The organism is Syntrophorhabdaceae bacterium, assembly GCA_028698615.1.
GTDB lineage: Bacteria > Desulfobacterota > Syntrophorhabdia > Syntrophorhabdales > Syntrophorhabdaceae > Delta-02.
In genome coordinates, this window is sequence record JAQVWF010000002.1 from 1 (window position 1) to 56,918 (window position 56,918).

The 56,918-nt window shown below is 55.6% G+C and carries 57 protein-coding genes (1 of these 57 running past the window's edge); 36 read left to right on the forward strand and 21 right to left on the reverse strand.

Annotated features, from left to right (window positions below; all coding sequences use genetic code 11):
- The coding region (locus PHC90_01160; GenBank protein MDD3844947.1) for a hypothetical protein at positions 1-655 on the forward strand (655 nt) is incomplete at its 5' end.
- Positions 656-672: 17 nt separating this feature from the next.
- Here the strand turns inward: PHC90_01160 and PHC90_01165 are convergent.
- The 10 genes from PHC90_01165 to PHC90_01210 form a co-directional block, all read right to left on the reverse strand.
- Entirely contained in the window at positions 673-1,086 is a 414-nt protein-coding gene (locus tag PHC90_01165; GenBank protein MDD3844948.1) for a protease inhibitor I42 family protein, read from the reverse strand.
- 2 nt (positions 1,087-1,088) lie between these two features.
- The gene (locus tag PHC90_01170) at positions 1,089-1,865 is read right to left on the reverse strand and encodes a cytochrome c3 family protein (protein MDD3844949.1); all 777 of its coding nucleotides are present in this window, start codon (positions 1,863-1,865) and stop codon (positions 1,089-1,091) included.
- 294 nt (positions 1,866-2,159) lie between these two features.
- The gene (locus tag PHC90_01175) at positions 2,160-3,740 is read right to left on the reverse strand and encodes a benzoate-CoA ligase family protein (protein ID MDD3844950.1); all 1,581 of its coding nucleotides are present in this window, start codon (positions 3,738-3,740) and stop codon (positions 2,160-2,162) included.
- 55 nt (positions 3,741-3,795) lie between these two features.
- Positions 3,796-4,965 carry a SpoIIE family protein phosphatase gene (locus PHC90_01180; GenBank protein ID MDD3844951.1) on the reverse strand — a complete coding sequence of 390 codons (1,170 nt, stop codon included), beginning with the start codon at positions 4,963-4,965 and terminating at the stop codon, positions 3,796-3,798.
- The gene (locus PHC90_01185; protein ID MDD3844952.1) at positions 4,946-6,682 is read right to left on the reverse strand and encodes a [Fe-Fe] hydrogenase large subunit C-terminal domain-containing protein; all 1,737 of its coding nucleotides are present in this window, start codon (positions 6,680-6,682) and stop codon (positions 4,946-4,948) included. The genes PHC90_01180 and PHC90_01185 overlap by 20 nt, the downstream gene beginning before the upstream one ends.
- Positions 6,675-8,699, reverse strand: coding sequence for an NADH-dependent [FeFe] hydrogenase, group A6 (locus PHC90_01190; protein ID MDD3844953.1), 2,025 nt, complete (start codon positions 8,697-8,699; stop codon positions 6,675-6,677). The genes PHC90_01185 and PHC90_01190 overlap by 8 nt, the downstream gene beginning before the upstream one ends.
- A gap of 3 nt (positions 8,700-8,702) precedes the next feature.
- Positions 8,703-10,595, reverse strand: a complete 1,893-nt coding sequence (locus PHC90_01195) for an NADH-ubiquinone oxidoreductase-F iron-sulfur binding region domain-containing protein (protein ID MDD3844954.1) — start codon at positions 10,593-10,595, stop codon at positions 8,703-8,705.
- A complete protein-coding gene (gene nuoE, locus PHC90_01200; protein ID MDD3844955.1) occupies positions 10,570-11,076 on the reverse strand; it encodes an NADH-quinone oxidoreductase subunit NuoE in 507 nt (168 codons plus the stop codon). The genes PHC90_01195 and nuoE overlap by 26 nt, the downstream gene beginning before the upstream one ends.
- A gap of 15 nt (positions 11,077-11,091) precedes the next feature.
- Positions 11,092-11,763, reverse strand: coding sequence for a redox-sensing transcriptional repressor Rex (locus PHC90_01205; protein ID MDD3844956.1), 672 nt, complete (start codon positions 11,761-11,763; stop codon positions 11,092-11,094).
- A gap of 530 nt (positions 11,764-12,293) precedes the next feature.
- A complete protein-coding gene (locus tag PHC90_01210) occupies positions 12,294-12,608 on the reverse strand; it encodes a hypothetical protein (protein ID MDD3844957.1) in 315 nt (104 codons plus the stop codon).
- A 177-nt stretch (positions 12,609-12,785) separates the two neighbouring features.
- On the opposite strand from PHC90_01210, the gene PHC90_01215 reads away from it, so the two are divergent.
- The 15 genes from PHC90_01215 to PHC90_01285 all read left to right on the forward strand — a co-directional run bounded on the left by PHC90_01215 (position 12,786) and on the right by PHC90_01285 (position 29,163).
- Complete coding sequence (locus tag PHC90_01215; GenBank protein MDD3844958.1) at positions 12,786-14,345, forward strand: sigma 54-interacting transcriptional regulator; 1,560 nt, start codon at positions 12,786-12,788, stop codon at positions 14,343-14,345.
- Between the two features lie 220 nt (positions 14,346-14,565).
- Positions 14,566-14,925: a DRTGG domain-containing protein gene (locus tag PHC90_01220; GenBank protein ID MDD3844959.1), complete on the forward strand. Its 360-nt coding sequence runs from the start codon at positions 14,566-14,568 to the stop codon at positions 14,923-14,925.
- A gap of 12 nt (positions 14,926-14,937) precedes the next feature.
- The gene (locus PHC90_01225) at positions 14,938-15,405 is read left to right on the forward strand and encodes an ATP-binding protein (protein MDD3844960.1); all 468 of its coding nucleotides are present in this window, start codon (positions 14,938-14,940) and stop codon (positions 15,403-15,405) included.
- The gene (locus tag PHC90_01230; GenBank protein ID MDD3844961.1) at positions 15,402-16,760 is read left to right on the forward strand and encodes a [Fe-Fe] hydrogenase large subunit C-terminal domain-containing protein; all 1,359 of its coding nucleotides are present in this window, start codon (positions 15,402-15,404) and stop codon (positions 16,758-16,760) included. Before PHC90_01225 ends, PHC90_01230 begins: the two co-directional genes overlap by 4 nt.
- Before the next feature lie 80 nt (positions 16,761-16,840).
- Complete coding sequence (locus tag PHC90_01235; GenBank protein MDD3844962.1) at positions 16,841-17,182, forward strand: hypothetical protein; 342 nt, start codon at positions 16,841-16,843, stop codon at positions 17,180-17,182.
- A gap of 7 nt (positions 17,183-17,189) precedes the next feature.
- Positions 17,190-17,927: a PHP domain-containing protein gene (locus PHC90_01240; protein MDD3844963.1), complete on the forward strand. Its 738-nt coding sequence runs from the start codon at positions 17,190-17,192 to the stop codon at positions 17,925-17,927.
- A 15-nt stretch (positions 17,928-17,942) separates the two neighbouring features.
- Positions 17,943-18,473 (forward strand): ATP-binding protein, encoded by a 531-nt coding sequence (locus tag PHC90_01245; GenBank protein MDD3844964.1) that lies wholly within the window; start codon positions 17,943-17,945, stop codon positions 18,471-18,473.
- 38 nt (positions 18,474-18,511) lie between these two features.
- Complete coding sequence (locus tag PHC90_01250) at positions 18,512-18,862, forward strand: (2Fe-2S) ferredoxin domain-containing protein (GenBank protein MDD3844965.1); 351 nt, start codon at positions 18,512-18,514, stop codon at positions 18,860-18,862.
- A 20-nt stretch (positions 18,863-18,882) separates the two neighbouring features.
- Positions 18,883-19,341 carry an NAD(P)H-dependent oxidoreductase subunit E gene (locus PHC90_01255; protein MDD3844966.1) on the forward strand — a complete coding sequence of 153 codons (459 nt, stop codon included), beginning with the start codon at positions 18,883-18,885 and terminating at the stop codon, positions 19,339-19,341.
- Positions 19,338-20,918 (forward strand): NADH-quinone oxidoreductase subunit NuoF, encoded by a 1,581-nt coding sequence (gene nuoF / locus PHC90_01260; protein MDD3844967.1) that lies wholly within the window; start codon positions 19,338-19,340, stop codon positions 20,916-20,918. The genes PHC90_01255 and nuoF overlap by 4 nt, the downstream gene beginning before the upstream one ends.
- 46 nt (positions 20,919-20,964) lie before the next feature.
- Positions 20,965-22,725: an NADH-dependent [FeFe] hydrogenase, group A6 gene (locus tag PHC90_01265; protein MDD3844968.1), complete on the forward strand. Its 1,761-nt coding sequence runs from the start codon at positions 20,965-20,967 to the stop codon at positions 22,723-22,725.
- Between the two features lie 36 nt (positions 22,726-22,761).
- On the forward strand, positions 22,762-23,259 hold the full coding sequence (locus PHC90_01270) for an NAD(P)H-dependent oxidoreductase subunit E (GenBank protein MDD3844969.1): 498 nt from the start codon (positions 22,762-22,764) through the stop codon (positions 23,257-23,259).
- Between the two features lie 15 nt (positions 23,260-23,274).
- The gene (locus PHC90_01275) at positions 23,275-26,328 is read left to right on the forward strand and encodes an NAD(P)-binding protein (protein MDD3844970.1); all 3,054 of its coding nucleotides are present in this window, start codon (positions 23,275-23,277) and stop codon (positions 26,326-26,328) included.
- Between the two features lie 32 nt (positions 26,329-26,360).
- Positions 26,361-28,085 (forward strand): NADH-dependent [FeFe] hydrogenase, group A6, encoded by a 1,725-nt coding sequence (locus PHC90_01280; GenBank protein MDD3844971.1) that lies wholly within the window; start codon positions 26,361-26,363, stop codon positions 28,083-28,085.
- A 181-nt stretch (positions 28,086-28,266) separates the two neighbouring features.
- Complete coding sequence (locus tag PHC90_01285; GenBank protein MDD3844972.1) at positions 28,267-29,163, forward strand: AEC family transporter; 897 nt, start codon at positions 28,267-28,269, stop codon at positions 29,161-29,163.
- Positions 29,164-29,253: 90 nt separating this feature from the next.
- Here PHC90_01285 and PHC90_01290 read toward each other — a convergent pair whose 3' ends face one another.
- Entirely contained in the window at positions 29,254-29,589 is a 336-nt protein-coding gene (locus PHC90_01290) for a cupin domain-containing protein (protein MDD3844973.1), read from the reverse strand.
- Between the two features lie 122 nt (positions 29,590-29,711).
- Between PHC90_01290 and PHC90_01295 the strand changes: the two genes are divergently transcribed.
- The 4 genes from PHC90_01295 (at position 29,712) to PHC90_01310 (ending at position 34,417) form a co-directional block, all read left to right on the forward strand.
- Positions 29,712-31,139 (forward strand): aspartate ammonia-lyase, encoded by a 1,428-nt coding sequence (locus PHC90_01295; protein MDD3844974.1) that lies wholly within the window; start codon positions 29,712-29,714, stop codon positions 31,137-31,139.
- 2 nt (positions 31,140-31,141) lie between these two features.
- A complete protein-coding gene (gene hydF, locus PHC90_01300) occupies positions 31,142-32,380 on the forward strand; it encodes a [FeFe] hydrogenase H-cluster maturation GTPase HydF (protein ID MDD3844975.1) in 1,239 nt (412 codons plus the stop codon).
- A gap of 64 nt (positions 32,381-32,444) precedes the next feature.
- Positions 32,445-33,860, forward strand: a complete 1,416-nt coding sequence (gene hydG / locus PHC90_01305) for a [FeFe] hydrogenase H-cluster radical SAM maturase HydG (GenBank protein ID MDD3844976.1) — start codon at positions 32,445-32,447, stop codon at positions 33,858-33,860.
- A 110-nt stretch (positions 33,861-33,970) separates the two neighbouring features.
- Positions 33,971-34,417, forward strand: a complete 447-nt coding sequence (locus tag PHC90_01310) for a CBS domain-containing protein (protein ID MDD3844977.1) — start codon at positions 33,971-33,973, stop codon at positions 34,415-34,417.
- On the opposite strand, the gene hydE is transcribed toward PHC90_01310, so the two are convergent.
- Both hydE and PHC90_01320 read right to left on the reverse strand, forming a co-directional pair.
- Positions 34,414-35,457 (reverse strand): [FeFe] hydrogenase H-cluster radical SAM maturase HydE, encoded by a 1,044-nt coding sequence (gene hydE / locus PHC90_01315; protein MDD3844978.1) that lies wholly within the window; start codon positions 35,455-35,457, stop codon positions 34,414-34,416. The genes PHC90_01310 and hydE overlap by 4 nt on opposite strands.
- Positions 35,458-35,585: 128 nt before the next feature.
- Positions 35,586-35,909, reverse strand: a complete 324-nt coding sequence (locus PHC90_01320; GenBank protein MDD3844979.1) for a cupin domain-containing protein — start codon at positions 35,907-35,909, stop codon at positions 35,586-35,588.
- 218 nt (positions 35,910-36,127) lie between these two features.
- Between PHC90_01320 and eno the strand changes: the two genes are divergently transcribed.
- Positions 36,128-37,411: a phosphopyruvate hydratase gene (gene eno / locus PHC90_01325; GenBank protein MDD3844980.1), complete on the forward strand. Its 1,284-nt coding sequence runs from the start codon at positions 36,128-36,130 to the stop codon at positions 37,409-37,411.
- A 73-nt stretch (positions 37,412-37,484) separates the two neighbouring features.
- On the opposite strand, the gene PHC90_01330 is transcribed toward eno, so the two are convergent.
- The gene (locus tag PHC90_01330; protein MDD3844981.1) at positions 37,485-37,718 is read right to left on the reverse strand and encodes a hypothetical protein; all 234 of its coding nucleotides are present in this window, start codon (positions 37,716-37,718) and stop codon (positions 37,485-37,487) included.
- Positions 37,719-37,902: 184 nt separating this feature from the next.
- Between PHC90_01330 and PHC90_01335 the strand changes: the two genes are divergently transcribed.
- Both PHC90_01335 and PHC90_01340 read left to right on the forward strand, forming a co-directional pair.
- Complete coding sequence (locus PHC90_01335) at positions 37,903-38,814, forward strand: magnesium transporter CorA family protein (GenBank protein MDD3844982.1); 912 nt, start codon at positions 37,903-37,905, stop codon at positions 38,812-38,814.
- A gap of 136 nt (positions 38,815-38,950) precedes the next feature.
- Positions 38,951-39,427: an NUDIX domain-containing protein gene (locus PHC90_01340; protein ID MDD3844983.1), complete on the forward strand. Its 477-nt coding sequence runs from the start codon at positions 38,951-38,953 to the stop codon at positions 39,425-39,427.
- 9 nt (positions 39,428-39,436) lie between these two features.
- Here PHC90_01340 and PHC90_01345 read toward each other — a convergent pair whose 3' ends face one another.
- Positions 39,437-39,670: a hypothetical protein gene (locus PHC90_01345; GenBank protein MDD3844984.1), complete on the reverse strand. Its 234-nt coding sequence runs from the start codon at positions 39,668-39,670 to the stop codon at positions 39,437-39,439.
- Between the two features lie 140 nt (positions 39,671-39,810).
- Here PHC90_01345 and PHC90_01350 point away from each other — a divergent pair, with 140 nt between their 5' ends.
- The 11 genes from PHC90_01350 (at position 39,811) to PHC90_01400 (ending at position 50,440) form a co-directional block, all read left to right on the forward strand.
- The gene (locus PHC90_01350) at positions 39,811-41,466 is read left to right on the forward strand and encodes a cytochrome c3 family protein (protein MDD3844985.1); all 1,656 of its coding nucleotides are present in this window, start codon (positions 39,811-39,813) and stop codon (positions 41,464-41,466) included.
- Positions 41,463-42,077: a cytochrome b/b6 domain-containing protein gene (locus PHC90_01355; GenBank protein MDD3844986.1), complete on the forward strand. Its 615-nt coding sequence runs from the start codon at positions 41,463-41,465 to the stop codon at positions 42,075-42,077. The genes PHC90_01350 and PHC90_01355 overlap by 4 nt, the downstream gene beginning before the upstream one ends.
- A 59-nt stretch (positions 42,078-42,136) precedes the next feature.
- Positions 42,137-43,081: an ArsA family ATPase gene (locus PHC90_01360; GenBank protein MDD3844987.1), complete on the forward strand. Its 945-nt coding sequence runs from the start codon at positions 42,137-42,139 to the stop codon at positions 43,079-43,081.
- A 5-nt stretch (positions 43,082-43,086) separates the two neighbouring features.
- The gene (rsmD, locus tag PHC90_01365) at positions 43,087-43,662 is read left to right on the forward strand and encodes a 16S rRNA (guanine(966)-N(2))-methyltransferase RsmD (protein ID MDD3844988.1); all 576 of its coding nucleotides are present in this window, start codon (positions 43,087-43,089) and stop codon (positions 43,660-43,662) included.
- 9 nt (positions 43,663-43,671) lie between these two features.
- Complete coding sequence (coaD, locus tag PHC90_01370) at positions 43,672-44,160, forward strand: pantetheine-phosphate adenylyltransferase (protein ID MDD3844989.1); 489 nt, start codon at positions 43,672-43,674, stop codon at positions 44,158-44,160.
- Positions 44,157-45,446, forward strand: coding sequence for a nodulation protein NfeD (locus PHC90_01375; GenBank protein ID MDD3844990.1), 1,290 nt, complete (start codon positions 44,157-44,159; stop codon positions 45,444-45,446). The genes coaD and PHC90_01375 overlap by 4 nt, the downstream gene beginning before the upstream one ends.
- Positions 45,447-45,450: 4 nt before the next feature.
- Positions 45,451-46,206, forward strand: coding sequence for an SPFH domain-containing protein (locus tag PHC90_01380; GenBank protein ID MDD3844991.1), 756 nt, complete (start codon positions 45,451-45,453; stop codon positions 46,204-46,206).
- Between the two features lie 18 nt (positions 46,207-46,224).
- On the forward strand, positions 46,225-47,409 hold the full coding sequence (locus PHC90_01385) for a D-alanyl-D-alanine carboxypeptidase (GenBank protein MDD3844992.1): 1,185 nt from the start codon (positions 46,225-46,227) through the stop codon (positions 47,407-47,409).
- A 4-nt stretch (positions 47,410-47,413) separates the two neighbouring features.
- Positions 47,414-48,661 (forward strand): bifunctional phosphopantothenoylcysteine decarboxylase/phosphopantothenate--cysteine ligase CoaBC, encoded by a 1,248-nt coding sequence (coaBC, locus tag PHC90_01390; GenBank protein ID MDD3844993.1) that lies wholly within the window; start codon positions 47,414-47,416, stop codon positions 48,659-48,661.
- A gap of 75 nt (positions 48,662-48,736) precedes the next feature.
- On the forward strand, positions 48,737-50,110 hold the full coding sequence (locus tag PHC90_01395; GenBank protein MDD3844994.1) for a trypsin-like peptidase domain-containing protein: 1,374 nt from the start codon (positions 48,737-48,739) through the stop codon (positions 50,108-50,110).
- A gap of 9 nt (positions 50,111-50,119) precedes the next feature.
- Positions 50,120-50,440, forward strand: a complete 321-nt coding sequence (locus tag PHC90_01400; GenBank protein MDD3844995.1) for a DUF1844 domain-containing protein — start codon at positions 50,120-50,122, stop codon at positions 50,438-50,440.
- Between the two features lie 198 nt (positions 50,441-50,638).
- Here the strand turns inward: PHC90_01400 and purB are convergent, their stop codons facing one another.
- The 4 genes from purB to PHC90_01420 form a co-directional block, all read right to left on the reverse strand.
- Positions 50,639-51,931, reverse strand: coding sequence for an adenylosuccinate lyase (gene purB / locus PHC90_01405; protein ID MDD3844996.1), 1,293 nt, complete (start codon positions 51,929-51,931; stop codon positions 50,639-50,641).
- 91 nt (positions 51,932-52,022) lie between these two features.
- Positions 52,023-52,490, reverse strand: coding sequence for a hypothetical protein (locus PHC90_01410; GenBank protein ID MDD3844997.1), 468 nt, complete (start codon positions 52,488-52,490; stop codon positions 52,023-52,025).
- Positions 52,491-52,495: 5 nt separating this feature from the next.
- Complete coding sequence (locus PHC90_01415) at positions 52,496-52,993, reverse strand: pyridoxamine 5'-phosphate oxidase family protein (GenBank protein MDD3844998.1); 498 nt, start codon at positions 52,991-52,993, stop codon at positions 52,496-52,498.
- A 28-nt stretch (positions 52,994-53,021) separates the two neighbouring features.
- Positions 53,022-54,380 (reverse strand): deoxyribodipyrimidine photo-lyase, encoded by a 1,359-nt coding sequence (locus tag PHC90_01420; GenBank protein ID MDD3844999.1) that lies wholly within the window; start codon positions 54,378-54,380, stop codon positions 53,022-53,024.
- 84 nt (positions 54,381-54,464) lie between these two features.
- Here PHC90_01420 and PHC90_01425 point away from each other — a divergent pair, with 84 nt between their 5' ends.
- Both PHC90_01425 and PHC90_01430 read left to right on the forward strand, forming a co-directional pair.
- Positions 54,465-54,854: a pyridoxamine 5'-phosphate oxidase family protein gene (locus PHC90_01425; GenBank protein ID MDD3845000.1), complete on the forward strand. Its 390-nt coding sequence runs from the start codon at positions 54,465-54,467 to the stop codon at positions 54,852-54,854.
- Between the two features lie 38 nt (positions 54,855-54,892).
- The gene (locus PHC90_01430; GenBank protein MDD3845001.1) at positions 54,893-55,027 is read left to right on the forward strand and encodes a hypothetical protein; all 135 of its coding nucleotides are present in this window, start codon (positions 54,893-54,895) and stop codon (positions 55,025-55,027) included.
- A gap of 325 nt (positions 55,028-55,352) precedes the next feature.
- Here the strand turns inward: PHC90_01430 and PHC90_01435 are convergent, their stop codons facing one another.
- Together PHC90_01435 and PHC90_01440 are read right to left on the reverse strand one after the other, a co-directional pair.
- The gene (locus PHC90_01435; GenBank protein ID MDD3845002.1) at positions 55,353-56,480 is read right to left on the reverse strand and encodes an ABC transporter substrate-binding protein; all 1,128 of its coding nucleotides are present in this window, start codon (positions 56,478-56,480) and stop codon (positions 55,353-55,355) included.
- Positions 56,481-56,502: 22 nt separating this feature from the next.
- Positions 56,503-56,918, reverse strand: partial view of an ABC transporter ATP-binding protein gene (locus PHC90_01440; GenBank protein MDD3845003.1) — the 3' end only. 454 nt of this gene lie beyond the right edge of the window; only the last 416 of its 870 coding nucleotides appear in the window; the start codon falls outside the window, past its right edge; it ends in the stop codon at positions 56,503-56,505.

Consider the following 56,918-nt stretch of genomic DNA (forward strand, 5'->3'; position numbering starts at 1 on the left):
CCCCTATCTTATACCACTGCGGACGGTCATGGCAACAACAAAAAAACAGGCCCGCCGCGACGATGGCGATACGATCCCGAGGGTGTATTGCAATGTTCTTGTCCGAATGCTATATTCGGTACTTGACGTTCTGCGCAGGGATTTTTCTCCAGGAGGCGCCATGAAGATCTTCGACGTAGTCCGCATCCTTACTGTTGCCTGCCTTCTCCTCACCCAGTCTGGTTGCGGCGGCTCGGGAGAGGAAGGACCGGCATCCGCCGGCTCAAAGGCGGAGCCTCAGTCCCGTCAGGCAAAAGCCGGAGCCTTTACGGTTCCCGAGGAAGGCACACCGGGTCAAAGGGTCAAGGAGCTCTGGGAGTCGACGGGCCCCGTGATGAAGATGGACGCACGGGCAAACCTTGACGACAAGGAGTATCAGGACAGGAGGACATCCCTTTTTTCCGTCTGGGTAACGCTGCAGGGAAAGCTTTTCCTGGCTGCGGATAAGGACGAAAGGGCGCAGCGCACCATCCCCGAGGTCTTGAAGTTTATCGACAATCTCTATGGTTTCCCTGGGTTCAAAGAGGAACGCCGGGTGAAGGACCGCGAGACGGCAAAGAGCAATTTCGATGAACGATACAGCAAACTGGACGAACAGATGCGGGCCTTGAAATGAGCGTCACAGAAAGGTCCTTACTCCACCGCCACCGTAAATCTCACCGTCCGCGCTGGTTCGGCGCCCTTTTCCCATGGGCGAAGGTAATGGAAGGTCAGCTTTTCCGTTCCCGGTGATTCGGCCTTAAAGGTCAGGCGCTGCTTGCCGCCGGCCCCGGGAAGATTCGTCCGGGGCGCTATATAATCGGTGCCCGTGAGTGTTACGACGCGGCCCGCGGCCTGTTTCTCCTTCCGCCAGGTGTATCCTGTTGTCGCATTCGATTCGAGGATTATGGAAAAAGTCTCCCCCGGGGTCACCCGTATCGTTTGTGAAGGGTCGCTGAATTCCATGTTCCTCTCCGAAACGATACCTGCCGGTTTCTCATTCTGGGCGCATGCGATGCCGCAAAGGGCGATGGAGACAGCAAGGACCAAAGAGAGCGCTCTCGTCATGGTCACTTCTTTTCAGTTGTTTTGCGGGAAACGTCACCAGACGTCTGTCCCCCCGCTTTCGCGCCCGTCGAAGTTTCCCCGAAGGGTATCTTCATCTGGAAATTCTTGTGGCACTCGAGGCAGTAGGTCTTCGACGCCGCATGCGCTTTATGGCATACGGTGCAATTGATGGTGCCGAGATGGGACTTGTGGGGATTCCTGTCGGGAAAATCCCCGGGCTCCGTTTTCCCGGCAAGCTTTTCCATGTCTCCGTGGCAGCCAAGGCAGCGGTCGTTCTCGACGGAGTCACCCGGCTCGGGCAATTTTTCATGGCAGCCGGAACAGGTCACATTTTTTTTGCCGTGATGGGCGTCGAGATATTTGGAGGCGGTCCAGGAGGCAAAGACCTTTTTCATCTCATCCATGTTTTCCCGTGAAAGAACGCCGACAGGTTTTTTGGCTCCTCTTACACCGAAGGATTTGCCCGGCCGCCAGGTGTGACACACAAGACAGTCAAGTTCATTGCCCGGCTGCATGTGAGAGAGGTGAAGTTTTGCGGAATAAGGTTTCGGTTTTGCCTTGTTCCCGGTGTCGGAAGCATGGCAGGACGTGCATGCCTTGAGGTCCTTTCCTGCAACGCGGGGATGCTTCGCCGGCAGGAGCGACGAGAAGTCACCGTGGCAGCTCGAACAGGATTGCTGCCTGGAGCCGGCGGTTTTGGTGGGTCCCGCATCTGCGACAGCGTGCAGTGATATGATCAATGCGGAGATGATCAACGCCTTCAAGAACGATCCTGCCATGTTTCAGTCCTCCCGCGTGCGTTATGATGGGGAAGGGGGCCAGGGATCCTGAAACCCCCGCATTGGCCTTCCCGGGATGGCACAGCCTTCCTTCGCCGCGTTGCCCCGTTGCTCTGTTATATCAATGATGGCAACCGGTTGTATATCTATACCGCGGGCATCGTTCTTATTCAAGTTTAAACTTTCCTTGGCGTGAAGTGCAGAGTGTAAGGTATAAGGTGTAATAAAAACCCTTCCTGCCAGATAAAGCAGGAAGGGTTTTTCACTTTTTACCTGAAATCTGAAACCGTTCTCCTACCTCAGCCGGAATCGCTGGATCTTGCCGGTTGCGCTCTTCGGGAGTTCGTCGACGAATTCGATCCAACGGGGATATTTGAATTTTGCCTGCCTGTCGAGGACCCATTTCTTCAGTTCTTCCTTCAGTTCCTCGGTCTTCTCGTACCCTTCCCTCACCATGACGAAGGCCTTGGGTTTGACGAGGCCCTTCGCATCGGGTGCGCCGACGACGGCGCATTCGAAAACAGCCGGGTGCTGGCTCAGGCAGTTCTCCACTTCGATGGGAGAGACCCAGATACCGCCGACCTTGAGCATGTCGTCAGCGCGGCCGGCACACCAGTAGTAGCCTTCTTCGTCGACGTAGTATTTGTCACCCGTGTTGACCCATTCACCCTGCATCGTGACCCGCGTCTTCTCGCGCTTGCGCCAGTACTGCTGGGCGGCACTGTCGCCCTTGACGTGCAGCGTCCCTATCTCTCCCCTGGGGACTTCCTGACCGCTCTCGTCGACGAGTCTCAGTTCGTAGCCGGGCACGGGTTTTCCCGTGGACCCCGGCTTGATGTCGCCGGGGCGGTTGGAGAGGAATATGTGAAGCATCTCCGTGGACCCGATGCCGTCGATGATCTCGATGCCGAAGCGTTTTTTCCAGCGCTCGAAGATGTCCGTGGGCAGAGCCTCGCCGGCGGAAACGCATACCCGCACCGATGACAGCTCATGCTGGCTGTTGGGGTTAATCTTCTTGGTCCCCTTTTCCTTGTCCTCCCTGGCCTTGTACTCAAGCATCTGCCCGTAGAGGGTCGGCACGCCGAAGAAAATGGTGGGACGGAACTTCTCGAGATGTTTGAATACGTTCTCCGGTGAAGGCGCGTGAGCATTGAGGACAGCCGAGGCACCTACGGACATGGGGAAATACATGCCGTTGCCGAGACCGTAGGAGAAAAAGAGCCGCGCCGCCGAAAAGACGATGTCGTCCTCTGTTATGTTGAGGACACCCTTGGCGAAGGACTCGGAGGTGACCACCATGTCGTACTGGGAGTGTATGGCCCCCTTGGGCGAACCCGTTGAGCCGGAACTATAGAGCCAGAAGCCGACGTCGTCCTTCGTGGTGAACTCCGTTTTTACCGTATTGGGAGCATGGCGGTATTTCTGCTTGAAGGGGATGTGTGCACCTCGGGTTTCGGATATCACGATGAGGTCGCGAAGGTAGAGAAGGTCGCCCTTGATCTTTGCAAGGATGGGCAGGAGCTGTTCGGAAACGACGAGCACCTTTGCCCGGCTGTCGTTGAGGTAGTACTCGTAATCCTCGGGTGTCAGCATGGTGTTGACGGGGATGGGGACGGCGCCGATCTTCATGGCGCCCCAGAAAACGGCATAGAACTGGGGTACGTCCAGCATGATCATCAAGATCCGGTCGTCTACTGTTACGCCGACCTCGCGGAAAGCGTTGGCGGTCTTATTGGCCATTTTCTGCATGTCGTTGTAAGTGTAGTTCCGGTATTCCGTGTACACGGCCGTTTTATGGCCCCGTCCCTGGCGGACGTTGCGATCCACGAAATAATCGGCTGCGTTGAAAAAGTCAAGTGGTGTTCCAGCTGTCATGTTTTCTCCTTCTGTTATATGGGGGAGGGCGGTGTGCCGCCCGTTTCGCGCCCCGCTACAAATATATGATATTCACCAGTTTCCCCATGGACTTCAGCTTCTCCGCGAGGAGCCTGACGATAAAATCTCTCGGGTATACACCCATCTGTCTGAAGACTATATGTTCGTGTCCCGGATTTGCTGCCGTTCCAACGAGGAAGTTGATCGTGTCAGAGGCGTGGAAGAACCTGTAGAGATCTGAAACTGATGAATCAGGCTCGAGTTTCTCGGGTGCCTCTCCCAGGATGTTGTACACCTGGTTTAGGGTGATCGCACCCTCCGTGGCATAGTCTATACCCTTTATATCATAAGATGGCGGTTTATGATAGGCGTTTGACATGTTTTTGATCTCAATGGGCACGCCGAGATTGCGGGCGACTATCTCGGCTGTGGACGATCCGCAGACGATTTTCGTTCCCTTCATTTGCATGAATTCCCCGACAACCCTGCCATCGTCAGATTTCCGGGCGGGCGGTCCCGTCAGGACGTTGAGGACCTGCGCCTCGCGGCAGAGCAGGAGGCTGCACGTGGTGTCATCCCCGTAGGTCGCCCCCGAAATGTCCCGCACATTGGCAACGATCCTCCCTGGTATGTCTCTTATCTGCGTACCCTGGACGAGGAGGCTGTTTATGAAGTCGCAGGCTCCCTGAATACCCCAGCCCATCCGGTATTGCTGGCCGAGACCGGCCTGGCTGACACCGTCGCTGACCATCACTATGCTATCGCCGTACTCGAGCATGCAGTTGACCTCTCCCACCATCTCGAGACCCATGGGAAAGACGCGCTGCTTCGGCAGGTATGCGGCCAGCCGGTTGTTGATGAGTATGGGAGAGGGGATCTCGTAGGACATGACCGTGGCGTGGCCGCTTACGAGCACGCGACATACGGAGAAAGCGGCGAAGGGAATGTCCGTCGTGCGCGCCGCGTGCATGGTATCGACGATCTTGCGGCATGTCTCGCGCAGGGTGAAACCGAGGCGGATGAGTTCCATGAGCCGTGACGCGCACATGACGGCTGCGACCCGGGCCTTGACGCCTGTACCGATGCCGTCGGCCACGACAACCGTGGTTGCCTCGGCCGTGCGTTCAGTGACTATGTAGTCGCCGCATATCCCGCCGGGCTTCTTCGCTACCTGGGCGTTTGATGCCTCGATGTATTTTCTCGGTTCATCGGGGATTGTTTTCATCGCCCTCGCTCAGACTCATCAGCTTTCTCACCAGTTCCTCGCCGCGGGCGGTGCTTTCGCCCAGGAACTGGGCAATGTTCTGGGCCATTTTTATCTGGTGTTCCAGAAGTTCGTTCGCCTGTTCCACGGTTTGAGAACGGATCTCCTTGAGCTTCTTCTCATGTTCCTGCTGGCTCGTTATGTTGATGAAGATACCGACGATCTGCCTCTCCTCCTTGAGCATGTAGAAGAGCTCGCGGCACAGAAGATTATAGGGACGGTGCAGGACGGTGATGTCCAGGGTCTCCGTGACGCCCGATATGAGCTTTTCAAAGGGGGCCGGGTCCATAAGATAGGATATGTGCCTTCCCAGGATGACGTCGCTGCAGGAAAAGAACTTCTTGAATGCGGGGTTCATGCCGAGGATGTTCAGTTCGTCGTCGAGCATGAGCACGCCGTTGGGCGTGGTGCTGAAGATCTGGTCCGTGCGCCTTTCCGCAAGCCGCCTCATGTAGGGGATGCACATCTCCGGTTCCGCCATGCCGAGCGCGACGGCGATGGCCTTTTCCCGACAGCTGTCATAGCCGCAGGCGCCGCAGTTGAGCTGTTGCTCTGGATCCTGTTTCCCGGTCTGGGCGAGGATCTTCTGTATCTGCTCCTCGGTGACGCTGTCGGGGGAACTGCCGCTGTCGGCCTTACTGAATGTCGCCTTGAAGAGCTCCGCGTCCGCGGCCTCGGGCGTGACCGAGATGGCTTGCGTCTCCGTGTTGTATTCGATGATGTCGCGCCTGCGGTCGAAGAGGTTCTTGCCGGGGTCTATGCCGGGGCCGTTGATACAGCCCTGGCTGCAGAAAAGAGGTTCGATGATGGCATGTTCCGAGTTTTCCTCAATCCCGTTCAGAAGCTCCCGTACCCCCTGGATGCTGTCGACGCGCAGGAGCTTGAGATTGAGCCCGTCATCGCTGAGGCCCGCTGTCTTGATGAGGCCGCCCGGAAGGGGGTAGAGCTGTGCCTCGTGGACGGGTTTTTCGTCAAAATTACTCTCCTCGCACATGGACAGGTCGATGCCCTTCTGAAGGAGCCAGGCGTTGAGTTCCTTGAATGTGAGCACGCAGTCCACCACGCCGGCGACCTCGGGCCGGTTCAGCTCCGATTTCTTGGCAACGCAGGGGCCGATGAAGATCACCTTTGTCTCCTTGCCGAGCTTTTCCTTGAGAAGGCGTGCATGGGCGGCCATGGGGGATAAGAGGGGCATGAGGTAGTCCACCAGTTGCGGCTGGTATTTCTCGATGTAGTTTATCAAGGCAGGGCAGGCGGTTGCTATGTGGGGCCGTGCCGGGTTTTCTTCCGCGATACGCCGGGATTGGAGCGATATCTGGTATGCCCCGTGGGATGTCTGCCCCACGTAGCGGATGCCGAGGGCCCTCAGGGCCGAGGGAAGCCGCGAATACTGCCACTTGTTGAAGACTGCGGCAAAGGACGGGGCGATGCTGGCCGCGACAAAATGCCCTTCATCGATAAGGCGCCGGGCCACATCGATATCGTTGCGGAATGTCTTCGCCTGCTGGGGGCATTCCCGTATGCAGGTGCCGCAGGCAATGCAGCGCTGTTCATCTACGTACGCCTGGCCGTTCTGCATGCGGATCGCTTTGACGGGACAGGCGCGCAGGCACCTGTAGCAGTCCCTGCATCGGGCGGTCAAAGTGAAGACGATCTGCGGTTTTGCTATCTCATGCATTCTGTCTTACCTCTTCGGCGAGGTCCACCCCCTCGCGCTTGATAGCCTCTATGGCTTTTTCTATTGTGCAGCCTTCAATGATCCTGCTCCCTACCCTTATTGTGGGCCCTTTGTCACATTTTTCAAAGCAGAAAGACGCTTTTACGTTCACTCTGGCGCCAAGGCCCCTCAAGCGTATGTGCTCAAGGATATCGTGGAGGAGCTTCTGGGAGCCCCTGAGGAAACAGCTCGTGCCGAAGCAGATGCTGACGTCCACGCTTTTCTCGCCGCCGAAGCTTAGATTCACGTCCTCGTCGAAGATGCGCTTGCGCGTGCGATAGCTGGTGTGGAGGAGTTCATGGGCTTTGTGGCCGCCCACGTCACCGAGGAAGGTGCCATAGAGTTCCGTGATATAGGGGTTGTCCTGGGACTTGTGGAGCTCCAGCATCCGGTCGTTCTCGTAGAGGCCTCTTGTCCTCTTTTTCCTGACCCCGGGATCGGTGAACACGGGCTGGCCCGCGCCGCCTATGCAGCCGCCGGGGCATGCCATGACCTCGACAAGGTCGTAGTGCGTCTCGCCGGAGCGTATCCTCTCGAGGACGCGCCTCGCGTTGCCGAGACCGCTCACGACGGCGAGGGAGAATTCCTTGCCCGCAACGGAGAGCTTTGCTTCGCGGATGCCCTCATCGCCACGGACGGACGTGAACTCGTAGGTGTCGTGTTTCTGTCCCGTCAACTTCTCGCTGACATAGCGCAGAACCGCCTCGCTGACACCGCCGGAATTGCCGAATATCACCCCGGCCCCTGTCTTGAAGCCGAAGGGCATGTGGAAAGATTCCGGTCCAAGCTCCTTGAAGTGGAGGCCGGCCTCCTCGATCATCCTTCCCAGTTCCTGGGTGGTGAGGACCTGGTCCACGTCCCGCACACCGTCGCTGACGAACTCCGGTCTTTTCGCCTCGAATTTCTTGGCTGTGCAGGGCATGATGGATACGACGACGATGTCCTCGCGTTTGACATCAAGCTCACTGGAAAGCATCTCCTTGGCGAGGGCGCCGAACATCTGCTGGGGCGAGCGGCAGCTCGAGAGGTGATTGAGGAACTCCGGGTAGTACTGTTCGACGAACTTGACCCATGCCGGGCAGCACGATGTGAACTGGGGTATCCTGTCGCCGGCGGTGACGCGCTTTATGAATTCGTTGCTTTCTTCCAAAACCGTGAGGTCCGCGGTGAAGGAGGTGTCGTATATCTTATCGAAGCCCACGGCCTTCAATGCCGCAGCGATCTGTCCCGTTGTGGTGGTGCCGGGGGGAAGCCCGAACATCTCTCCGATGGCCACCCTGACGGCGGGCGCAACCTGGGCGACGACAACCTTCGAGGGATCATGAATGGCCTGCCAGACCTCCTCGACCTCCGACCGGGGGGTGAGGGCGCCGGTGGGGCAGATGCGGGCGCATTGGCCGCAATTGACGCACTCCACCTGGTCGAGCGCCTTTCCGAAAGAGGGTATGACCACCGTCTGGGCGCCCCTGTATGCGAAATCGATGGCGCCAACCGTCTGGACCTCGGAGCAGATGCGGACGCAGTCGCCGCAGAGGACACACTTATTGGGGTCCCTGACGAGGGATGGCGATGATTCGTCGAGGGGCATCTCCTTGAGCTGGTTCTTGAAGCGTACCTTGGTGATGCCGAGGCGCCGCGCGAGTGCCTGAAGCTGGCAGGTGGTGCTCTTCTGGCAGGTGGGGCAGTTCTGGCTGTGGTTGGCCAGCAGAAGTTCCACTATGATCTTGCGCATCTTGCGTATCTCTTCCGTATTGGTGCTCACCTTCATTTCGGGGGTAGGCGGGGTGGAACAGGCGGGGACAAGGCCCATACCCTCGACCTGCACCATGCACAGCCTGCAGGCGCCGTATATGCTCAATTCCGAGTGGTAGCAGAAGGTGGGCAGGTCGATCCTGGCCTTCCTGACAAGCTCCAGGAGGTTCTGTTCGTTCTCGATGGGAATCTCTTTATTATCTATATAGACAACGGTGCCGTTCATTGCTCAGTCTCCTTTGATCGCCTTGAATTTGCAGGCTTCCACGCAGATGTTGCATTTTCTGCATATGTTCTGGTCGATGCGGTGGGGTTTCCCTTTTTCTCCCGATATGGCGCCGACGGGACATTTGGTCGCACAGAGCGTGCAGCCCTTGCAGAGGTCTTCATCGATGGTGATCCTCACCAGGGCCTTGCATTTTCCCGTGGGACAGCGTTTGTCCCGCACGTGTGCCATGTATTCGTCGCGAAAATGTTTCAATGTCGAGAGCACGGGGTTGGGGGCTGTCTTGCCAAGCCCGCACAGCGAGCCTTTCTGGACGGCAACCGCAAGATCTTCCAGCAGATCGAGGGTCTCCATTGTCGCCCGCCCCTCGATGATGTCGTCGAGGAGGGACAGCATCTGTTTCGTGCCTTCCCTGCAGAGAACGCATTTGCCGCATGATTCGTGCTGGGTGAATTGCATGAAGAAACGCGCGACGCTGACCATGCAGGTGTTCTTGTTCATGACGACAAGCCCGCCGGAGCCGACCATGGCGCCGACGCTTTTAAGCGAATCAAAGTCGATGGGGAGGTCAAGGTGGTCGCGGGTGAGGCATCCGCCCGAAGGGCCGCCAATCTGAACGGCCTTGAAACCGTCGCTCACCGCCTTGCCCGTATCGGAGGTCATGCCGCCTGCTACACCGTAGATTATCTCCCGCAATGTTGAGCCGAAGGGCATCTCTATGAGGCCCGAATTTGCCACATGGCCCGTAAGGGCGAAGGTTTTGGTGCCCGGCGATTCCTTGGTGCCCATCTTGCGATATTCGTCGGCGCCGACGGCCAGGATGAGGGGCACCTGCGACAGGGTCTCCACGTTATTGATGACCGTCGGTTTTCCCCAGAGGCCGCTGATAGAGGGAAAGGGCGGTTTGGGCGACGGCATGCCCCTTTTCCCTTCAATGGAAGCTATGAGGGCCGTTTCCTCTCCGCAGACGAAGGCACCCGCACCTTCCATTATGTTTAGATTGAATGCCTGTTCCGATCCGAAGAGGTTCTTTCCAAGAAGGCCGACACGGTACGCGTCGTCTATGGCCTTGCGGAGGCGTTTGACCGCCAGCGGGTATTCGGCTCGCACATAGATGAACCCTTCATCGGCATTGATGGCGCGGGCGGCAATGATCATGCCTTCGATGACGCTGTGGGGATTGCCTTCCATGATGCCCATATCCATGAAGGCTCCGGGATCTCCCTCGTCACCGTTGCAGATGACATATTTCTTCGCGTTCGTTTCGCGGCGAGCCACGTCCCACTTTCTTCCCGTGGGAAAACCGCCGCCTCCCCGACCGCGCAGGCCTGCCGCAAAGATAAGCTGGCAGATCTCCTCAGGGTTCATATCGATATAGGCCCGGATCGCCTGCTTGTATCCGCCGGATGCGATATACTCGCCAATGTCCTCAGGATCGGTCGCCCCGCAGTTGGAGAGCACAAAGCGGCGCTGTGTCCGGTAAAAAGGGATCTCATCTTTGGTGCGGCACATGTTCTGCGAATCGGGTTCGACGTAGAGGAGCCTCTCCACCACGTCCCCTTTCTTGATGGTTGCTTCTATTATTTCGGCAACGTCGCCGGGCTTTACCCCTGTATAGAAGATGCCCTCCGGCAGGATGGTGACGAGCGGTCCTATCTGACAGAAACCCTGGCAGCCGGTGCGCGACACGAAGACACCCTCTTCTTCTCCCGTGAGCTCAACAATGGCGTTGAGTCCGCTTTCCTTGAGCGCCTTGACGAATCCCTCGTACACCTTAAGGGATCCATTCACCAGGCATCCCGTTCCCGCACAGACGAGGATACGGTGCGAGGCAGCCGCCGAGCGGCCAAGAAAATCGTTGCTGATCTTATTAAGCCCCGTGAGCATCAGGTTCATTTTGCGCCTCCTTGAGAACGATCTCGTCGACAATGTCCGATACCCGCTGCGGAGTAAGCTGACCATAGACATCATCGTTGACGACCATGGCCGGCGAAAGGCCGCAGGCGCCGAGACAATTGACTGTTTCCACGGTGAAGAGCATGTCAGAGGTGGAGTCTTCTCCCTCGCCAAGACCAAGCTTCTTCACGATAGCCTCATAAAGGCCCATTGAGCCTTTGACGTGGCATGCCGTCCCGTTGCATACCCTTATCACGTATTTGCCCTTGGGTTTCAGGGTAAAGAGCGAATAAAAGGTTGCCACCCCGAAGACCCGTGCGGGGGAGATCCCCAGGGATGTTGCGACGAATGTCAGTATCTCTTCCGGCAGGTAACGATATTCCGCCTGCACTGCCTGAAGAATGGGTATGAGCCTGGCGGCGTTTCGCTGGTTGTGGTCGATGATGTCGCACACACGTTCAAATTTTCGTATTGTCTCCATTGTTTCATCCCGTCCTTACGATTGAGTTTTTCTTGCCAGTGTCAGTTTTTTAGCCAGAACCACGAGAGACGAGGCGAGGTTCTCGTGCTGGACGATTATGTCGGGAGGGACGTTCACCCTCACCGGAGAGAAGTTCCAGATGGCCCGTATGCCCGCATTGACCATTTCGTTGGTGAGGTCCTGGGCCGGAGTTGCAGGGACGGTAAGGATACCGATCTTAATGCCCATGCGTTTTACCATGTTGGGAAGCTTCCCGAGATGAAAGACCTTGACGCCATGGATGGTCTGGCCGATCTTTTCCTTGTCGATATCGAAGGCGGCTATGATATTGAGGCCGTATTCCTTGAATCTCTCGAACCCGAGGAGCGCCGTCCCAAGGTGACCCACGCCGACGAGATAGGCATCTTTCGTATTATTCCACCCGAGGAATTCCTCAATTATGGAGATAAGCTCTTCGATGTCATAGCCAAGCTTCGGTTTCCCGACGGCCTCGGCGACTCCCAGGTCCTTGCGCACCTGAATGGGAAGTATGCTCAGATCGTTGCCGATCTGCGTACAGGAGATGAAGTCCCCCTTCTGCTGGCCGCGTACTTTCTTCAGGTACTGGTAGTAAAGAGGGAGCCTTCTCAACGTCGGTTCGGGGATGGGCTTTGTTGGAAGATCGTTCTTGCCCTCCACGTTTGTCATTCGTACCTCCCTTTCATTGATTAGATAATGTCATATCTATAAAAAAGTATCGATAAAAATATATCGAATAACCCTCCTCAGGTCAAGAAGTATTTTAGAAACAGCCTCTTTAAAAGGGTTGCCCCCGGGAGGCGCCGGGGGCATTTAAAAACGCATAAGGGGGGGGTGATGGTATGTTAAAGATGGCTCCTTCAGAGCCGAAGCTGCAAAATTTGTGAGTCGGGGACATGGCCTCGGGTACACCAGGTGGAATCCTTGCCGGCAGCGGTGGTTTCGTCTGCCGGTAGGGGAGGAGTGAAGTAGCGATAGCGGGAGTTCGATCGTGTGCGTGGAGAGGGCTGGGAGGTGGTCCAGATAGTCGTGGAGGCGAGAATGAGGATCAGTATGAGCGTCAGCGTATTCAGGATCAGGTCAGACATTTCTTCACGTTCCCCGACTCACATTATGGAAAGGAAAGATGAGGGATTTTCGGTGCCTCACATTTCCTGCCCTTGATAAACCGCAGTATCTGATGAATAATTCGATGGATGTCATCCGAGCACCTGCTGGTGTGCGCTTCGGCCGTTCAACTCCTTCATGAGCCACACGGTATGATCGAGGATGCCATACTTCTTGAGCGTCTCGGCAGCCATCAATCCCACTTCGCTTTCCGTGAATATCTCCTGCACGGTGTTCCACATGATGTGGAGGCTCACGTCTCCGGGAACGGCCGAATGAGTGTAGATACGCGCATCGTTGAGACCGGGTGTGCCGGTGATGCCGTGCACCAGATCCTTCAACCACTTTATCACCGACGGCTCGACATCGGGCTGTGTTCTCAGGCGTATGATCTCTATCCATTCCATCGTTTTTTCCTCTTTCGTTTAAAGCATTCTCCGTGCCACAACTTTTTCATTTGTATATTCCAATACATACAGAACAAGGACCCTGTCACTGTTAAATATGACGGAAAGTTACTGGTATATTTAACAGTTCTGGTCTATACTATCGCATACGATAGTACTACAAAGGAGAGGCAGGCGATGAACGCTGACGAGAACGAATTCTTTCGGGAGATGACCCTGAGGATATGTGGAACCCTGGACCTGGAGAATGCGCTTCATCAATGTTTTCTCTATGTATGCAACGTTATGCCCGCCGATGAACTCGATCTGTTCATCTATGACCCGGCCATCGGCACCGTGGATGTGGCGGCTTCGGCGAATGAGGCCGGGGGTATGACGAGGATGGACAAAACCCACCTGCCGCCCGAATTGCGCCAGGAGATCGAAGAGGCCTATCGCCGGCCGCGGGTCCGCGTCGCCGAAAATGTCTTTGACGATCCCATCCTCGGGAGGGTGGCCGGGAACCTCGGATGGGAAGAATGCTCAATGATGCTGGGAAGGCTGATCATCGACGGCAAGTACATAGGCGCCCTTGGCATAAGGGCGCCAGGGATTGGGCGGTTTACCGACGACCATGTCCGCCTGTGGTCCCTGGTGAACGAACCGGCCGCCATAGCCGTAGCTAACAGCCGCAGGCTCAGGGAGGTCATCGATCTGAAGGACATGCTTGCCGACGACAACCGGTACCTGAGGGATGAATTGCGGAAGAACACGGTCGAGATAGTGGGGGCCGATTTTGGCCTGAAAGGCGCCATGGAGAGCGTTAGAAAAGTGGCGCCCCTTGTCAGCCCAGTTCTTATCGTCGGCGAGACAGGGACCGGAAAGGAAGTCATCGCCAATGCCATTCACAACCTGTCCCCCCGCTATAACGCGCCTTTCGTGAAGGTCAACTGCGGGGCGATCCCGGAATCGCTCATTGACAGCGAACTTTTCGGCCATGAAAAAGGGGCTTTCACGGGTGCCGTGGCGCGCAAGAGGGGACGTTTTGAGCGCGCCCACGGCGGAACGATCTTTCTCGACGAGATCAGCGAACTCCCACCCCACGCGCAGGTGAGGCTTCTTCGGGTCCTGCAGGAAAAAGAGATAGAAAGGGTCGGCGGCACGGAACCCGTCCATGTCGACATCAGGATCATTTCAGCGACCAACCGGAACCTGGAGAAAATGGTGGAAGACGGCGGTTTTCGTGAAGACCTCTATTTCCGCATCAAGGTGTTCCCCATCGAGGTGCCCCCCCTAAGGGCGAGAAAGAACGATATACCGGCGCTGGTCCAGCACTTTGTCCGAAAAAAGAGCAGGGAGATGGTGCGTCACACCATACCCGCGCTTGCCCCCGGGGCCATCGATGCCCTCATGATGTACGACTGGCCGGGAAATGTCCGGGAGGTCGAAAACGCTGTCGAAAGGGCGCTTATCCTGTCGGACGGCAAACCTCTGAAGTTCGACGGGATCCTCGGAGTTTCAAGTATGACCCAGGGCCGGACGGCCTTCGTGCCCGAGGGCAGCGAGGGTCCTCTTGCGCTCCATGACGTGGAGGCCGACCATATAAGCCGCATATTGAAGACGGCGGGGGGGAGGATAGAAGGCCCCGGGGGTGCCGCCGAACTCCTCGGTATGAATCCCGGAACGCTCCGTCATCGCATGAGAAAACTGGGCATACCTTTCGGCAGAAAGTCCCGGGCCCAGGATGCGGGAGAGTGACAGAGCAACCGCAATTTTTATTCACTGTCCTTTTGACTTCGGAAACAAAATGCACTATACTGAACAAGCGTGTTCAGCCTCGTAATTGAACAAACAATATTTTTTAGCTGTGAAGCTTGTTGCCGTTGATCGCGAGCAAAGTTTGCCGGCTCACGGGACCGGAACACGATAATAGCATCAATACACCACCGGTCAACGCCCGGGCGATGTGAGGTCTAGCATGACATTGAAAGAGGTTCAGGAACTGCTGGAAGCGCAGATACTTTGCGGGGATGATGAGTGTCTCAAACGCGGCGTGAGGCTTTGTTTCGCCTGCGACCTTATCAGTGAGATGCTCCTTTATCTGAAGCCTCACTCGCTTCTGATCACGTCATTGACCAACGCCCACGTAATCCACGCAGCACAGGTGATGGACGCGAAGGCGATCCTCTTTGTCGGGGGCCGCAAGCCCGACGAATCCGTCGTCAGGAGCGGGGAACTGAACAAGATCCCTTTGCTCACCACGCCGCTTCTCACATTCGACTGTTGCGGCCGGCTTTACGAGAAGGGTATCAGGGGAGATCAGCACGAGCCCGGTTAGAGGAACTGACCAATGGTTGACAGCTTAACATACACCCCGCAGATAACGGTCGAATTCAAGATAGGCGAGAAAGATTTCTTTGTTGCCGGAGAGTGCGCGTCGCGGGTGAAAAAGACCCTTCAGCAGCTTGGGCTCAAACAGGATGTCATCAAGCGAATCGCTATCATTATATATGAGGCGGCAATGAATGTCGCAATCCACGCCACATCGGGGACGCTTGTCGTCCATGTCGAGCCCGATGCGATCACCATACGCACGGAAGATGTCGGGGCCGGGATCGAAGATATCGATCTTGCCATGAAGGAGGGATATTCGACGGCGACTTACGAGATTCGGGAGATGGGGTTCGGGGCGGGCATGGGCCTTTCCAACATCAATCAATGCTCTGATGACCTCAAGATCGAGTCCAAAGTGGGCGTGGGGACAACGCTGAAAGCCAAGGTGTTCTTCCAGGACCAGGGACGGCACGGGGACGAATGAATCGATACTTCCATTCCGTAACGCTTGAGACGGAAAAATGCAAGGGATGCACCAATTGTATCAAGCGGTGCCCCGTTGAGGCGATCCGTGTGCGCGACGGCAAGGCAATGATCGTTGAGGAGCGGTGCATCGATTGCGGTGAATGCATCCGCGAATGCCCGAACCACGCAAAGATAGCGGTAACGGACACCCTGGAGAAACTTTCCGAATACAAGTACAGGATCGCCCTGCCTGCGCCGTCATTTTTCGGCCAGTTCAAGGAGCAGGTCAATATCGAGGATGTGCTCGGAGCCTTCTCGGGGATCGGTTTTGACGAGGTCTTCGAGGTCGCTCTGGCCGCGGAGATCGTCGGCCACATCGTTCACGAGTTCTTGAAGGAATACAAGGGCAAACGCCCCATCTTTTCTTCCGCCTGCCCGGCGGTGCTGCGCCTCATGCAGATCAAGTACCCCGACCTTCTCGACCAGGTGGCCCCCTTCCTCACCCCTATGGAGGTGGCGGCCCGCATAGCCAAGGAACAGGCATCGCGGAGAACGGGCATTCCCTACGAAGAGATCGGGGCATTCTTCATATCGCCCTGCCCGGCCAAGGTAACGGAGATGAGAAATCCCATGACAACGAAGCACTCGGCTGTGAACGGCGTCATCGGGATCAACCTTATATATAAGGATATCATCAGGCATCTCGGCGACAGGTCGATGAAAGGCGGGTCCGACAAACTCCAGCGAGCCACGAAATTCGGCATGGCCTGGGGATATGTGACGGGAGAGTCACGGAACGTCGCCGCCGCGACCACCCTTGCCGTCGGCGGCATCCACAATGTTATCAGTCTCCTGGAGGAGATCGAAAGGGGCGAGCTTAAAGACGTCGATTTCGTCGAGCTTCAGGCGTGCACGGGCGGCTGCGTGGGAGGCCCCCTCAACATACAGAATCTCTTTGTGGGACGGATACGGCTTCGTGACCTCATAAAACGGTTCGGAACCAAGGAGGCCTATCTCACGGAGGCAGAGCTTCAGGATATCTACCTGCAGAACCGGTTTGCCGCCACAGAACCTGTTGAGCCCAGGGCCATCATGACCCTCGACGAGGATGTTTCCCGGGCGATCATGAAGATGGAGCGCCTGGACCAGATAACGGACGAGTTGCCGGGTCTCGATTGCGGTGCCTGCGGGTCACCAAGCTGCCGGGCGCTCGCTGAAGACATCATCCGCGGCATAGCCTTCGAGACGGACTGTGTTATAAAGCTCCGCGAGAAGGTGAAGATACTGGCAAAGGAGATACTCGACCTCTCCCGGATTGTTCCGCCGTCGATGAGCGACAGCTCGAAGAAGAGCGACACGGGGCAGGGGCCCTGAGTATTTCACCGGGACCGCCGGGGGGTTACTATGGACATGACATTAATATGGAGACGCAATCACACTTTAACGGGGAGGGAATGATGACCGTTCGTGAACTTGCACAGACGCTTGGCCTGGAGGTGCTCACGGGGGAGACCAATCTCGATAGGGAGGTAAGGTCGGGATATACCTCCGATCTGCTTTCCGACGTGATCGCGAATATCGGTGACGATGCGGTATGGATCACGATCCAGCGGCATGTGAACATCCTCGGGGTCGCAAAGCTCAAGGAAGTGTCCGCCATCATTATTCCGCGAAAGCTGGAACTCGATGAGGCATTCGTGGAAAAGGCGAGACAGGAGGACATAGCCGTCCTGAGGGGAAGTCCCTCGGCATTCGAGCTTTCCGCTCTCATATACAACTATCTGAAGAGAGGCTAGAACGGGCTTGCCGGATTTTGCCTGCGATCTGCATATACACTCGACCCTGTCGCCCTGCGGCAGCCTTGACATGTCGCCCAGGGTCATCGTCGACAGAGCACGGGAAGCGGGGCTCGATATCATAGCCGTTACGGACCATAACATGGCGGAGAACACACCTTACGTCAAGGAAGCGGGGGAGCACAGCGGGCTAGTCGTCCTTGCCGGCATGGAACTGCAGACCAGGGAGGAGATTCACCTTATCGCGATCTTCGACGAGTACGACACCGCATATGAACTGCAGCTCATGATCTACGACCTCTTGCCGCCGGTAGCCAACGATGTGGAGTTCTGGGGGGACCAGGTCGTCGTGGACGGCGAAGACAATATAATCCGCAGCGAGGAAAGGCTTCTTATCAATTCGGCGGGGATATCCATAGAGGATGCGACCTCCTGGATAAAGTCCCACGGGGGGATAGCCATTGCCTCCCATATCGACAGCCCGACCTTCAGCATCATAAGCCAGCTCGGTTTCATACCAGCGGACATACCCTTCGATGCCCTGGAGATACGCGACCGGGGCAAGGCCGAGAGTTTCATGCCCTTTGTCATGAGAAAGGGGTTGCCCTTTGTGACATTCTCCGATGCCCACTACCCGGGGGACATCGGCAAGAGAAGAACGGTCTTGACGCTTGACGCACCTGATTGCGGGAATATCGAAGGCGCCCTGAGGTCGCTCGGGGAGCACGGGCGCAATTGTGAATAGACGGAAATAGCCATTATGATGGAGGACATTTCATCCCATATCATGGACATAGTGATGAACTCAGTGACGGCCGGGGCAAAACACATCTCCGTCGCCGTGGAAAAGGATCCTCAGACCGCGATGCTCAGCCTCACGATCGCCGATGACGGGCTCGGGATGGACCCGGAAACGGCGCGGAAGGTGCAGGACCCCTTTTTCTCCACGAAGACGGGAAGGAAGGTGGGACTCGGGATACCCCTGCTCAAGGGCACGGCCGAAACGACGGGCGGTGGTTTTGAGCTTCGCAGCAAGAAGGGAGGGGGAACGACTATCAGGGCGACCTTCGACTCCCGGCACCCCGACCTGCCTCCATTGGGGAACGTGAGAGACACCTTTTTCGTCCTCATAGTGAGTCATCCCGCCGTCGATTTCGACCTTCGCTACTCTGTCGACGGCAAGGATTTTCAACTTGATACAGCAGACCTGAAGAAGGAACTCGATGACGTTCCGCTGAACCATCCGGAAGTCATCAGTTTCCTGAGCAAATATCTTGACGAACATCTGTGATTTTATATAGATTGTTATCACCATAAGGAGGCTGAGAGATGAACCTTGAAGAGCTGAAGAAAATAAGGGAAAAAGCACAGAAAGACGTGGAATTGAGGCAAAAACAGGCACGGGTACGAATTGTCGTCGGCATGGGGACGAGCGGCATAGCGGCCGGGGCGCGCGATGTGCTCAAGACTTTCGTTGAAGAAGTGGGGAAACGGAACCTTGCCGATGTCGTCGTTACCCAGACGGGCGAGAAGGGTCTCGCCTCACAAGAACCAATGGTGGAGGTCTTCGAAGAAGACAAGCCCGCCGTCGTATATGGCAACATGAGTCCTGAGAAGGCAAAAAGGGTGGTGGTGGAGCACGTGGTCAACGGGCACCCCGTTTCGGAATTTGCCATTTAGGCAACCAAAAGGAGGCCGGCTTGAACAGGGAAGCTATTCTCAAGAAGTTTGAACCAAACCTCAGCAACATACTTTACATCATGCACGATCTTCAAGATACCAACCCGGAGAGATATCTCGCGAAGGAAGACATCGAGGCCTGCGCGGATTATCTGGATGTTCCGTACAGTTACGTGCACAGCGTGGCGAGCTTTTACACGATGTTCAGCCTCAAGCCTCGGGGCAAGAACATCATACGCCTCTGTGAATCTCCTCCATGCCATCTCATGGGGGCGCACTCGCTTCTCGATTATCTCAAGGGTTCACTCAAAGTGGATGTAGGGGGGACGACCAAGGATGGAATATTCACGTTGGAATTGACAAGCTGCCTCGGCATTTGTGGTGTGGCGCCAGCCATGATGCTTAACGAAGAGATGTTCGGCAATCTCACACCGGAGAAGGTCGACTCCATCCTTGACAAGAGGAGAAAAGAGATATGAACCTCGTAAGAAACCACATATTGATCAGTATCGATGCAGGGACGATTCTGGCGGGTGCCAGAGCGGTCGAGAAGGCCCTGGTGGAAGAGATCAATAAACAGGGTCTTTCAGGCGAGATAGCCGTACTGGAGACAGGCAGCGTCGGGGCGACGGGCCAGGGGGTTGTCATAGTCGTCTATCCCGAAGGCATTTACTATGCGAACGTTACGCCCGAGGACACCGTCGAGCTTGTTGAAGAGCACCTTCTGAAGGGCCGTCCCGTAAAAAGGCTCATAATGACGGAGATGCCGAAACAGCACGTCATCAAAAAGGAAAAAACGGGTCTTCTCAGGGAGCAGCCCCGTATAGTCCTGCGCAACAGCGGCATCATCAACCCGGAGAACATTGAAGAATACATCGCCGAAGGCGGCTATGAGGCGCTCGAAAGGGCCTTCACCGAACTCAAGGCTGTCGGGGTCATAAAGGAAGTCAAGGACTCCGGGCTCGTGGGTAGAGGCGGCGCGGCCTTCGCGACGGCCATGAAATGGGAATTTGCCGGCAGGGCGCAGGGCGATGTGAAATATATCATCTGCAACGCCGACGAAGGCGAACCGGGAACATTCAAGGACAGGCTTATCCTTGAAGGCGATCCCCATAAGCTCATCGAGGGCATGATCCTCGCGGGATACGCGGTGGGGGCCACAAAGGGTTTTGTCTATATCCGGGGCGAATATGCCCTTTCCATTGAACGACTCGACAAGGCCATCACGCAGGCGAGGCTCTACGGACTCCTTGGCGATAATATACTGGAGAGCGGTTTCAGCTTTGATATCGAAGTCATGAAGGGCGCGGGCGCCTATGTGTGCGGCGAAGAGACGGCCCTCATAGAGTCCCTGGAAGGCAAGAGGGGCCACCCCCGCAACAAACCGCCCTACCCTGTGACGGAAGGTCTCTGGGGTAAACCCACGGTCGTGAATAACGTGGAGACCCTGGCGAACGTGCCCGAGATCATCCGCAACGGATCCGCCTGGTATCGCGGCTACGGCACAGAGAAGTGCCCCGGGACGAAGGTCTACACCATAATCGGGAACGTGGCAACGCCCGGCCTTATCGAGGCGGAAATGGGCACTACCCTTCGGGACATCATCTATGAATATGCGGGCGGCATCAAGGATGGCAAGAAATTCAAAGGTGCTCTTGTTGGCGGCGCAGCGGGTGCTTTCATGGGGCCCGAGATGCTCGATGCGAAGATGGATTTCGTGAACCTCAAGGAATATGCCGCCGTGCTCGGTTCCGGCGCCATCCTTGTCATGGACGAGGATGCCGATATCGTGGGAATGCTCCAGAGTGTTCTCCATTTCTTCCGGCACGAGTCCTGCGGCCATTGCGTGCCCTGCCGTCTCGGCACCAACCAGCTTGCCGAGATAGTCGACCGTATAGCCGAAGGGAAAGGGAAGACCGAGGATGTCGAAAGACTCGTCTCCATATCTGAAGTGATGCGTGACACGTCGTTCTGTCCCCTGGGACAGTCGCCGATCCTGCCCATAACCAGTTCGCTTAAGTATTTCAAAGACGAGGTGTACAGCAGGGTACAATAAGCCGATATGATCTGAATGGTCATCTCAGGAGGTTAGGTAAACAGCTATGGTAAAAATGACCATAAACAATATAGTTGTGGAGGTGCCCGAGGGAACCAGCATCCTGTGGGCTGCAAAGAAGGCCGGTTTTACGATTCCCACGTTGTGCCATCATCCCGATCTTACACCGGGAGGACAGTGCGGCATATGCGTCGTGGAGATAGAGGGTATACCGGGCCTGAAAAGGGCCTGCATGACCCCTGGCGCCGAAGGCTTCAAGGTGAAGACCCACACACCGAGGGTCATGGCGACACGCAGGCAGCTTGTAGAGCTTATCCTGTCCAATCATGATACGGATTGCCTGACGTGCATAAAGAACAACAACTGCGAGCTTCAGAAGCTTGCCTCCACCCTTGGCATCAATGTTCCCGATTACGGAAACACATCGCGGCAGCGGCTTCCCATCGACCGCTCCAGTGTTTCCATCGTTCGCGACCCCAACAAGTGCATACTTTGCGGGCGATGTATCGAGGTTTGCAGCAAGGTCCAGACCGTGAATGCCCTTGCCGTCAACCACAGGGGGTTCGATACGGTCATTACAACGGCCTTCGACGCCGGCCTCGGCAACAGTGTCTGCATCAATTGCGGGCAGTGTGTTGTCCATTGCCCTGTCGGGGCCCTCTACGAAAAGAGCGCCACCGATGAGGTTTGGGAAGCTCTTCACGATCCCGATAAGTTTGTTGTGGTTCAGGAGGCGCCTGCGGTCAGGGTCATGCTCGGAGAAGAATTCGGCATGCCCACGGGATCGCTGGTGAGCGGGAAGATGCACGCTGCTTTGAGAAGGCTTGGTTTCGATGCCGTGCTGGAGACGAACTTCACTGCGGACCTTACCATCATGGAAGAAGGTACGGAACTCATAAGCAGGCTGACCTCGGGTCAGAACCTGCCCCTCATCACTTCCTGCAGCCCCGGCTGGATAAAGTTCATGGAGACCTATTTTCATGACATGATCCCCCATATGTCCACGGCGAAATCGCCGCAGCAAATGTTCGGCGTCCTTGCAAAGACATACTATGCCGAGGCAAAGGGAATCGACCCGAAGAAGATAGTTTCCGTCTCCATCATGCCCTGCACCGCGAAAAAATTTGAGTGCCTGAGGCCCGAGATGAACGCGAGCGGCTACCAGGATGTCGATTACGTTCTTACAACACGGGAGATCGGCAGGATGATGCGCGAGGCCGGCCTCGATATAAAGGAAATGGCCGACGAGGCACCCGATGACCTCCTCGGCGATTACACCGGAGCGGCCACCATCTTTGGTGCCACGGGTGGTGTCATGGAGGCCGCGGTGCGAAGCGCCTACCGTCTTGTCACCGGCAAGGAGCTCGAGGACGTGGAGATAAAAGCCGTCAGGGGTCTCAAGGGGATAAAAGAGGCAGAGATAGATATTGAAGGGACGAAGGTGAAGGTTGCCGTGGCGCATAGCTGCGGCCAGGCCAGGGCGCTTCTCAACAAGGTCAAGAAACAGATAGCCAGGGATGGAAGATCGGAGTACCAGTTCATAGAGGTCATGGCCTGTCCCGGCGGATGCGTCGGCGGCGGCGGCCAGTCCTGGGGCAGCAATATGGCCAAGCGGGCCCGAAGAGGCGAGTCCCTTTATGAGGAAGATCGCAGTCTGCCGCTGAGGCGTTCCCACGAGAACCCCTCGGTCCAGGTACTGTACGAGAGATTTCTCGAGAAACCAAATTCGGAGAAGGCCCACAAACTTCTCCATACTCATTACTATAAACGGAGTACCGTGGACGGCAAGATACTGCCGCCCCAGTGAATGTGATTGTCAGGTCACTCTAAGGGAGGAAGTAAGATGTCGCAAGAAAAGCAATGCCAGTGCGCCGAGGTCCAGGAGGAAGAGCTCTACCCCCGGCTCGAAGAGGTCATTATGCAACATCGGGGCAAGGGAGAGGACCTCATTATGGTCCTGCACAAGGCGCAGAACCTGTTCGGTTATCTTCCGAGAAAGGCCCAGGAAATGGTCGCCGAAGGGCTCGACGTTTCTATTAATGAAGTTTATGGCGTTATCACTTTTTACAATTTTTTCTCTACTGTGCCCCAGGGGAGGAACAGCGTCAAGGTATGTCTCGGCACGGCATGCTACGTGAGGGGTTCCCAGGAGGTTCTGGACAAGGCCCAGAGAGAACTCGGGATCAAGGTGGGCGGTACAACGGAGGACAGGCGGTATTCCCTCGATGTTGTGCGTTGCATCGGTGCCTGCGGCCTTGCCCCGGCGATGCTGGTCAATGAAGATGTCTACGGGCGGGTCAAGCCGCCGCATCTTCTCGATATACTCGAAAAGTATGAGTAAGGAGGAAGGATAAACATGGAGGTATCTCGCGCTCACATATTGGTATGTGCTGGAGCTGCATGCGTCTCATCCGGCTGCCGTCAGATCAGGGACGCTGTTGTCAATAAGGTCATCGAGCAGGGTCTGCAGAACGAGATCAAGGTCATAGAGACAGGTTGCATCGGCTCCTGCGACCTCGGTCCTCTGGCACTTGTCTACCCGGAAGGGGTTCTCTATCAGAAACTCACGCCCGCGGACGCCGAAGAGATCGTTACCGAGCATCTTCTCAAGGGCAGGATAGTCGAGCGGCTGCTTTATAAGGAGGCCGTGACGTCAAAGACGATCCCCTCGATGAAGGAGATCGATTTTTTCAAGAACCAGATCAAGATCGTTCTTCGGAACTGCGGTGTCATCAACCCGATGAACATCGAGGAATATATTGCCCGGGACGGTTACCTGGCTCTTGGCAAGGCGCTGACCTCGATGACCAGGGAAGAGGTCATCGACGAAGTGCTCAAATCAGGTCTTCGCGGCCGCGGCGGCGGCGGGTTCCCGACGGGACTGAAATGGAAGTTTGCCTTCCAGTCGCCCGGCGACGTGAAATACGTGGTCTGTAACGCCGATGAAGGCGACCCCGGCGCGTTCATGGATCGCAGCGTTCTCGAAGGCGACCCCCACAGCGTCATAGAGGCGATGGCAATAGCCGCCTATGCGATAGGCGCCCAGCAGGGCTTCGTCTACGTCAGGGCAGAGTATCCTCTGGCCATCGAGCGCCTCAATTGGGCGATCGGACAGGCAAGGGAATACAAGTTCCTCGGAAAGGACATCCTCGAAACGGGCTTCAATTTCGATCTCGAGATCCGTATTGGGGCGGGTGCATTCGTTTGCGGCGAAGAGACGGCCCTCATGATATCCATCGAAGGCAAGCGCGGCGAACCACGTCCGAGACCGCCCTTTCCCGTGGTCAAGGGCCTTTTCAATGCTCCGACGCTCCTCAATAACGTTGAAACATATGCCAACATCGCCGCCATCATCAATAACGGGGCGGCCTGGTACGCCCAGTATGGAACTGAAAAGAGCAAGGGCACGAAGGTGTTCGCCCTCGCCGGCGCCGTCAACAACACCGGCCTTGTCGAAGTGCCCATGGGCACCCCGCTGGGCGACATCGTCTTCAACATCGGCGGCGGTATCAAGGGCGGCAAGAAATACAAGGCGGCACAGCTCGGCGGTCCTTCAGGCGGGTGCATCCCCATCAATCACCTGAATGTTCCCGTTGACTATGAATCCGTTGCCGAGCTTGGCGCCATCGTCGGGTCAGGCGGCCTCATCGTTGCTGACGAAGACACGTGCATGGTCGATTTCGCCCGGTTTTTCCTCGATTTCATACAGCATGAGTCATGCGGAAAGTGCCCGCCCTGCCGGATAGGCACAAAACGTATGCTGGAGATATTGAAAAGGATCACCCACGGCGAGGGAAGGGTGTCCGACATAGACGATCTCATCGAACTTGCAACACGTATAAAGGACGCAGCTCTCTGCGGCCTCGGCCAGACAGCCCCAAACCCCGTTTTGTCGACGCTCCAGTATTTCAAACACGAATACATGGAACACATCGTGGACAAGCATTGCCGGGCAGGCGTGTGCAGCGCCCTCTTTGACGCCCCCTGCCAGAACGCCTGTCCCGCCGACCAGAACGCCTGGGGATACGTTACGCTCATCAGCGAAGGCAAGATGAAGGAGGCCATCGCAGTCATCAAGGAATCGAATCCCTTCCCGGCAACTCTGGGCAGGGTCTGCGTTCATCCCTGCGAGACGAAATGCCGCAGGACGCAGATAGATGCCCCGATCTCCATTTGCTCACTGAAGCGTTTTGCCGCGGACGTGGACATGAAGTCTGCCGTCCGGTATAAACCGGCGGTGGAAGGACCGAAGGGCAAGAAGGTCGCCGTCATCGGTGCCGGCCCGGCCGGACTTGCGGGGGCCTACTTTCTTGCCGTAAAGGGCTATAGTGTTACGGTTTTCGAGGCCCTCCCCGTGGCGGGCGGTATGCTCGCGGTGGGAATCCCCGATTATCGTCTGCCCAGGAACATACTTGACGATGAGATCAGATCCATCACCGACGTTGGTGTGGAGATCAAATACAACATGGCCCTCGGAAAAGAGATAACAACAGAAAAACTCTTCAGCGAGGGATACAGCGCTGTCCTCGTTGCCACAGGTGCCCACAAGGGGCAGAAACTGAACATCCCCGGCGAAGAGACGCCGGGCGTGCTTGACGGAGTGACATTCCTGCGCGACGTGAATCTTGGCAAGACAGTGAAGGTCGAAGGCAAGGTCGCCGTCATCGGCGGCGGCAATGTCGCCATTGATGCCGCACGAGCGGCACTGCGGCTGGGAGCCAGCGAGGTCGCCATTCTCTACAGGCGCGAAAGATCGGACATGCCCGCATACAGTGAGGAGATTGACGAGGCCGAAAACGAGGGTGTCTCCATCCATACCCTTGTGGCGCCCAAGACCATCGTCGCTAAGGACGGAAAGGCTGCGGGTGTCGAGTGTGCGCGGATGAGTCTCGGGAAGTTCGACAGGGGCGGCAGGCGTACCCCCCAGGCCATTGACGGTTCGGATTTTGTCGTCGATGCGCACATGGTAATAGCCGCCATCGGTCAGACGCCCGACCTTTCATGGATGAACGGCGATGGTGTCAAGGCTGACAAGGCTGGGACCGTCGAGGTGGATACGAAGACCCTTGCCACGGGCGCCGCCGGTGTTTTCGCCGCCGGCGACAATGTCAGGGGGCCCGCCACGGTTGTTGAGGCTGTAGGTGACGGCAAGACGGCGGCCATGGCCATCGATGAATATCTCGGCGGCGATGGAAAGGCGCCGAATGCCTATCGTGAAGAGCTCGTCAACATGGTTGTGGCCTATGACGAAGCGCATTATCAGAAGGAATTGGGCAGAACAGCGATGCCGCACCTGCCTGTATCCAAACGGAACCGCAATTTCAACGAGGTCGTTCTCGGCTATGATCAAAAGGCCGCAGTGGAAGAGGCCAAGAGATGCCTCCACTGCTACCTCAGGCAAACCGAGTAAGTTTTTGGGAGCGACCTAGGGAGTAAATTATCATGATGACAAAAATAACTATAGACGGCATGCCCGTCGAAGTTGAAGAGGGAACCTCTATACTCGACGCCGCCGCACAGGCGAATATCCACATACCCACTTTGTGCTACCTGCCTGAGGTCCAGGCGATAGGGGCATGCAGGGTATGCCTCGTCGAGGTCGAGGGCAACCGGACCCTCCAGGCGGCCTGCGTTTCACCCGTCGCAAAGGGGCAGGTCATTCACACCAATACGGACAGGGTCCGCAAGGCGAGGCGCTTTTCGGTGGAGATGCTTCTCTCGAACCACCCCTTTGAGTGCCTCAGCTGTGCGAAGAACCTTCATTGCGATCTTCAGACCCTTGCCTACGAACTGGGCATCGGGGAGGTCCGTTTCACCGGAGAGAAGAGCGGCGGCAGGATAGACGAGTCATCCCCGTCGATACGGCGGGACCAGAGCAAGTGCATCCTCTGCAGGCGCTGCGTAACGGTCTGCCAGGAGATACAGTCCGTGACGGCCCTGTACATGCAGGGAAGGGGCTTCGAGACACGGGTGGAGCCCGCCTTTGACCGCGACATCAACGATGTGGCCTGCACCAACTGCGGCCAGTGCTCCATCGTCTGCCCCGTTGGGGCCATAACGGAAAAGGAGTATATAGACGACGTCTGGGCCGCCCTCGGCGACCCGGCCAAATTCGTCGTCATCCAGGACGCGCCCGCGGTCAGGGCCGCCCTGGGCGAGGAGTTCGGTTATCCTCCCGGCACGCTGGTGACGGGCAAGATGCTGGCGGCGGCCCGCAGGCTGGGTTTCGACCGCGTCTTCGACACGAACTTTGCCGCCGACCTCACCATCCTGGAGGAAGGGACGGAACTGCTCACGCGCGTCAAGAAGGGCGGCGTCCTTCCGATGATCACAAGCTGCAGCCCGGGATGGATCAAGTTCATCGAACATTTCTACCCCGAACTCCTCGATCACCTCTCCACCTGCAAATCGCCGCACATGATGCTCGGCGCCCTGACGAAGACCTATTTCGCAGAAAAGGCCGGCATCGACCCGAAGGACATCGTTGTCGTCTCCGTGATGCCCTGCACGGCAAAGAAGTTCGAGTGCAACCGTCCCGAGATGTACGACAGCGGCCACAAGGATGTTGACTATGTCCTGACCACCCGCGAATTTGCCAAAATGATCAAACAGGCCGGCATTGACTTCCAGGGCCTTCCCGAAGAAAGCTACGATGATCCCATGGGTGAGTACACCGGGGCCGCCACGATCTTCGGGGCGACGGGCGGCGTCATGGAAGCGGCGCTTCGCACGGCCTATGAAGTGGCAACGGGCAAGGTCCTTGAAGATGTCGAGTTCACGGCTGTCAGGGGCCTCGAGGGGATAAAGGAAGCGACAGTTCCCGTTGAGGGAATAGGAGACGTGCGGGTTGCCGTGGCCCACGGTCTTGGAAACGCGCGCAGGCTCCTTGAGAGGATCAGGGCGGGAGAGGCGAACTATCATTTCATCGAGGTCATGGCCTGTCCCGGCGGATGCGTCGGCGGCGGCGGTCAACCCATCCCCGTCAACAACGATATCAGGATGAGAAGGGCACAGGCGCTCTACAACGAAGACTGCGCCCTCACCTATAGAAAGTCCCACGAGAACCCTTCCATCAAGAAGATCTACGAGGAATACCTCGGGCAGCCTCTCGGTGAGAGATCGCACCATCTTCTCCACACCCATTACACGCCGAGGAGCAGGTTCTAGACAAAAAAGCCCGCACACATCCCCGCCCGGGTTTCCGGGCGGGGATGCTTTTGTAAAACCCTTGAGCGGTGTTCATTCAGAACATCTCGATAGTCAAGGAACGCCGCACTTTGAGGTTGCAACTAAAAGTGAATTGAGAGAGAATTAGGCACCTGTCATAATGGCGGTGAGAAGTTGAGATATGAGCATTATCCTGAAGATAATCCCCGTTGTTCTCATATTCCTCCTCGGATATGCGCTTAAACGCCTGAATATCCTCAAGAAGGAGGACGGCGACCTTTTCCTTAAGGTGGTCTATTACATAGCGCTGCCTGCCCTGGTCATCATATCGATCGCGGGTATCAAGCTCCGCCTGGATTTCGTGTATCTGCCCATCGCCGCGGTCCTCGTGGCGTTGACGACCACGTTGATCTCGTTCTTGACCGGCAAGGTCCTTCGTCTTCCCCGGGCGACTCTGGGCACTTTCATTGTCGGATCGACGATAATGAACATAGGGTTCACCCTGCCGTTCTTCATCACGGCGTATGGGAAGGAAGGGCTGGCGAGGATAACCATGTTCGATTTTGGGCATATGGCCATCATTTTTACATTTGTATACTGGCTTGCATGCAAGCATGGCACAACCAGGATGTATAAGAAGGTAATGGTAAAGAAATTGCTCCTGGTGCCGCCCATGTGGGCGCTTGTGATAGCGGTTGCCCTTAACCTTATGAAGGTGCGGATCCCTTTCTTTATCGATGATTTTCTCCAGATGGTCGGCTGGATGATGACCCCGCTCGTCATGCTGGCGCTGGGACTCTATTTCAGTCCCAGGGTGACGAGGATGCGGCCCGTTCTTTCAGCGACCTTCATCAGGATGGTTCTTGGTTTTGCCTCGGGGCTCCTGCTCGCGAACCTCTTCGGACTCGAGGGGCTCAACAGGTCCATCGTGATGATAGGGGCCGCGGCTCCCGTCGGCTATACGACCCTCACATTTTCCTACCTTGAGGACCTGGATAAGGAATTTGCTGCAAGCCTCATATCCTTTTCCATAATCATGGGTATGATCTTCACCCCTTTGCTGATCCTGCTCCAGTAGGAACTGCAGGGGACCCCCCCTTATGGGGCCTCTCAATGAAAGAGCATCCCCATCTCCGCATATTCCCGCACGAGGATATCGCACCGGATACTACTTGATCATCACAAGAAGCATCTTGTACGGGGTGACGGCTTTGAGCGCATGGGGCTTGTTTGCCGGCATGATGATCATCTCCCCTTCCCTGACGGAATAGGGCTCGCCGTCGATGGTGATCTGCGCCTCGCCTTCAAGCAGGTATACCGCCGCGTCAAAGGGCGCCGTGTGTTCGCTCAGGCCCTCTCCCGCAGCGAATGCGAAGACGGTCATCGTTCCCGCCGGTTTGCGGACGATCTCCCGGCTGACCACGGAATGCTCCTGGTAAGCGGCAAGATCCTTCAGCGTGAATGCCCGGGCCTCATTTCCCATGGGGATAAAGTTTTCCGTCATGTTCCATCCTCCTTTTTGATATCTTATACGACAGAACATCGAAAACACAATTGACCTGGGTCAAAATGGCGACCAAGGACTTTGCTTGATTGTTTTTTCCGCCCGGTTTATAACAGAGAACGATGGATGATTTCAGGGTCGAACGTGATCTTCTCGGCGAGGTTGAGGTGCCCGCGGGAGCCTATTGGGGTATCCACACGCAAAGGGCGCTTCGGAACTTCCCCGTTTCCTCCTTTCCTGTACCTGCGGAATTGGTCGGCGCACTTGCCGAGGTGAAGCAGGCATGCGCCGTTGCCAATATGCAGGCGGGGCTCCTTGACGGCAGGATCGGCGGGGCGATCGTCGCCGCCGCGAAAGAGGTGGCGGGCGGCTCTCTTGCACGCGAGTTTGTCGTCGACGTCTTTCAGGGAGGGGCGGGGACATCGACGAACATGAACATGAACGAGGTGCTGGCCAACCGCGCCATAGAGATCCTGGGCGGACAAAAGGGTGATTACACCATCGTAAACCCCTTGAGTCACGTCAATCTTTCCCAATCTACCAATGACGTTTATCCGACGGCCTTGAAAGTTGCCGCCATCAGGCTGGTCATAGCCCTGAGCGAGGCCATGGCGCGTCTTCAGGGGGCACTTCAGAAGAAGGAACAGGAATTCGCCGGCATTCTCAAACTTGGCAGGACGGAGATGCAAGATGCCGTGCCTATCACGCTGGGTCAGGAATTCGGTGCCTTTGCCGAGGCCTTCGCCCGCGACAGATGGCGCCTTTTCAAGGTCGAGGAACGCCTGCGGCAGGTGAATCTCGGCGGCACCGCCGTCGGTACGGGTCTCAACGCGAAACGGGAATACATCTATGCGGCGATCGATGAGTTGCAGAACATCACGGGGCTTGGCATCGCCCGGGCGGAGAACATGGTGGACGTGACCCAGAATGCCGATACTTTCGCCGAGGTTTCAGGCCTTGTGAAGGCCGCCGCCGTCAACCTCGCCAAGGTGTCGTCCGATATGCGTCTTCTCTCTATGGGCCCCCGGGGCGGCCCTGCCGAGATAAGACTGCCCGCTCTCCAGGAGGGTTCCTCCATCATGCCCGACAAGGTGAACCCCGTCATCACCGAGATGGCTGCAAGCGTCGCTTTTCAAGTGATGAGCCTGGATCACGCCATCACCCTTGCGGCATCGTCGGGGCAGCTCGAACTCAATGCGTTCCTGCCTCTTATCGCCTTCAATCTCCTGACGGAACTGAGGCTCCTTGCAAATGCCGTCTCCCTCTTTCGCACTCACCTGGTGGAGGGGGTGGAAGCAGACGAGGGGCGCTGCAGACGATGGCTGGAGGAGAGCCTCTGTCTCGCTGCGGCGCTCGCCCCGTACATTGGCCATGAAAGGGCGGGCGAGATTTCGAAGACGGCCCGCGAGGAAGGAAAGACCATCGGCGAGGCCGCCGTCGAAAAAGGGTGGTTTTCAAAAGAAGAGATCGATGCCATTTTCCAGCCCCGCGAGTTGACAAGACCGGGCATAGCGGGATCCGGCAAGGTAAAGAGAAATAAGGAAGGATAAAGGTGACCGATACAACACTCAATCAGACGCCGCGGGGAAGCCGCCTTCACATTGCCATCTTCGGCAGGCGCAATGCCGGCAAATCAAGTCTCATAAACGCCCTGACGAACCAGGACATCGCCATTGTTTCCGATGTCCCCGGAACCACGACGGACCCCGTCTACAAATCGATGGAGATACTGCCCATCGGGCCTGTCGTCATCATCGATACGGCGGGTATCGACGATGTGGGTGAACTGGGCAGGCTCCGTATTGAAAAGGCCCTGGGCGTTCTCGACAAGACGGACCTCATGCTCCTTGTCATTGATCCTGCCGCAGGTGCCGGGCAGTTCGAGGAGGAGGTCATAGGGAGAGCCGGGGAAAACAATGTTCCCGTCATTATCGTCCTCAACAAGACGGACCTCTATCCGCAATTCAGACTCGGTGAGGGCACCCCCGGTGCAGGCCTGCCTGTCGTCGGCGTAAGCGCCCTCAGCCGCCAGGGTATCGATGAATTGAAGATGACCATGATCAAGGAAGCACCGAAGGACTTCATGGCCCCGACCATCCTGGGGGACCTTATCTCTCCCGGTGACACGGTTGTGCTCGTTGTCCCCATTGACCTTGCGGCGCCAAAGGGGAGGCTCATCCTTCCCCAGGTCCAGACGATCCGCGACATCCTCGACAACGACGCCATGGCCTACGTGGTGAAGGAGCGGGAACTGAAGGGGGCGCTGGCAAAGCTGAAAGACAAACCTCGCCTTGTCGTCACCGATTCCCAGGCATTTCTGAAGGTTGCCGCAGATACACCGAAGGATGTTCCCATGACCTCCTTTTCGATACTTTTCGCGCGCCACAAGGGAAACCTTGCGACGCTTGTCGAAGGGGCAAGGACGATAGAGAACCTTTCTCCCGGCGACAGGGTCCTCGTATCCGAGGCCTGCACGCACCATCGCGTGGAGGACGATATCGGCACGGTGAAGATACCCAGATGGCTCAACCAGCTGGTCGGAGGGCCCCTGGACTACACGTGGGTAAGCGGGCCCGAACTGCCGAAAGACCTCTCGGGGTACAAATTGATCATACACTGCGGTGCCTGCATGATAAACCGCAAGGAGATGCTCCACCGGCTTATGGTTGCGAAGCACGCCGGGGTCCCCATCGTTAATTACGGAGTCCTCATTGCCCATGTCATGGGCATCCTCGAGCGAACCCTGAGGCCCTTCCCCGAGGTGGCCGAGGCCATGGAAGACAATAGCTGAGAGGCCCGTCCCTTCTTTACTTTTCAGTGTCCAGACAATATACTTATACGACGGAGGCCACACCATGGACGGAGAACGTGAAGCACAACGGGCCGAGTTTATTGATGAAGAGCTTATAGCAAACATTCTTGAAAAAGCGAAAAAAGCTTCCATTGAAGAGGCACGGGACATTATAGAAAAGGGCCGCGAGGCAAAGGGGCTCACCCCCTACGAGACGGCCGTGCTCCTCCACACTGCCGGCGGCGATGCCGGAGCGGCGCTTTTTGCCGCCGCACGGGAGGTCAAGGAGAAGATCTACGGCAAGCGTCTCGTATTCTTCGCGCCCCTGTACATCAGCAACTACTGCATCAATAACTGTGTCTATTGCGGATACAGGCGGGATAATGCCATGGCGAGGCACAGGCTCGGCCTTGAGGAGATGGAGCAAGAGGTCGTTGCTCTCGAGGCGATGGGGCACAAGAGGATAGCCCTCGAGGTCGGAGAGGACCCCGTGAATTGTCCCCTCGACTATGTGATCCAGGCCATGGAGCAGATCTATTCCGTCAAGGACAAGATGGGCAGCATACGCCGAATCAATGTCAACATCGCCGCCACGACCGTCGAGGATTACCGCAGGCTCAAAGCGGCGGGAATAGGCACCTATATCCTCTTCCAGGAAACCTATCACCGCGCAACCTATGAAAGGATGCATCCCGCGGGGCCCAAAAGGGATTACGACTGGCACACCATGGCGATGGATCGGGCGATGCAGGCCGGTATCGACGACGTGGGATTGGGCGTCCTTTTTGGCCTCTATGATTTCAAGTTCGAGATCCTTGGCCTGCTCCTTCATTCACTTCACCTTGAAGAGCGTTTCGGGGTAGGCTGCCATACCATATCCGTGCCGCGGATGCGGCCGGCGGAGGGAGTGAGCTTCGAGACATTTCCCTACCTTGTCAATGACAACGATTTCAAACGGATGGTGGCCATAATCAGGCTTGCCGTCCCATACACGGGGATGATCCTTTCCACGAGAGAACCCCGGGGTTACCGTGACGAGGTCATCGCACTGGGTATTTCGCAGATCAGCGCAGGCTCCTGTACGGGTGTCGGCGGGTACCACAAGGACATTGAAAGACCAGGGGAGGAGACCAGGGGTCAGTTCCAGGTGGAGGACCACCGTACCACCGACGAGATGCTCCACAGCGTCTGTGAGGCGGGTTACCTGCCCAGCTTCTGTACCGCCTGCTACCGGCAGGGAAGGACGGGCGACAGGTTCATGGCCCTCGCAAAGACCGGAGAGATCCAGAATATCTGTCAGCCCAATGCGATCCTGACATTCAAGGAGTTCCTTGTGGACTATGCCTCGGAGGAGACGAAGGCGGTGGGAAAAGAGGTGATCCGGGAGCACCTCGAGTCAGTGCCCAACACAAAGCTGCGCGAGGAGGTCCGAAAACGACTCGAGCGGATCGAGGCCGGAGAACGGGACCTCTATTTCTGACGGCGGGGCGAGAATGGGCTTGCCCGCACCGGGCTTTGCTTATATAATTAGGCAATATGGGCTTGGATTCACACATGGGGTCTAAAAAAAGAGATAAGGGGGCTTAGGGAATGAAAACTGCAAAGGATATGCTCAAAACCAAAACGAAAGAGGTCTGGTCAATTGGGCCAAACAACACCGTTTTTGATGCCCTTAAGGTGATGGGTGAAAAAGAGATCGGTGCTTTGATGGTCATGGATGAGAACGCAAAGGTGCACGGAATAATCTCTGAGAGGGACTATGCGCGGAAGATCATCCTCAAGGGAAAGACATCGGCCCAAACCAAGGTGTCCGAGATCATGACTCCCGTGGGCAGGATGTTCACCGTGAAGCCGGAGACATCCGTCGAGGATTGTATGGTCCTCATCACGGCAAAACGCATCAGGCACGTCCCTGTCTTCGACGGTGACAAGTTTGTCGGCCTCATCTCCATCGGCGACGTGGTCAAGTCGATCATATCCGAAAAGGATATGCTCATCGAACATCTGAGCAACTATATCGCCGGCAAGTACGTCTAAAGATCATTCCGTCCCGGTTGCTCCCTTTTCTTCAAGGAGTGGCCGGGACCTCGTCCCACGATCCTTCCCAGGTTCTCAATTCGCTTTATCGCCGCAGTTGCGCATTCATCAGGTTCTTCGTCCACCGATGGTTTCCCCGGGTAGAGGAGATATTCCTTTTTGTACTGGACCGGAGTGATGTTAGGCATGAAGACGTTCGCACCCCGCTGAAGCGCGAGATCCCGCCCGTCACCCGGAAATACGGCATCAAAGGCCGTTGTGGCCGGTATGTGGGAGTCGGGGTTGAAGATGCGAAGCGCCGCCAGCGCCTTGAAGAACATGTCGGGGTCGTCATGGTAGGTGTTTTTGGTGCCGCACATCGGTGTTTCCGGATGGGGAATAAAAGGGCCGATCCCGATCATGTCGAGATCGAGGCGGCGGCAAAGGAGAATATTATCCGCCAGCACGCCCACGGTTTCGCCCGGGAGCCCTATCATAAAGCCGCTGCCCGTTTGCACCCCGAGGTCCTTAAGGTGATAGAGGCAACGCAGCCTGTCATCGAGGTTTGACCCCGGGTGCAGACGGGCAAAAAGTGCCGCGTCGGATGTCTCAAACCTGAGCAGGTAGCGGTCCATGCCGCATTCCTGCCAGTAGCGGTATATCTCGGGGGGTCTGTTGCCTACAGAAACGGTAACGGTCAGGCCGGTCTTTTCCTTGATCCGCCCGATGAGAGTTCCCAGTTTTCTATCGGCAATCCCCGGCGTTTCGCCTGATTGAAGAACAACAGTGGTCTGCGGGGAACCGGCCATCGCCCCGGCTATCGCAAGTATTTCGTCGGAGGACATGACATAGCGGACGACCTTCCTGTTGGATGCCCTTATTCCGCAGTAGAGACAATCATTGATGCATATATTGGAGAACTCGATTATTCCCCTGATGAATACCTCATCACCCATGTGGTTTCTGCGGACAACGTCGGCATGCCGATAAAGTTCCTCAACCGATCCGCCCGCCGAACCAAGCATCTCAAGGGCGCGCTCCCTCGTGTATTCACCTTCCATAGCTGACAATATACATGTAAGAGATTTTGATTGCAACCGTGGAGGTTCCGCTCCAACAACGCATCGGTTCGTGACAATATCGTTTTCTTGCCTCTTTGCCCCGCTCGCGCCTGACACGCCGGAAGGTGTCAGGCGTAATGCACCGCCACCCAGACAGTGGGCTCGTCGCCATCGGTCCGTGTTACCCTGTGGCGCCGATGGGCCGGGATGAGAAGATGATCGCCCGGCATGAGGGTGATGGGCTCCGGTTCCGTGTCGAAGAGGATCTCGGCACTTCCCCTGAGGAGGATGACCCATTCGTTAAGGTCCTGGTCATACCAGGTGTCTTGCGGTGTTGTATGGCCGCGGGAGACGATCCTTTCGATCTTCACGGTGCCGCTTGCGGTGATGGTCTCGAATACCTCATCCGGCATGTCCTTCGGAATCCCGGAAAAGACGCTGTATGTTTTCATTTTGCCCTCATTCACTGGATTCATCGTATATGGAAGTGTATATCCGAGCCCCGGTTGTTGTAAACCCTTTTGAGGCCACCATGGAAGGCTGAGTTCCCGGAGGGTCCGTGATCTGTAACAATATATAACAATTGAAGGATATCAATTCCTGTGGTATTCTGCACTCATACCGGCCGGTGGCTTTTGAGGCCGGTTCCCAGACAAAAAAGGAGGTTCCTATGTCAACGATATATGATGTGTACGCACGGGAGATACTGGACAGCAGGGGAAATCCCACCGTGGAGGTCGAGGTCGTGCTCGAGAGCGGCGCGATGGGCCGCGCAATGGTGCCTTCGGGCGCTTCCACGGGTGAAAGGGAGGCCCTGGAGCTGCGCGACGGCGACGCAAAGAGATACAAGGGCATGGGCGTGAAAAAAGCTGTCGATAACGTGAACAACATAATCGCTCCCGAAGTGGAAGGGCTTGATGGTCTTGACCAGGCATATATCGATAAGGTCCTCGTCGACGCCGATGGCACCGAGAATAAAGGCAATCTCGGCGCCAATGCCACCCTCGGCGTATCGATGGCCGTCACGCGGGCGGCGGCGGACTTTCTCGGGATCTCGCTGTATCAGTACATCGGAGGAATCAGGGGCCGCGAGATCCCTGTTCCCATGATGAACGTAATAAATGGCGGCGCCCATGCCCAGAATTCCCTCGATGTTCAGGAGTTTATGATCGTACCCGCCGGTGCAGAGTCTTTCAGCGAAGCCTTGAGGATGGGCGCGGAGGTCTTTCATACCCTTAAGGGGATTCTGAAAGGCCAGGGGTACTCAACGGGGGTTGGCGATGAAGGCGGTTTCGCCCCGCAGATAGAATCGACCACGGAGGCCCTTGACACGCTCATGAAGGCCATAGCCAAGGCGGGGTTCAAGGCGGGCAAGGATGTCTTCCTGGCCCTCGATGTCGCCGCAAGCGAGCTGTACAAGAAGGGAAAATATCATATAGACGGCAATGTGTGGGATGCGGGCAAACTCGTGGATTTCTATGAGACCATCGCCGGGAAGTATCCCATTGTCTCCATCGAGGACGGGTTTGCGCAGAACGACTGGAAGGGCTGGAAGAAATTTACCGAGCGATGTTCCTCAATGATCCAGATCGTCGGCGATGACATTTTCGTCACGAACCCCAGGATCTTTGCCGAAGGCATAGAAAAAGGGGTAGCCAACAGCATCCTCATCAAGCTCAATCAGATCGGCACCGTAACGGAAACCCTGACGACCATCGAGATGGCGAAGCGGGCGGGTTACACCTGTGTCATCTCCCACCGTTCCGGCGAGACGGAGGACACTTTCATAGCCGATCTTGCCGTGGCGACAAATGTGGGCCAGATCAAGACAGGTTCCGCCTCGAGAAGCGAGAGGATCGCGAAATACAATCAGCTTTTGCGCATCGAGGATGAACTCGGTGAATTGGCCATATTCGGCGGCCCCGGCGTTTTTTACAGCATTAAGAAGAAATAAGAGGTTTTGTCGACAGAAGGGATATCCAGGATCAGCGCCCCTTTGTGAATGGGGGGGCGCTGATCCTTTTCCATCACGAAGGAGGAACAGAGGACTTGTCCTTCTTTGGCTGTCTGTTCGCGTTATCGCAATCCCTGAGGCAATCGGAATAGCATTTGGCTTCTTTTTCCTTGGTGCACTTGGAATCGGTGCAGCAATAGGAAATGCAATCTTCATGACAGGATGCGGCGATCGCCGATGGGGATGATGAAATGACCGCCGCGGCAATGAAGGCCATTAACATCGATGAGAAAATAAGTATTTTCATCGTATCACCTCCTTGATATAGTGCATGACGATATATAGCACTATAGTTTTGGACAGTCAATGTCGGACGTCACATTTGGACGCAGGCCTGCGGATATGGTCATTTTTGTTGAGAATTTCGGTGCTTTTTCCAGCAAGATAGGATACATTGTACCTAATTAATCCAAAGATGAACGGTATTTCGTATGGTAAAGCTTTACAACATAGTGGACTCTCGGGTAACCGAATGCGTTGGCTCGAAAGAGAACATAGCGGTTTATATCAATCCAGACGAGAAGGAGAGGCGCCACCTCATCCATCAGTACGAGATAGACGAGCACACTCTTCAGTCGGCCCTTGACCCGGACGAGCTTTCCCGTATAGAAATTGAATCGAACCATGTCGCCATAATTCTCAAGGTGCCCGTCAATTATCAGGCCGAGCATGCCTTTGAATTCCTGGTATCATCGATGGGCATGTTCCTCTTTGAGAATAGTCTTATCATAGTGATGGCCGAAGACCTCCCCATCTTTGACAGCAAGACCTTCGCGCGCATCAGCCGTCTTGCCGAGACGATGCTCAAGATAGTCAACTACAGCATCTTCCGCTTTCTGGAACACTTGAGGGTCATCGACATGGTTTCCGACGAACTTGGCGAGAAGATCAGCACATCCATGGAGAATACCTACCTCCTCAACCTTTTCGCACTGGAAAAGAGCTTGGTGTACTATCAGAACGCCATCAATTCCAACTCGGTCCTTATCGAGAAAATGAAGATATACACGCAGCGGATCGGATTCACGATGGACGACACGGAATTGCTCGACGATATAGCTATCGAGAACACCCAGTGCTACAAGCAGGCGGAGATCTATTCCAACATTCTCGCGAGCATGATGGACGCAAGGGTGTCCATTGTTAACAACAACCTCAATATCTCCATGAAAAAGCTCACCATGATAACCATCGCCATCATGGTTCCGACCTTTGTTGTCAGTGCCTTTTCCATGAACGTCGCCTTTCCTATCCAGAAGCATCCCAGCGCATTCTGGATAATCCTCGCAATAGCCTTCATAGCTATGTCCGGCTTTTTCTTCATCTGGAGGATCAGGAAGTAAAGACGGTTTCACGTTTCACGTTCCAGGGAAGGGCATGGGAGAACAGTCTCAGCCTCAGGGTTGCCATGTCGAAGCGAAGAGCCATGTTAATCACATTTGTTTTGCCTTTGCCTGAAACGCGAAACGGGGGATTGTAATGCCTTCCAGGGGGAAGAGGAGCGCTGGTCTGCTGATGTACCGCCGCCGCGACGGCATGGTGGAAGTGCTCCTCCTCCATCCCGGGGGCCCTTTCTGGGCCGGTAAGGACGACGGCGCCTGGAGTCTCCCGAAAGGACTTGTCGAACCCGGCGAGGACGAACTCCTGGCGGCGATACGGGAATTCCAGGAGGAGACGGGTTTCCCGGCAGAGGGAGAGTTTATTGCCCTGCCTGAACTCAAACAACCAAGCGGGAAGGTGATCGTGATATGGGCCTTCGAGGGTGACTGCGATCCTGCCTTCATGAAAAGCAATCTCTTTTCCCTTGAATGGCCCCCGCGTTCGGGAATAACGGCTGAATTCCCTGAGGCCGACCGGGCCATTTGGTTCGACCCGGCATCGGCGAAGACAAAGATCATCAAAGGCCAGAGAGGTTTCATAGAAGAACTCGAACACCTCCTTGGCATCAAGACCTGAGACGTGTTTTCAACCAAGGAATTCCTTCAGAAGTTCGTCGATCTGGTCTTGCGAGAGGCTCTCCTTGTCGGACAGGGAATCAACCGAAGAGGTTTCCTGTTCTTCCGGCCTGGTGTTGACCCCCAATGACGCAAGGTCGCTCATGAGTTTGTCGAGTTCTGAGGGCTCCGCTTCCTGTTGTGCAGGGGTCGGTGCATCACCGGCAAAGAGTGCGTCGAGATCTGATTGTGAGAGTTCGGCCATATGTTCTTTGTTACCCCGGAGGGGTATGAAATACTTATCGGCAGGAACGGGAAAAATGTAGAGCCGATTTCAAAGGATGTATGCCGATGATTGCATTTAGGACCGTTTTGGGGGTATTATTACCAAAGAGTTACCAAGAGATGCGACGTCTTCTTCTAACAGCGATCCTTTTTCTGTTCCCACTGTGTGCCGTTGCGCAGGACTGCCTCGATTGTCATGAGAAATACCGGAAAGCGAGCCACGGAAAGCTCGAGTGCTCCACCTGTCACAGTGATATAAAAGACCTGCCGCACGCAGACAGGCTTATGAAACCCGACTGCGTTTCCTGCCACTCAGAGGCCGCCGAGCAACATCAGGCCAGCGTTCATTCCGACAAGGGATTAAAGTGCAAGGCTTGCCACAATGTCCATACACCGCGGAAGGAAACAAAAAAATGTATCTCCTGTCACTCGTCCGTCGCCCACAAGAGACTTCCGTCAGCGAAGAAACACCTTGCTGAAATGGACTGTGTCGGGTGTCATGCGAAGACCGTTAAGGGACATATAAACGTGAAGGTGGAGTCGAAGCAATCCATCGCGAGGGACACTCTCGACAGGGACGGCAACAGGTCCGTCGATGAAAAGGAGTGGAAGGAGTTCCTTGTCCATGCCCAGTCTGTGGTAGGGGACAGGTACGGGATCAAAAGGGTTTATTACGCGACTGGCAGCGCTCACTCCGTTGGTCCGAAGGCCATCTCCTGCAATGGTTGCCATGTGGAGAACAAGGTGTTCCAGAAGGCGACGCTGGAAGTGAACGCCGGCGGACAGAGGGCCCGCATGACCCTTGATCTCCACACCGTGATCCCCCGCCTTCCCATTGCCGACCTCTATGGTCTGACCGCGCACGGCAAGGGAGGAGTGGCCTGCAGGGATTGTCACGTGTCCCAGAAGCGCATAGACGATCATGTCTGCGCAAAATGCCATGACAGGGTTTACAATGTCTACAAGGGGACGACGCACGCAAAGGGAGGGGCGGCAAGATGCACCGATTGCCACGATCCCCACAAGGTGAAGACATACCGGGAACTTGGCACGACGGAGCGGATGACCGTGTGCGTGCGCTGCCACGGTGACCAAACGAAACAGCACCGGTGGCTTCCCCACACGGAGCTCCACTTCATGTACCTCGAGTGCTCCACCTGTCACAGCCCCCTTTCGAAGAAAGGCATGGTCTTCAACGTCAACGTCCATACAAAGGACGGCACGAGACGGTTGACGCGCGATGATATCACGGCGGCCTTCGGCGGAAAGAAATACACGAGAGATCTTATCGACGTGGACGGTAACGACAACATCGCCTCATCGGAGATCGTCCCCTTTTTCGAAGAGCTGGAAAAGACAACGAAAGGAACGGTGGGAATTGAAGGTTCCATCGTTGTCACCGATATCCACCACGACTATTCGCAAGTACAAAAAAGGGACAAGGTCTGCACGACCTGTCACTCCAATGATGCGCCTTTCTATCAATCCATGTATCTTATCCTCCCGGAGACAGAGGGCCTCTTCTACATGCCCGTGAAGGGGACGGTGCTTGCCGCCATGCCTTCTTCGCTTGCACTCAATTTCTTCCTTCTCGGCGAGACGAAGATGCGCTGGAGCGATATAAAAGCACTCATGGGGTCCCGAGGCGAGGCGCGGAGCCAGATTGCAAGGGAACTCGGGTTCAAATGGGTCGACATTGTGGGCATCTTCTTCTGTCTCGCTGCCCTGTTCCTTGTTCTTGTGCATATCATCCTGAGGATGGTGTTCAGACGATGAAAAATAGCGGCGCCCCTCTTCACCCCCTTCTTGTCCGCCTCTGGCACTGGGCAAATGCGCTTCTCATCTTTGTCCTTGTTGTTACGGGGGCCCAACTGCGCTTTACAGGTCTCGGCATCTTCTCGGATTACGGGTTTGTCGTGGCCCTGCACAAGTATGCCGGATATCTCCTGGCAATATTCTTTCTCTTCTGGATCGCGGCATACGCCATCGCGGGAGGGCTGGCGACCCATTACATCCTCTCCCTTAGGGATATCGGATCCATCCCCGGTCAGTTGAGCTATTACATCCACGGCTGTTTCCGGGGGGTTGTCAATCCTTTCAAGCCCACGCCGTCATCGAAGTTCAATGCCCTGCAGAAACTGGCCTATTCCTTCGTCATGTTCATCGCCATGCCGCTGATAATTGTCACGGGGATACTCTTCGGCAACATAATGGATTTCCACGGCATCATCCATGCCGCGGGCGGGATCCGCGTCCTCGATGCCATCCATGTGATCGTGGGATATATCTTCCTCATCTACCTCATCGTCCACCTCTACATGGCAACCCTGGGCAAAACCCCCTTCTCCCACACGAAGGCGATGATAACGGGGCACGAGGAAGAATAAAGACCGTCTTTCCTGTCCTCCCTGTCTTTCTGGCGGCAAAGATGATATGATGTTCGCCTATGGCACTTTCCGGCATTGATAATACAAGGGTCAAGCTCATCATGGTGGGAGGCAAGGGAGGGGTAGGCAAGACGACCTGCGCTTCGGCCATTGCCCTGAAAATGGCACAGGAAGGACGGAAGGTGCTTATCATTACGAGCGACCCCGCCCCCTCTCTCTCCGACATCTTCGAGAAGGAGATAGGCGACAGGGAAACACGGATAGACGACACCCTGGAGCTCTACGGACTGGAAGTTTCCTCGGATATCGTCCTCGCACGATGGAAAGGGCGCTTCGGACCGGAGATCTACGAAGTTGTCTCTTCCTTTGCCAACGTCGATTACGATTTTGTCGAGTACATAGGCACAGCTCCCGGGATCGAAGAGGAGTACATGCTCAATTTCATCATGGAGCTCGTCGAAGGCGGAAGCTACGACGTGGTCGTATGGGACACGGCCCCCGCGGGGCATACGCTGAGGCTCCTCAAGCTTCCCGAGCTTTTTCTTTCCCATATGGAGGCGGCAACGAAGTTCTACATGAACATGTACGGCTATATTGAAAAGGTAAAGGATACGATGCGCCTTAAGGAATCAAAGAAGACGCTCCTTGAGATTATCGCCGGATGGGAGGCACTTTCCGAACGCATCGTGGAGTTTATCAGGGACGGGGAATCCGTCAAGTACCTCATCGTGACCATCCCCGAGGCCCTTGGCGTGAAAATGACGAACCGGGTCATCGGTGAACTTGAGCATAACCGCCTCGCCGTTGAGAATATTGTCATCAACAACGTGGTTCAGGAGGCCGACTGCGAGTTTCACCGTCTCCGCAAGACCATGCAGGAACAATACATCGAAGAATTGAAGCAAACATATCAGGACAAGACCTTGACCATACTTTATCTGGCAGCCTTCGAAATAAAGGGCATGGAAAGAATAGCCGGCGTGACGAAGGCGCTCTTCGGATAGGGCCGATGGCAACGGTACGCATAACAGGAGGAAAATTGAGGGGCATGGCGATCGGCGTCCTGCCGGGGGATGTGGCCAGATACACCTCCTCCAAGGTCAGGCAGGCCCTTTTCAACATGATCGGCAGCGTGGAAGGCCTGTCGGTCCTCGATCTCTTTGCCGGTTCCGGCTCGTTCTCCATAGAGGCCCTCAGCCGGGGTGCAACCTCGGCGACGCTCGTGGAAGCTAACGGGAAAATGACGGACCTCATCGGAAAAAACCTTGTAAGAACGGACCTAAATAAACATTGCCAAGTGTTACATATGGATGTAAGATATGCAGTCCCTCTACTCTACGGCAGGAAGTGCGTGTTCGATGTGATCTTCATGGATCCTCCTTATGAAATGGGATATGTAGCGCAGACAATGACACTTCTCGAGAAACATCTGCTTCGAAATTCTGATACTATAACTATAGCGGAGTATTCCAGACGTGAAGACGACTCCCTGTCCCTTTTCGAGGGACTCGAAGGTGCAAAGACAAAAAAATATGGAGACACGATAATTTCGCTATTCAAAGACAGCAGAGATTCCAGCGCTTAAGGAGAGACCATGAAGAAGAAGCTCGCAGTGTACCCTGGTTCATTCGATCCCGTGACCTTTGGCCATCTCGACATCCTCGCGCGGGGGCTCGAACTTTTCGATACTGTCATCATAGCCATCGCCAACAATATAGAGAAAAAGGGGCTCTTCAGTTTTGAAGAACGAAAGGAGCTCATCCAGCAGTCCATAAATGGAAACAATAGTGTCATTATCGACAGCTTCGACGGATTGCTCATCGATTACGTGAAAAAGGTGAACGCGCGGTTTGTCATCAGGGGCCTTCGTGCCATGAGCGACTTTGAGTACGAGTTTCAGATGGCCTCCATCAACAGGACGTTGAACCCCAACATGGACACCCTCTTCATGATGACCAGCAAGGACTACTTCTTCATCAGTTCGAGAACGATCAAGGAAGTTGCCGAATTCCATGGTTCCGTCTCCGGTTTTGTCCCCGCTCCCGTCGAAAGGCGACTTAAGGAGATATTTGAAAGGCGATGAAGAGACTGATATTCATTCTTGCGCTCATCAGCGCTGTCGTTCTTTTCACATCACCCGCCCACACAAAAGATGTGTACACCGTCCGCATACAGGGCGCCATCAACCCCCCCGTAGCGGGTTTTCTCGGGGAATGCATTCAAAAGGCAGGCACGGAGAATGCCGAGGCCCTCGTGGTTCTTCTCGATACGCCGGGAGGACTCGATTCTTCCATGCGTGACATCGTAAAGGGAATAATGGATGCGCCCCTCCCCGTCGTCGTTTACGTCGCACCCGCCGGGGCAAGGGCCGCGTCTGCGGGCGCCATCATCCTTTTGGCTTCACACATAGCGGCCATGGCCCCGGGAACCAACGCGGGCGCCGCGCATCCTGTCAGCATCGGCAAGGACAAGGCCGATGAAGTGATGATGAAAAAAGTGGTGAGCGACGCGGAGGCATATTCGAAGAGCATAGCAGCCAAGCGGGGACGGAACGTCGACTTCGCGGCAAAGGCGGTCACGGAAAGCATCTCCATAACCGCAAAGGAAGCCCTGTCGCAGAAGGCGATCGACATCGTGGCCGATTCCATGGAAGACCTCCTTGCACAGATCGACGGCATGACGGTTGAGACCAAAAAAGGGAAGGTCGTGATGCAGACGAGGGGCGCAAAGAGGGTAGAGATCAAAATGCCCTTCAAATTCCGGTTCCTTGCCTATGTCAGTGATCCCAACGTCGCATATATTCTCATGATGATCGGAATATACGGTATCCTGTTCGAGTTTTACAGCCCGGGTACGGTATTCCCCGGCGTCATCGGAGGCATTTCTCTCATCCTGGCGCTCTACGCCTTTCAGGCAATACCCATCAGTTTCGCCGGGCTTGCATTGATCCTTCTGGGTATCGTATTCTTTATTCTGGAGGTCAAGATAGTCAGCCACGGACTCCTCGGTATTGCAGGCATTGTAGCCGTCGTTATCGGTTCGGTCATGCTTGTCGATCTTCCCGGAAGCCCTCTGGCCATATCCTTCACGACTATCCTCATCGTCGCCATTGTATCGGCGATCTTTGTTTTCGGCATACTCTCCTTTGCAGTAAGGGCGCAGTTGTTCAGGGTCAAGACCGGCTCCGAGGGGCTTATCGGGGAGACGGGGACGGCGCGGACCAACATTGCGGTCGAGGGCAAGGGAAAGGTGATGGTCCACGGTGAACTCTGGAATGCCCGGAGTGAAGAACCGATACAGGAAGGCGAAGAGATTGTCGTCACCGCCGTGGAAAAGCTTATCGTCAAGGTAAGAAAAAAAGGAGGGTAGAAGCATGTTTTCGATTCCGATCCTGTTTATCGTCGTAATTGTCGTATTTTTTCTTTTCAGCGCGATCAAGATACTCAACGAGTATGAAAGGGGCGTCATCTTCAGGCTCGGCAGGGTGCTCGGCGTGCCGAAAGGACCGGGTCTCATCATACTTATTCCCATCATCGACCGCATGGTCAAGGTGAGCCTGCGCACCGTTGTCCTCGACATACCCCCGCAGGATGTCATCACTCGCGATAATGTCTCCATCAAGGTGAACGCCGTCGTCTACTTCCGCGTTGTAGACCCGTTGAAAGCGATCATCGACGTGGAAAACTTCCTCTACGCGACAAGCCAGCTCTCCCAGACCACGTTAAGAAGCGTTCTCGGACAGGCCGAACTGGACGATCTGCTTTCACACAGGGAGCAATTGAACGAAAGGCTTCAGGAGATCCTCGACACGCATACAGAGCCATGGGGCATAAAGGTGTCAAACGTGGAGGTAAAGAACGTCGACCTTCCTCAGGAGATGCAGAGGGCCATTGCACGCCAGGCAGAGGCGGAGAGGGAGAGAAGGGCGAAGGTTATCAGTGCCGAAGGTGAATTCCAGGCGGCCACAAAGCTCTCGCAGGCGTCGGAGATCCTTTCACAGAACCCGATGTCGCTGCAGTTGAGGTATCTGCAGACACTGATAGAGATATCAACGGAGAAGAACTCTACCATAATTTTCCCGTTGCCCATAGACCTCATAAAAATGTTCATGGACAAACTGAGCAAATAACTAAGGAACCCGGAGTATATGAGAAAACTGTTCGTATTTGTTTTGGTGATGTCATTGTGCCTCATCAATCTCACGGCATATGCCGCGGCCAAGAATGCCGCCCACAAGAAGACCGCCGCCCGGCAGAGCAAGGAGGCCGTGCCTCCCTGCAGGTCCTTTATCGTCGTCGAGGCCAACGGGGGCAAGATGATCGACGGCAGCAACATCAATGAAAGGCGGGCTCCGGCAAGCATAACAAAGCTCATGGTGGCCTACGTGGTCATGGGAAAACTCGCCACGGGGGAGGTCAAACTTACCGACAAGGTGACCATTTCGAAGGAAGCGTCAAAGATCGGCGGAAGCCAGGTCTATCTCAAAGAGGGTGAGGTCTTTGCCCTTGAGGACCTCATGAAGGCAATGATGGTCGCCTCCGGCAATGATGCCGCCTATGCGATCAGCGAGCATGTGGCCGGCAGCAAAGACGGGATGGTGCAGTTGATGAACGCCCAGGCCAAGATGCTCGGGCTTGCCGATACGGAGTTTCATACCGTTCATGGCCTCCCTCCGTCAGAGGGCGGAAAGGAAGACCAGACCTCCTGCAGCGACCTTGCCGTTTTGGCCCGGGAGCTCCTTAAGAGCCCAAAGATCCTTGAATGGACATCCATCCAGAGGGATACCTTCAGGGCCGGCAAATTCACCCTGACCAACACGAATAAGCTCCTCGGCAGGTTTCAGGGAGCGGACGGCCTCAAGACGGGATATTACTCGCGGACCGGGTTTAATCTTGTCGCCACCGCCAAACGGGGGGATATGAGATTCATCGCCGTCATCATGGGAAGTCCCACGGGGAAGATACGCGACTCTCTGGCGATGGAAAAGTTGCAAAAGGCCTTTGCGCAGTATAAAATGGTGAACGTTGTCAAGAAGGGAGAGGTGATCGAGCAGGACGTCTTTCTCGTCGACGGTAAATACCCAAAGATGAAAGGAGTGACTGAGAAGAGTTTCCTTTACGCGGTGGCTGTTGAAAAAAAGGGTGCAATCACAAGGGAGATTCTCCTGCCCGAGCGGGTGAAGGGGGAGATAAGGGAAGGGCAGAGGCTGGGAGAGTTGGTGATCAAGTTTGACGGTCAGGTGATCGGCAAGGTCAACATCGTATCCCCCGTGCACGTGCCCAAAGCGAATCTCTTCACGAGATTCATCAGGAGACTCGGTCTCAACATCTAAAATTATGGACACACAATTCAGCATGCTTCGCAACAAAGAGATAATTGTCGGGATTACAGGCGGCATCGCGGCCTACAAGACGGCTGAGCTTATCAGGCTCCTCACCAGGCGCGGTGCCAATGTCCATGTGGTCATGACGAAGAACGCCATGCAGTTCGTCACGCCGCTGACTTTCCAGACGTTGTCCGGGAATCCCGTTATCCATGAGATGTTCGAGCTTTTCCGGGGCTCCAAGATAGGACATATTGCCCTGTCCGACATAGCCGATCTTCTCGTCATATCCCCTGCAACGGCCAATATCATCGGGAAGATAGCGAACGGGATAGCGGACGATTTCCTGACCACCATGGTCATGGCGACGACGGTGCCTGTCTTTTTCGTTCCCTCCATGAACACCAAGATGTGGTCAAGCAAGATGGTCCAGGCGAATCTCCAGAAGCTAAAGGAAGCCGGTTATGAGCTCATGGAGCCTGCAAGCGGCGATCTCGCCTGCGGTACCGAAGGCAAGGGACGTCTTCCGGGCATAGAAGAGATCGTAGAAAGGATAGAGGACATTTTCACGGAAAAAGACCTCCGTTCGGAACGTATCATGGTTACCGCGGGACCGACCACCGAGTACATCGACCCCGTGCGCTGCATAACCAACAGGTCATCGGGGAAGATGGGCTATGCCCTCGCAAAGATGGCGCGCCGCCGCGGAGCCGAAGTGCTTCTCATCACCGGGGAGACCTCGATACCCGTGCCGCGCATGGACATCAGGGTGGAGAGTGTCGTAACGGCCTGCGAGATGAGAGACGCTGTCATGGAATATCACAAGGACTGCACGGTGATCATCAAGGCAGCCGCCGTTGCAGACTTCAGATGCAGGAATGAGAATTGCCAGAAGATAAAGAAAAAGGGTGATGTCGATCTTATGACACTGGAACTCGAAAAGAATCCCGATATCATCGCCGAACTTTGCAGGGTGAAAGGCGACAGGATCGTGGTGGGTTTTGCCGCCGAGACGGAGAATATCATCGAGCATGCCCTCGGCAAGCTCAAGAGAAAGGACCTCGATCTCATTGTGGCGAATAATGTTGCCCAGCAGGGCATCGGTTTCGGGTCCGAAGAAAATGAAGTGACGATCATCGACCGTTCCGGTGCCACCAAGCAGGTGCCGCGGTTGAGCAAGGACGAGATTGCCCATATTATCCTCGATTCGGTGAAGAAACTCATTAAAAAGCGCCGCAAGTCCGGGGAAGGTCGTTCCTGAGAAAGACCGCGGCCCCGTTTGCGATCCCTATGTTGCCGGGTGTCATCTATGACAATGCGAGGTAGACCATCATCTGTGAAAAGAAGGAGAGCGAAGGCGTTGTGCCTGCCGGTCGCGCTTCTTTTCTTCAGCGGCGTCTTCCTTGTTGTCTCCGGGGTAGCCTGCGGGCAGGCCCGTCCTCAGGTTGATCAGGATGACAGGATAGCCGATGTGGTGGAGACGGCCAGCAGGGCCATAGTCAATATCAAGACAGAGGAGCTTTTCAAAACCGAATCGGAAGAAAAAAAGTCGTCGTCCCTGTTCAAAAGGTATTTTTCGGGCGACGATCAGGTGGAGGAACTTGTCGAGAACATCGGTTCCGGCGTGGTCCTCGATCCCGCAGGCATTATCGTCACCAATGAACACCTCATAGCCCGGGCCATAAATATCAGGGTGAAGTTCATCAACGGCAAGGAGTACGAAGCCTATGTCCTCGGGAGCGACCCGGAATATGATATCGCCCTCCTCAAGATTGTCTCGGACAGGACGGATTTCCCGCACCTTACGATAAAACAGAGGAAGATCCGCGTCGGCGAGAGGGCCATAGTCATAGGAAACCCCTATGGTCTTTCCAGTTCCGTTTCCCTGGGTGTCGTGAGTGCCCTGGGGCGAAACCTGAGAATAGACAACAAGGTCTATGCCGATCTCATCCAGACGGATGCGGCCATCAATCCCGGCAACAGCGGCGGTGCCCTCCTCGGCACCGACGGCGCCCCGATGGGCATAGTCACGGCAATTTACGGTGAAGGCAAGGGGATAGGGTTTGCCATCCCCATGGACGACGTGATGACCATCCTTTCGGAATTCACGGAGAGCAAGTTGACGCGTCCCATTCTCGGTCTTTTTATCGAGAGGCACAAGGAAGATAAAAGGCATTATCTTCTCGTCAACCGGATCATACCCGGAAGCCCCGCCGCGAAATACGGGTTCAAGGCGGGAGACAGGATCACGGAGATAAACAAGAGAGTGATCCGCGAATCCTTGAAGCTTCAGGTCGCCATCCGTTCCGTGAAGTCGAAGGCTACCCTCCGGCTGCGCCTGACCAGGGCAGGGAAAAAATACACTGTCAATATCGATGTTTCCGACATCGAGGAGTACATGCCGCAGCCCGTTGACAAAGTTCTGTGCGGCATGAAGGTTTCCGATATATCGGGGTACCCTAAATTGAAATACCGCCTTCGTGACAGGGACGGCGTCGTGGTAGTGAAGGTGCTTCCCGGCGGCATCGCCATGAAATCGGGCTTGAAGAAAGGCGACGTTATCGTTAAGATCAACAATAACCCGGTAAAGAACAACAAGGATTTCGACGCATTTATGATAGAAGGGCTCACGAGGAACTACATCCTCTACCAGGTAAAAAGGGACGACAGTCTCTTTTTCGTGCCGGTAAAGCTCGATACTCTCCTATAGGGGGTTGTTATGGCAGAATTGGATGATATAAAGAAACAGGTGAAGGACGAGGTCGGCACGTGCAGTGCCGCGGAAGAGCATCTTTTTCCCGATTTGAACTTCTCCACGTTCCTGTTGTCGCTCTCGACATCGGCAATGGTGTGTCTCGGGGAGCTGCCGGATCCCATCAGCAGCGAAAAGAACGTCAACCTTTCCCTGGCAAAGCAGACGATCACGATCATAGAGATATTAAAGGAAAAGACGAAGGGCAACCTGAACGCGGAGGAGGATCGTCTCATCGACGGCATCCTTTATGACCTGCACATCCGCTACGTTAAAGCCGCCTGCTGATCCCGATGCCATATCCGGCCGCTCTCTTCGTTGGCCGCGTCCTCGGCTCCTCGACGTACGGACGTACGCCTGCGTCGCCTCATCCTTGCCGCCTCGATATCGACCGAATCTGGCATCGGGATTCGTCCAAAGTCATGTCCCTTTATTTTTTGCCTCAGAGATACAACGTTCTGACGGTTCTAACCGTTCAAGCCGTTTTTACTCGTATATTCTTTTGAATATCGTGTCGATGTGGCGGAAGTAATGTTCGTTGGTGCAGGTCTCTTCTATTTCTTTCGCGGAGAGGTGCTTTGCCAGTTCGGCATCCTTTTTCAGCTCTGTAACGAAATCAAGGCCGCCTTCATAACAGCGCATGGCTACGCCCTGGGTGGCCTTGTATGCTTCCTGCCTTGTAAGCCCTTTCCTGATAAGGGCGATGAGTATCGCTTCCGAGTGATAGAGCCCCCGCGTGATGTCGAGGTTCTTCTGCATCTTCTCGGGATAGACGATGAGGTTCTTGAAGACGTTCTTTACCCTTTCGAGCATATAATCGAGGGCGATGGTTGCGTCAGGGGCAATGACCCTTTCCGCCGACGAGTGGCTGATGTCCCTCTCGTGCCAGAGAGGGATGTTCTCCATCGATGTCATGGCGTAGCCATGGAGGAGCCGTGCCATTCCGCAGAGGTTTTCTGATGCGATGGGGTTTCTCTTGTGCGGCATCGCCGACGATCCCGTCTGTCCCTTTCGGAAGAACTCCTCCGCCTCGCCCACCTCGGTACGCTGAAGGTTGCGGACCTCCATGGACATACGTTCGATGGTGGAGCCCGTGAGTGCTATGGTCGTGAAAAACTCCGCGTAATAGTCCCGGGGAATGATCTGTGACGATATGGGACACACCTTAAGGCCCAGATTTTCGCAGACGTGCTGCTCCACGAAGGGCGGGACGTGGGCGTAGGTGCCGACGGCGCCCGATATCTTTCCATGGCGGATGCGCTCCTTTGCCGCCTTCATCCGCTCCAGGTTCCGTTTCATCTCGTCGTAGAAATGGGTTATCTTGAGACCGAAGGTGACCGGCTCGGCATGGATGCCATGGGTTCTGCCGATGGCGGGCATGTCCTTGCAGGCGTAGGCCTTTTCCTTGAGAACCTCCATGAGCGCGGCTATGTCCTCGATGAGGATATCCGCCGCCTCGTTGAGAAGGCACGAAAAGGATGTATCGAGGATGTCCGATGAGGTGACGCCCATGTGGATGTACTTGGAGGAGGGTCCGACATATTCGGCGACGTTCTCGATGAAGGCGACTACGTCGTGGCGGGTCCGCTCTTCGATCTCGAGCACCCTTGCAACATCGAAGTTCGCTTTCTCCCCGATGTTCTTCATGTCTTCTTCAGGGATGAGGCCAAGCTTCGTGTACGCCTCGCAGATGAGAACCTCTATATCGAGCCATTTCCTGTACTTGTTCTCATCCGTCCAAACCCGAGCCATCCGCTCCCGCGTATACCGTTCGATCATGCCAGTTTATAACCCGACGAATCGGTCTATGTCAATTTGAAAAAGGCAGGTTTGAAGTAATGGCCGCTCTTCCCATTGCCAATTACGCGTCTCAATCTTTTAAGAAAAACATCTTTGCCAGTGCCCGTATCATGGGGTGGGATCTTTTTGATCTTATGGGTTTCCACTCGTCGTTTATGCCGGGAAGGATGGCCGGGGTGACGTCGGTGATGATGCAGGCGTCGCCGAGTTCGCGGTCCTTCGAATCATAGTCTCCCGCCGGCAGGATACGGCAACGCATGTCGTGCATGTCCATTTCGGCAAGGCACAGGGAATAGCGATATGATTTATATCCCTTGAGGGGAAGGGAGCGATTCTTGCGCTCCTCGAGATAACGGGCCATGTCGTCCTTGTTCTTGAGGACGATGGACAAGAATACGCCGAAACGAAGCGGCAGAGGGCGATAGCAGTCCGGCGAGGCGTATAGACCGTTCTCGTCCGGTTCCGTATCGACGATCTGGTCCAGATCGCAGAAAACGCTTATGTTCTCATCTTCGTAAAATGGTTTCCAATTCCACATGTTTGTTAGCTCTCCTCGTTGTTCCAGTCCATGACGGTGACGGTCTGGAAGTTCCCCACGTGAACGCAGCTCTTCACATCGACGACGACGAGGGCTGTTGTCGATGTGTTTATGAACTCCTCCAATTCGGGGTGTTTTTTCAGGAAGATCCCGGCATATTCCAACCAGGCCCTGCCGCGGCGAAGTGCCGTGGCGGTACCCAAAATGGTAATGGCTTCCGTTTCGGTGAAGCCTCTATTCCTGTTGGAGCGGTTGTCGATCAGCAGGGCCACATCCTTCAAGCTGATGATGTTTTTGAACTTCCTTGTGTTTTTCGGTGTTGCGAATATGACCTGTCTCAGATCGGGAGTGAGTGCGAAGGATATGAGGGAGGTGTAGGGTCTGCCTTTCTCGCCCGTCGCGAGGACTGCGAAGGGTTCCTTTGCGCCGAAGGCCTTGAGCCGTTTCGCGACGTCGGCGACGCCCTTTTGTGTTGCCTTTGGTATGGACTTTATCCCGGCCATGATCTTTAGCCTCCCTTTGTCTGTTTTCTCAGCTGTCGGGTCGGATGATCCCTTTGATGTAACGTTTCACGTTGAATTTCGACGCGCATCCATTATAACTCATGTATCTTATTTTTCCAAAAATATTCCGTTCGCCCCAGGGCCTGTCGTGCACCCCGCCGACGCTCCAGGCGATGCCCGCGTAACCGTTCGGGTCTCGCCCGTCAAGCTCGTAGCGGTCGTTGAGAAGAATTGCTGTCGACAGCGCCTCTTCGGGCGACGCAGTCCATTCGAGTATCTTTTTGGCCCAGTACATCCTCATGTAACCGTGCATCTTTCCCCTGGTCACCATCTGCATCTGGATCGCGTTCCAGAGGTCATCGTGGGTTCTCGCCGTTTCCAGCTGTTCCGGTGAATAGAGATGGAAGCGCCTGTCGGCCCGGTGGTCATCGAGAGTCTTTTTGGCCCATTGTGGAAAGGCCTCAAAGCTGTCATAGCACGGGGTGTAGTGGCAGTAATTGTCCGAGAGTTCCCTGCGAACGATAAGCTCTTCAAGAAAGGCGGCCTTCGAAAAAGCGCCGGCGGAGCAATTCCGCACCTCCAATGCCACGCGCTGGGCCGATATCTGTCCGAAGTGAAGATAAGGCGAAAGGTTGGACTGGCAATCGTTCACGGGGTCATTCCGGCCGGTTTCGTACTTGTCAAGCCTCCCGTCGATAAATGACCGGAGCGTTTCCCGGGCCCTGTTTTCTCCGGGGCTTAAAAAGTCCACCTCTTCCACGGACCGGTCTATCCTGAAACCCCGCAGCAGGGCCCTTGCATCGACGGGATTACCCGCCATCCCGGAAGGGTATGGATGTTTTTGGAGCGCCGGTATTTCGTCGAGAAAGGCAGGCAAGAGCCGCCCTATCTTCTTTCTGATCGTATGGGCACCATATTCCCGTTTGTCCGAAGCCATCCGGCAGGGGACGATATTGTGGGTGTCGACCTCGTAGAAAGGGACCGATGTTTTGAGCAAGACAGCCTCTTTCCATTGCTTCTTGACGCGAAGGGGATCGAAGTCGCTGACAAGAAATGACACCCCGTTTTGTTCGATGAATCCTGGCAGGGTGTCTGCGGGCTCCCCGGGCAGGAGGAAGAAGGGGATGGAAAGGGCCTGAAGTGTTCCGCAGACCTCTTCGAGGCCGCGGAGCATGAAGCCATACTGCCTCAGTGTCGCGCCGAGAAAGGAATCGGAAAGGCAGAAGACGACGACGAGAGGGAGGGCGTGCCGCAGGGCCGTTTCCTGGGCGAACAGAAGCGCCCAGTTGTCGGCCGCGCGGTGATCGCGGCTCATCCAGTATACTACAGGCCCCCGGGAGGGCTGCCCCTGCCTCAAGCTCTCGATCCTCTGCGGTAATACGGCCATGCTGCTCCCTCTGTTATTCTACAACAAATCCGCGATTCTTTGCTATAATGAGAAAACAAGACAATAAGGCACTAAGGAGGGGTTATGAAGCTCAGCGAGTATTTTGAAAACACTTTGGGAAGGGGTGTTCTCGCCACGGCGGATGCAAAGGGCAGCGTTGATGCGGCGGTCTATTCCCGGCCCCACTTTGTCGATGAGGAAACGGCGGTGTGGATAATGACGGACCGGTTGACCCACGCCAACCTCCAGTCGAACCCCCATGCCGCCTACATTTTTGCCGAGGCGGCAGGAAACACCTTCGTCGGAAAGCGCCTCTACCTCACGAAGATGCGCGAGGAGTCGGATCCTGTGAAGATCGAACAGTTCCGCTGGCGCAAGACGTACAAGGTCCCCGAGGAACAGAAGAACGAGAAGCGCTTCGTCGTCTACTTCCACGTCGACAAGGTTTTGCCTCTCGTTGGTGACAAGCCATAGCCGTGGAGGACCATGGTCACAGGCATGGAAGGCCGAGCGTGCGGGCGTTCTTCACGAACCTCCATGCCGACATGCCCCTGTGGAGAAAGACGTGGCTTCTTTTTCGCAACAACGCAAAAAAGATGATCACTATGCGCGGCTGCTGCGGTCACCCCGGTGAGCCCGGATGCTGACAGACCGATGACACCTCCACCGGTCGGTGAGATAAAAAGAAAATCGCAGAAGAAAATATGGCCGCCCGGCCCAATGCACGCGACGACCATATTCTCAATAGAAAGGATTATTAGAGGATTTGCGCTATTAAGAAAAGACCTCCCTGCCGTTGATTCGATCGCTCTGCCGTCCTGAATACACGTTCTCCGAAGGTCCCTTTGTTTTCCGATCCATTGTACCCATGCGATGGATTAACCATCCTCCCGGTGTCACTCTCATAATAGTGTTATATACGATAGGGAATAACGCTGTCAAGTGTTTTTTTGTCTTTTGTCCCCAGGCCTATCAATCGGGTGTTCGGTAATAGAGGATTGCCGACGCTTCTTTTCGGGTGAGATTTACGTCAAGAAAGAGGGTGTAGAAACTCTGTGTCTCCTTCACGATGTCCACGGGATACAGTTCGGGGTGGAGGAGGTTCGTCAGCCATTTCAGGCCCAAAACACGCATGAAGGAAGGAGGGCGGTCAAACCAGTTGAAGGGCTGTCTCGGAATGAGATATACCTTCCCCTCTCGTACCGCTTTGATCTGCCGCCACCTGGGGTCGGAGAGGATGCTTTTGAAAAAGAGCCTTTCAAAGACCAGGATCACGTCCGGGTTGTAAAGCAAAACCTGTTCCAGCGAAACCTTTTCCATGCCGTAGCCGGTCTTCGAGGCACATCGGTGGACGTTGAGTCCGCCGGCCAGTTCTATAAGTTCGACGTGCATGGACGCCCCGCACTCGGTGCTCAATCCGTCTTCTCCTTCGGCGTAGTAGACCGATACCCTGCGGTCTGACGGCAGGGTATCCACGATCCGCGCTATCTGAGCGGCAGTTTTCCGGGCATATACGCTCAGCTTTTTCGCACGTCGCTGCCGGCCAAGCGCCTCACCCAGGGTGGTGAACGCATCGGGATAACTGGCGAGTGTGTCCATTTTCACGCTTACGGCCGGTATGGGTACGTCCTTGAGCGTGTGGTTCGTTCTCTCGTCGATCGCCGAATGGAGACTGGGTACGATGATGATCTGGGGATTCACTTTCAGCACCATCTCGATATTGGGAACATATCCCTGGCCGTACCATCCGCCGAGCACGGGCAGCCTCTGGATCTGTTTGCGAAGATACCTTTTCTCCCATTTCCGGACCGGGGTATTGAGTCCCGCAAGGACCGCGGGGTCAATGGCATAGAGCATGTAGGTAGCGGGCGGCGATGTTGCATAGGCTTTCCGTATGTGGTCAGGGACGACAACCTTCCCGCCGAATATGTCGGTAAGCTCTCTCGCGTTGAGCTGTGTCGTGGGCAACAGGGCGGCCAGAACAAGGACGATTAGTGTGCACAGCGTCCGTGACCTCACGCATTGCGCTGCGATAATCCGGCAATTCATGGGTCTCTCTCTTTCCTTCATCTTTTTCAGCGCATCGTCGTAACTGATCATCGTTCGACCTCGAGTGATGTTTTCAGCAACGTCTCTCAGGCATGTCCCGTTCGCTGCTGCCGGTCTGAGGCGCTCCGTTGCGTTCCCCGCGTTCCGTTTGGTTTTTCGCCCCCCTGTTGTGAATTGCCTCCGGTATGCAGACCCGGAGCGACCCGTTCAGCCGCACCACGTTCACCCTTGTGTTATAGAGGCGAAAGAGAGTTTCGTTGTTCACCACGTCGTCGCAGCACCCGTCGGCGATGATTGTCCCGTTTCTGATCATGACCGCGCGGTGGGCTATCCAGATGGCGTGTTCCGGTGAATGGGTCGACTTGATAAAGGTGTACCCCTCCCGGGACAGAGCGGTGATATGCTCCAGCAGTTTGAGCTGATTGCCGTAGTCGAGGCCGCTTGCCGGTTCATCCATGACGAAGATGCGCGCTCCCTGGGCCAGCGCCC

What these genes read in the sequence shown, in the direction of transcription:
- PHC90_01165 (MDD3844948.1), bottom strand. Translation starts at nt 1,086, where the DNA reads ATGACGAGAGCGCTCTCTTTGGTCCTTGCTGTCTCCATCGCCCTTTGC.
- PHC90_01170 (MDD3844949.1), bottom strand. Translation starts at nt 1,865, where the DNA reads ATGGCAGGATCGTTCTTGAAGGCGTTGATCATCTCCGCATTGATCATA.
- PHC90_01175 (MDD3844950.1), bottom strand. Translation starts at nt 3,740, where the DNA reads ATGACAGCTGGAACACCACTTGACTTTTTCAACGCAGCCGATTATTTC.
- PHC90_01180 (MDD3844951.1), bottom strand. Translation starts at nt 4,965, where the DNA reads ATGAAAACAATCCCCGATGAACCGAGAAAATACATCGAGGCATCAAAC.
- PHC90_01185 (MDD3844952.1), bottom strand. Translation starts at nt 6,682, where the DNA reads ATGCATGAGATAGCAAAACCGCAGATCGTCTTCACTTTGACCGCCCGA.
- PHC90_01190 (MDD3844953.1), bottom strand. Translation starts at nt 8,699, where the DNA reads ATGAACGGCACCGTTGTCTATATAGATAATAAAGAGATTCCCATCGAG.
- PHC90_01195 (MDD3844954.1), bottom strand. Translation starts at nt 10,595, where the DNA reads ATGAACCTGATGCTCACGGGGCTTAATAAGATCAGCAACGATTTTCTT.
- nuoE (MDD3844955.1), bottom strand. Translation starts at nt 11,076, where the DNA reads ATGGAGACAATACGAAAATTTGAACGTGTGTGCGACATCATCGACCAC.
- PHC90_01205 (MDD3844956.1), bottom strand. Translation starts at nt 11,763, where the DNA reads ATGACAAACGTGGAGGGCAAGAACGATCTTCCAACAAAGCCCATCCCC.
- PHC90_01210 (MDD3844957.1), bottom strand. Translation starts at nt 12,608, where the DNA reads ATGGAATGGATAGAGATCATACGCCTGAGAACACAGCCCGATGTCGAG.
- PHC90_01215 (MDD3844958.1), top strand. Translation starts at nt 12,786, where the DNA reads ATGAACGCTGACGAGAACGAATTCTTTCGGGAGATGACCCTGAGGATA.
- PHC90_01220 (MDD3844959.1), top strand. Translation starts at nt 14,566, where the DNA reads ATGACATTGAAAGAGGTTCAGGAACTGCTGGAAGCGCAGATACTTTGC.
- PHC90_01225 (MDD3844960.1), top strand. Translation starts at nt 14,938, where the DNA reads ATGGTTGACAGCTTAACATACACCCCGCAGATAACGGTCGAATTCAAG.
- PHC90_01230 (MDD3844961.1), top strand. Translation starts at nt 15,402, where the DNA reads ATGAATCGATACTTCCATTCCGTAACGCTTGAGACGGAAAAATGCAAG.
- PHC90_01235 (MDD3844962.1), top strand. Translation starts at nt 16,841, where the DNA reads ATGATGACCGTTCGTGAACTTGCACAGACGCTTGGCCTGGAGGTGCTC.
- PHC90_01245 (MDD3844964.1), top strand. Translation starts at nt 17,943, where the DNA reads ATGATGGAGGACATTTCATCCCATATCATGGACATAGTGATGAACTCA.
- PHC90_01250 (MDD3844965.1), top strand. Translation starts at nt 18,512, where the DNA reads ATGAACCTTGAAGAGCTGAAGAAAATAAGGGAAAAAGCACAGAAAGAC.
- nuoF (MDD3844967.1), top strand. Translation starts at nt 19,338, where the DNA reads ATGAACCTCGTAAGAAACCACATATTGATCAGTATCGATGCAGGGACG.
- PHC90_01265 (MDD3844968.1), top strand. Translation starts at nt 20,965, where the DNA reads ATGGTAAAAATGACCATAAACAATATAGTTGTGGAGGTGCCCGAGGGA.
- PHC90_01270 (MDD3844969.1), top strand. Translation starts at nt 22,762, where the DNA reads ATGTCGCAAGAAAAGCAATGCCAGTGCGCCGAGGTCCAGGAGGAAGAG.
- PHC90_01275 (MDD3844970.1), top strand. Translation starts at nt 23,275, where the DNA reads ATGGAGGTATCTCGCGCTCACATATTGGTATGTGCTGGAGCTGCATGC.
- PHC90_01280 (MDD3844971.1), top strand. Translation starts at nt 26,361, where the DNA reads ATGATGACAAAAATAACTATAGACGGCATGCCCGTCGAAGTTGAAGAG.
- PHC90_01285 (MDD3844972.1), top strand. Translation starts at nt 28,267, where the DNA reads ATGAGCATTATCCTGAAGATAATCCCCGTTGTTCTCATATTCCTCCTC.
- PHC90_01290 (MDD3844973.1), bottom strand. Translation starts at nt 29,589, where the DNA reads ATGACGGAAAACTTTATCCCCATGGGAAATGAGGCCCGGGCATTCACG.
- PHC90_01295 (MDD3844974.1), top strand. Translation starts at nt 29,712, where the DNA reads ATGGATGATTTCAGGGTCGAACGTGATCTTCTCGGCGAGGTTGAGGTG.
- hydG (MDD3844976.1), top strand. Translation starts at nt 32,445, where the DNA reads ATGGACGGAGAACGTGAAGCACAACGGGCCGAGTTTATTGATGAAGAG.
- PHC90_01310 (MDD3844977.1), top strand. Translation starts at nt 33,971, where the DNA reads ATGAAAACTGCAAAGGATATGCTCAAAACCAAAACGAAAGAGGTCTGG.
- hydE (MDD3844978.1), bottom strand. Translation starts at nt 35,457, where the DNA reads ATGGAAGGTGAATACACGAGGGAGCGCGCCCTTGAGATGCTTGGTTCG.
- PHC90_01320 (MDD3844979.1), bottom strand. Translation starts at nt 35,909, where the DNA reads ATGAAAACATACAGCGTCTTTTCCGGGATTCCGAAGGACATGCCGGAT.
- eno (MDD3844980.1), top strand. Translation starts at nt 36,128, where the DNA reads ATGTCAACGATATATGATGTGTACGCACGGGAGATACTGGACAGCAGG.
- PHC90_01330 (MDD3844981.1), bottom strand. Translation starts at nt 37,718, where the DNA reads ATGAAAATACTTATTTTCTCATCGATGTTAATGGCCTTCATTGCCGCG.
- PHC90_01335 (MDD3844982.1), top strand. Translation starts at nt 37,903, where the DNA reads ATGGTAAAGCTTTACAACATAGTGGACTCTCGGGTAACCGAATGCGTT.
- PHC90_01340 (MDD3844983.1), top strand. Translation starts at nt 38,951, where the DNA reads ATGCCTTCCAGGGGGAAGAGGAGCGCTGGTCTGCTGATGTACCGCCGC.
- PHC90_01345 (MDD3844984.1), bottom strand. Translation starts at nt 39,670, where the DNA reads ATGGCCGAACTCTCACAATCAGATCTCGACGCACTCTTTGCCGGTGAT.
- PHC90_01350 (MDD3844985.1), top strand. Translation starts at nt 39,811, where the DNA reads ATGCGACGTCTTCTTCTAACAGCGATCCTTTTTCTGTTCCCACTGTGT.
- PHC90_01355 (MDD3844986.1), top strand. Translation starts at nt 41,463, where the DNA reads ATGAAAAATAGCGGCGCCCCTCTTCACCCCCTTCTTGTCCGCCTCTGG.
- PHC90_01360 (MDD3844987.1), top strand. Translation starts at nt 42,137, where the DNA reads ATGGCACTTTCCGGCATTGATAATACAAGGGTCAAGCTCATCATGGTG.
- rsmD (MDD3844988.1), top strand. Translation starts at nt 43,087, where the DNA reads ATGGCAACGGTACGCATAACAGGAGGAAAATTGAGGGGCATGGCGATC.
- coaD (MDD3844989.1), top strand. Translation starts at nt 43,672, where the DNA reads ATGAAGAAGAAGCTCGCAGTGTACCCTGGTTCATTCGATCCCGTGACC.
- PHC90_01375 (MDD3844990.1), top strand. Translation starts at nt 44,157, where the DNA reads ATGAAGAGACTGATATTCATTCTTGCGCTCATCAGCGCTGTCGTTCTT.
- PHC90_01380 (MDD3844991.1), top strand. Translation starts at nt 45,451, where the DNA reads ATGTTTTCGATTCCGATCCTGTTTATCGTCGTAATTGTCGTATTTTTT.
- PHC90_01385 (MDD3844992.1), top strand. Translation starts at nt 46,225, where the DNA reads ATGAGAAAACTGTTCGTATTTGTTTTGGTGATGTCATTGTGCCTCATC.
- coaBC (MDD3844993.1), top strand. Translation starts at nt 47,414, where the DNA reads ATGGACACACAATTCAGCATGCTTCGCAACAAAGAGATAATTGTCGGG.
- PHC90_01400 (MDD3844995.1), top strand. Translation starts at nt 50,120, where the DNA reads ATGGCAGAATTGGATGATATAAAGAAACAGGTGAAGGACGAGGTCGGC.
- purB (MDD3844996.1), bottom strand. Translation starts at nt 51,931, where the DNA reads ATGATCGAACGGTATACGCGGGAGCGGATGGCTCGGGTTTGGACGGAT.
- PHC90_01410 (MDD3844997.1), bottom strand. Translation starts at nt 52,490, where the DNA reads ATGTGGAATTGGAAACCATTTTACGAAGATGAGAACATAAGCGTTTTC.
- PHC90_01415 (MDD3844998.1), bottom strand. Translation starts at nt 52,993, where the DNA reads ATGGCCGGGATAAAGTCCATACCAAAGGCAACACAAAAGGGCGTCGCC.
- PHC90_01420 (MDD3844999.1), bottom strand. Translation starts at nt 54,380, where the DNA reads ATGGCCGTATTACCGCAGAGGATCGAGAGCTTGAGGCAGGGGCAGCCC.
- PHC90_01425 (MDD3845000.1), top strand. Translation starts at nt 54,465, where the DNA reads ATGAAGCTCAGCGAGTATTTTGAAAACACTTTGGGAAGGGGTGTTCTC.
- PHC90_01435 (MDD3845002.1), bottom strand. Translation starts at nt 56,480, where the DNA reads ATGATCAGTTACGACGATGCGCTGAAAAAGATGAAGGAAAGAGAGAGA.